General features: G+C 35.4%; 62 protein-coding genes (2 of these 62 cut by a window edge). 21 read left to right on the top strand and 41 right to left on the bottom strand.

Annotated elements, in window-relative coordinates; genetic code table 11:
- The 5 genes from RQM59_RS10775 to RQM59_RS10755 all read left to right on the top strand — a co-directional run.
- On the top strand, positions 1 to 619 hold the 3' portion of the coding sequence (locus RQM59_RS10775; RefSeq protein ID WP_349242117.1) for a TIGR01777 family oxidoreductase. The gene continues 263 nt to the left of window position 1, outside the view; 619 of the gene's 882 nt are visible here — the last part of the coding sequence; its start codon lies beyond the left edge, outside the window; the stop codon is at positions 617 to 619.
- 33 nt (positions 620 to 652) lie between these two features.
- Entirely contained in the window at positions 653 to 2065 is a 1413-nt protein-coding gene (locus tag RQM59_RS10770) for an FAD binding domain-containing protein (protein WP_349242116.1), read from the top strand.
- A complete protein-coding gene (locus tag RQM59_RS10765; RefSeq protein ID WP_349242115.1) occupies positions 2062 to 4314 on the top strand; it encodes a xanthine dehydrogenase molybdopterin binding subunit in 2253 nt (750 codons plus the stop codon). The genes RQM59_RS10770 and RQM59_RS10765 overlap by 4 nt, the downstream gene beginning before the upstream one ends.
- Before the next feature lie 134 nt (positions 4315 to 4448).
- A complete protein-coding gene (locus RQM59_RS10760; RefSeq protein WP_349242114.1) occupies positions 4449 to 4823 on the top strand; it encodes a hypothetical protein in 375 nt (124 codons plus the stop codon).
- Entirely contained in the window at positions 4820 to 5770 is a 951-nt protein-coding gene (locus RQM59_RS10755) for an XdhC family protein (RefSeq protein ID WP_349242113.1), read from the top strand. Before RQM59_RS10760 ends, RQM59_RS10755 begins: the two co-directional genes overlap by 4 nt.
- A 42-nt stretch (positions 5771 to 5812) precedes the next feature.
- Here the strand turns inward: RQM59_RS10755 and RQM59_RS10750 are convergent, their stop codons facing one another.
- The 7 genes from RQM59_RS10750 to rsfS are packed head-to-tail and all read right to left on the bottom strand — an operon-like array spanning position 5813 to position 11106.
- Complete coding sequence (locus RQM59_RS10750; RefSeq protein ID WP_349242112.1) at positions 5813 to 6439, bottom strand: YceI family protein; 627 nt, start codon at positions 6437 to 6439, stop codon at positions 5813 to 5815.
- Positions 6436 to 6693, bottom strand: a complete 258-nt coding sequence (locus tag RQM59_RS10745; protein WP_349242111.1) for an acyl-CoA-binding protein — start codon at positions 6691 to 6693, stop codon at positions 6436 to 6438. Before RQM59_RS10745 ends, RQM59_RS10750 begins: the two co-directional genes overlap by 4 nt.
- A gap of 2 nt (positions 6694 to 6695) precedes the next feature.
- Positions 6696 to 7352 carry a phosphatidylserine decarboxylase family protein gene (locus RQM59_RS10740; RefSeq protein ID WP_349242110.1) on the bottom strand — a complete coding sequence of 219 codons (657 nt, stop codon included), beginning with the start codon at positions 7350 to 7352 and terminating at the stop codon, positions 6696 to 6698.
- Between the two features lie 4 nt (positions 7353 to 7356).
- Positions 7357 to 8154 carry a phosphatidate cytidylyltransferase gene (locus RQM59_RS10735; RefSeq protein WP_349242109.1) on the bottom strand — a complete coding sequence of 266 codons (798 nt, stop codon included), beginning with the start codon at positions 8152 to 8154 and terminating at the stop codon, positions 7357 to 7359.
- 1 nt (position 8155) lies between these two features.
- Positions 8156 to 8740 carry a hypothetical protein gene (locus tag RQM59_RS10730; protein ID WP_349242108.1) on the bottom strand — a complete coding sequence of 195 codons (585 nt, stop codon included), beginning with the start codon at positions 8738 to 8740 and terminating at the stop codon, positions 8156 to 8158.
- An 18-nt stretch (positions 8741 to 8758) separates the two neighbouring features.
- Positions 8759 to 10720: an ATP-dependent zinc metalloprotease FtsH gene (ftsH, locus tag RQM59_RS10725; protein ID WP_349242107.1), complete on the bottom strand. Its 1962-nt coding sequence runs from the start codon at positions 10718 to 10720 to the stop codon at positions 8759 to 8761.
- A 17-nt stretch (positions 10721 to 10737) separates the two neighbouring features.
- Positions 10738 to 11106, bottom strand: coding sequence for a ribosome silencing factor (gene rsfS / locus RQM59_RS10720; protein ID WP_349242106.1), 369 nt, complete (start codon positions 11104 to 11106; stop codon positions 10738 to 10740).
- Between the two features lie 87 nt (positions 11107 to 11193).
- Between rsfS and RQM59_RS10715 the strand changes: the two genes are divergently transcribed.
- Positions 11194 to 11928 (top strand): biotin--[acetyl-CoA-carboxylase] ligase, encoded by a 735-nt coding sequence (locus RQM59_RS10715; protein WP_349242105.1) that lies wholly within the window; start codon positions 11194 to 11196, stop codon positions 11926 to 11928.
- Here the strand turns inward: RQM59_RS10715 and RQM59_RS10710 are convergent.
- Together RQM59_RS10710 and pyrE are read right to left on the bottom strand one after the other, a co-directional pair.
- The gene (locus tag RQM59_RS10710; RefSeq protein ID WP_349242104.1) at positions 11918 to 12307 is read right to left on the bottom strand and encodes an SRPBCC family protein; all 390 of its coding nucleotides are present in this window, start codon (positions 12305 to 12307) and stop codon (positions 11918 to 11920) included. The two genes, RQM59_RS10715 and RQM59_RS10710, sit on opposite strands and share 11 nt — an antisense overlap.
- A 6-nt stretch (positions 12308 to 12313) precedes the next feature.
- On the bottom strand, positions 12314 to 12955 hold the full coding sequence (gene pyrE, locus RQM59_RS10705; RefSeq protein WP_349242103.1) for an orotate phosphoribosyltransferase: 642 nt from the start codon (positions 12953 to 12955) through the stop codon (positions 12314 to 12316).
- Between the two features lie 9 nt (positions 12956 to 12964).
- Between pyrE and RQM59_RS10700 the strand changes: the two genes are divergently transcribed.
- The 3 genes from RQM59_RS10700 (at position 12965) to RQM59_RS10690 (ending at position 16220) form a co-directional block, all read left to right on the top strand.
- Positions 12965 to 13561 carry an NUDIX hydrolase gene (locus RQM59_RS10700; protein WP_349242102.1) on the top strand — a complete coding sequence of 199 codons (597 nt, stop codon included), beginning with the start codon at positions 12965 to 12967 and terminating at the stop codon, positions 13559 to 13561.
- Between the two features lie 73 nt (positions 13562 to 13634).
- Complete coding sequence (locus RQM59_RS10695; RefSeq protein ID WP_349242101.1) at positions 13635 to 15296, top strand: SulP family inorganic anion transporter; 1662 nt, start codon at positions 13635 to 13637, stop codon at positions 15294 to 15296.
- Between the two features lie 312 nt (positions 15297 to 15608).
- Entirely contained in the window at positions 15609 to 16220 is a 612-nt protein-coding gene (locus RQM59_RS10690; protein ID WP_349242100.1) for a phage tail protein, read from the top strand.
- Positions 16221 to 16333: 113 nt separating this feature from the next.
- Here the strand turns inward: RQM59_RS10690 and RQM59_RS10685 are convergent, their stop codons facing one another.
- Genes RQM59_RS10685 through RQM59_RS10655 form a run of 7 tightly spaced genes read right to left on the bottom strand, consistent with a single transcriptional unit; the run spans position 16334 to position 24694 of the window.
- Entirely contained in the window at positions 16334 to 16996 is a 663-nt protein-coding gene (locus RQM59_RS10685; protein ID WP_349242099.1) for a class I SAM-dependent methyltransferase, read from the bottom strand.
- Positions 16983 to 19169, bottom strand: a complete 2187-nt coding sequence (locus tag RQM59_RS10680) for a xanthine dehydrogenase family protein molybdopterin-binding subunit (protein WP_349242098.1) — start codon at positions 19167 to 19169, stop codon at positions 16983 to 16985. Before RQM59_RS10680 ends, RQM59_RS10685 begins: the two co-directional genes overlap by 14 nt.
- Positions 19170 to 19183: 14 nt before the next feature.
- On the bottom strand, positions 19184 to 19636 hold the full coding sequence (locus RQM59_RS10675; RefSeq protein WP_349242097.1) for a (2Fe-2S)-binding protein: 453 nt from the start codon (positions 19634 to 19636) through the stop codon (positions 19184 to 19186).
- 55 nt (positions 19637 to 19691) lie between these two features.
- Positions 19692 to 21464, bottom strand: coding sequence for a T9SS type B sorting domain-containing protein (locus RQM59_RS10670; RefSeq protein WP_349242096.1), 1773 nt, complete (start codon positions 21462 to 21464; stop codon positions 19692 to 19694).
- A 21-nt stretch (positions 21465 to 21485) separates the two neighbouring features.
- The gene (locus RQM59_RS10665) at positions 21486 to 23234 is read right to left on the bottom strand and encodes a M14 family metallopeptidase (RefSeq protein ID WP_349242095.1); all 1749 of its coding nucleotides are present in this window, start codon (positions 23232 to 23234) and stop codon (positions 21486 to 21488) included.
- Positions 23235 to 23249: 15 nt separating this feature from the next.
- Positions 23250 to 23714, bottom strand: coding sequence for a pantetheine-phosphate adenylyltransferase (coaD, locus tag RQM59_RS10660; RefSeq protein WP_349242094.1), 465 nt, complete (start codon positions 23712 to 23714; stop codon positions 23250 to 23252).
- A 5-nt stretch (positions 23715 to 23719) separates the two neighbouring features.
- The gene (locus tag RQM59_RS10655) at positions 23720 to 24694 is read right to left on the bottom strand and encodes a D-alanine--D-alanine ligase (RefSeq protein ID WP_349242093.1); all 975 of its coding nucleotides are present in this window, start codon (positions 24692 to 24694) and stop codon (positions 23720 to 23722) included.
- A 115-nt stretch (positions 24695 to 24809) separates the two neighbouring features.
- Between RQM59_RS10655 and RQM59_RS10650 the strand changes: the two genes are divergently transcribed.
- The gene (locus RQM59_RS10650; protein ID WP_349242092.1) at positions 24810 to 25361 is read left to right on the top strand and encodes a PASTA domain-containing protein; all 552 of its coding nucleotides are present in this window, start codon (positions 24810 to 24812) and stop codon (positions 25359 to 25361) included.
- Positions 25362 to 25369: 8 nt separating this feature from the next.
- Entirely contained in the window at positions 25370 to 26389 is a 1020-nt protein-coding gene (locus tag RQM59_RS10645) for an RluA family pseudouridine synthase (RefSeq protein WP_349242091.1), read from the top strand.
- A gap of 3 nt (positions 26390 to 26392) precedes the next feature.
- Here RQM59_RS10645 and RQM59_RS10640 read toward each other — a convergent pair whose 3' ends face one another.
- The 7 genes from RQM59_RS10640 to RQM59_RS10610 form a co-directional block, all read right to left on the bottom strand.
- Positions 26393 to 27295 (bottom strand): hypothetical protein, encoded by a 903-nt coding sequence (locus tag RQM59_RS10640; protein WP_349242090.1) that lies wholly within the window; start codon positions 27293 to 27295, stop codon positions 26393 to 26395.
- 14 nt (positions 27296 to 27309) lie between these two features.
- Positions 27310 to 27735: a hypothetical protein gene (locus tag RQM59_RS10635; protein ID WP_349242089.1), complete on the bottom strand. Its 426-nt coding sequence runs from the start codon at positions 27733 to 27735 to the stop codon at positions 27310 to 27312.
- Positions 27736 to 27811: 76 nt separating this feature from the next.
- Positions 27812 to 28696, bottom strand: a complete 885-nt coding sequence (locus tag RQM59_RS10630) for a hypothetical protein (RefSeq protein ID WP_349242088.1) — start codon at positions 28694 to 28696, stop codon at positions 27812 to 27814.
- A 69-nt stretch (positions 28697 to 28765) separates the two neighbouring features.
- Complete coding sequence (locus RQM59_RS10625; RefSeq protein WP_349242087.1) at positions 28766 to 29284, bottom strand: hypothetical protein; 519 nt, start codon at positions 29282 to 29284, stop codon at positions 28766 to 28768.
- A 43-nt stretch (positions 29285 to 29327) separates the two neighbouring features.
- On the bottom strand, positions 29328 to 29867 hold the full coding sequence (locus RQM59_RS10620) for an RNA polymerase sigma factor (RefSeq protein ID WP_349242086.1): 540 nt from the start codon (positions 29865 to 29867) through the stop codon (positions 29328 to 29330).
- 76 nt (positions 29868 to 29943) lie between these two features.
- Positions 29944 to 30645 carry a helix-turn-helix transcriptional regulator gene (locus tag RQM59_RS10615; protein WP_349242085.1) on the bottom strand — a complete coding sequence of 234 codons (702 nt, stop codon included), beginning with the start codon at positions 30643 to 30645 and terminating at the stop codon, positions 29944 to 29946.
- A gap of 52 nt (positions 30646 to 30697) precedes the next feature.
- Positions 30698 to 31069, bottom strand: coding sequence for a VOC family protein (locus tag RQM59_RS10610; protein ID WP_349242084.1), 372 nt, complete (start codon positions 31067 to 31069; stop codon positions 30698 to 30700).
- A gap of 178 nt (positions 31070 to 31247) precedes the next feature.
- Here RQM59_RS10610 and yaaA point away from each other — a divergent pair, with 178 nt between their 5' ends.
- A complete protein-coding gene (gene yaaA, locus RQM59_RS10605) occupies positions 31248 to 32006 on the top strand; it encodes a peroxide stress protein YaaA (RefSeq protein ID WP_349242083.1) in 759 nt (252 codons plus the stop codon).
- A gap of 100 nt (positions 32007 to 32106) precedes the next feature.
- Here yaaA and RQM59_RS10600 read toward each other — a convergent pair whose 3' ends face one another.
- The 3 genes from RQM59_RS10600 to RQM59_RS10590 form a co-directional block, all read right to left on the bottom strand.
- Entirely contained in the window at positions 32107 to 33594 is a 1488-nt protein-coding gene (locus tag RQM59_RS10600) for a serine hydrolase (RefSeq protein ID WP_349242082.1), read from the bottom strand.
- Between the two features lie 84 nt (positions 33595 to 33678).
- Positions 33679 to 35100 carry an L-serine ammonia-lyase gene (locus RQM59_RS10595; RefSeq protein ID WP_349242081.1) on the bottom strand — a complete coding sequence of 474 codons (1422 nt, stop codon included), beginning with the start codon at positions 35098 to 35100 and terminating at the stop codon, positions 33679 to 33681.
- Positions 35101 to 35109: 9 nt separating this feature from the next.
- Positions 35110 to 35445 (bottom strand): DUF2853 family protein, encoded by a 336-nt coding sequence (locus RQM59_RS10590; RefSeq protein ID WP_349242080.1) that lies wholly within the window; start codon positions 35443 to 35445, stop codon positions 35110 to 35112.
- Between the two features lie 196 nt (positions 35446 to 35641).
- Here RQM59_RS10590 and dnaK point away from each other — a divergent pair, with 196 nt between their 5' ends.
- The 9 genes from dnaK (at position 35642) to RQM59_RS10545 (ending at position 45135) form a co-directional block, all read left to right on the top strand.
- Positions 35642 to 37546, top strand: a complete 1905-nt coding sequence (gene dnaK, locus RQM59_RS10585) for a molecular chaperone DnaK (protein WP_349242079.1) — start codon at positions 35642 to 35644, stop codon at positions 37544 to 37546.
- Between the two features lie 97 nt (positions 37547 to 37643).
- Positions 37644 to 38948 (top strand): NAD(P)/FAD-dependent oxidoreductase, encoded by a 1305-nt coding sequence (locus RQM59_RS10580; RefSeq protein ID WP_349242078.1) that lies wholly within the window; start codon positions 37644 to 37646, stop codon positions 38946 to 38948.
- A complete protein-coding gene (locus tag RQM59_RS10575) occupies positions 38941 to 39252 on the top strand; it encodes a hypothetical protein (protein WP_349242077.1) in 312 nt (103 codons plus the stop codon). The genes RQM59_RS10580 and RQM59_RS10575 overlap by 8 nt, the downstream gene beginning before the upstream one ends.
- A 353-nt stretch (positions 39253 to 39605) precedes the next feature.
- Positions 39606 to 40526 (top strand): AraC family transcriptional regulator, encoded by a 921-nt coding sequence (locus RQM59_RS10570; protein ID WP_349242076.1) that lies wholly within the window; start codon positions 39606 to 39608, stop codon positions 40524 to 40526.
- A 15-nt stretch (positions 40527 to 40541) separates the two neighbouring features.
- Positions 40542 to 41171, top strand: a complete 630-nt coding sequence (locus tag RQM59_RS10565; RefSeq protein ID WP_349242075.1) for a GyrI-like domain-containing protein — start codon at positions 40542 to 40544, stop codon at positions 41169 to 41171.
- A gap of 93 nt (positions 41172 to 41264) precedes the next feature.
- On the top strand, positions 41265 to 43421 hold the full coding sequence (locus RQM59_RS10560) for a TonB-dependent receptor (RefSeq protein ID WP_349242074.1): 2157 nt from the start codon (positions 41265 to 41267) through the stop codon (positions 43419 to 43421).
- Between the two features lie 95 nt (positions 43422 to 43516).
- The gene (locus RQM59_RS10555; protein ID WP_349242073.1) at positions 43517 to 43939 is read left to right on the top strand and encodes a DUF2141 domain-containing protein; all 423 of its coding nucleotides are present in this window, start codon (positions 43517 to 43519) and stop codon (positions 43937 to 43939) included.
- A gap of 52 nt (positions 43940 to 43991) precedes the next feature.
- Positions 43992 to 44621, top strand: a complete 630-nt coding sequence (locus RQM59_RS10550; RefSeq protein ID WP_349242072.1) for a tetratricopeptide repeat protein — start codon at positions 43992 to 43994, stop codon at positions 44619 to 44621.
- A 4-nt stretch (positions 44622 to 44625) separates the two neighbouring features.
- Positions 44626 to 45135 carry an RDD family protein gene (locus tag RQM59_RS10545; protein WP_349242071.1) on the top strand — a complete coding sequence of 170 codons (510 nt, stop codon included), beginning with the start codon at positions 44626 to 44628 and terminating at the stop codon, positions 45133 to 45135.
- A gap of 211 nt (positions 45136 to 45346) precedes the next feature.
- Here the strand turns inward: RQM59_RS10545 and RQM59_RS10540 are convergent, their stop codons facing one another.
- From RQM59_RS10540 to serA, 15 genes are all read right to left on the bottom strand, one after another.
- Positions 45347 to 46429, bottom strand: a complete 1083-nt coding sequence (locus RQM59_RS10540; RefSeq protein WP_349242070.1) for an amidohydrolase family protein — start codon at positions 46427 to 46429, stop codon at positions 45347 to 45349.
- 130 nt (positions 46430 to 46559) lie between these two features.
- Positions 46560 to 46931: a PaaI family thioesterase gene (locus RQM59_RS10535; RefSeq protein ID WP_349242069.1), complete on the bottom strand. Its 372-nt coding sequence runs from the start codon at positions 46929 to 46931 to the stop codon at positions 46560 to 46562.
- Positions 46932 to 46977: 46 nt separating this feature from the next.
- Entirely contained in the window at positions 46978 to 47508 is a 531-nt protein-coding gene (locus RQM59_RS10530) for a 3-hydroxyanthranilate 3,4-dioxygenase (RefSeq protein WP_349242068.1), read from the bottom strand.
- Between the two features lie 38 nt (positions 47509 to 47546).
- Complete coding sequence (locus tag RQM59_RS10525; RefSeq protein ID WP_349242067.1) at positions 47547 to 48323, bottom strand: SDR family oxidoreductase; 777 nt, start codon at positions 48321 to 48323, stop codon at positions 47547 to 47549.
- A 3-nt stretch (positions 48324 to 48326) separates the two neighbouring features.
- Positions 48327 to 48545 carry a DUF6500 family protein gene (locus RQM59_RS10520; RefSeq protein ID WP_349242066.1) on the bottom strand — a complete coding sequence of 73 codons (219 nt, stop codon included), beginning with the start codon at positions 48543 to 48545 and terminating at the stop codon, positions 48327 to 48329.
- Positions 48538 to 48978 carry a GNAT family N-acetyltransferase gene (locus tag RQM59_RS10515; protein ID WP_349242065.1) on the bottom strand — a complete coding sequence of 147 codons (441 nt, stop codon included), beginning with the start codon at positions 48976 to 48978 and terminating at the stop codon, positions 48538 to 48540. Before RQM59_RS10515 ends, RQM59_RS10520 begins: the two co-directional genes overlap by 8 nt.
- Positions 48971 to 50416: an aldehyde dehydrogenase gene (locus RQM59_RS10510; protein ID WP_349242064.1), complete on the bottom strand. Its 1446-nt coding sequence runs from the start codon at positions 50414 to 50416 to the stop codon at positions 48971 to 48973. The genes RQM59_RS10515 and RQM59_RS10510 overlap by 8 nt, the downstream gene beginning before the upstream one ends.
- 2 nt (positions 50417 to 50418) lie before the next feature.
- Positions 50419 to 50820: a contact-dependent growth inhibition system immunity protein gene (locus RQM59_RS10505; RefSeq protein ID WP_349242063.1), complete on the bottom strand. Its 402-nt coding sequence runs from the start codon at positions 50818 to 50820 to the stop codon at positions 50419 to 50421.
- 10 nt (positions 50821 to 50830) lie between these two features.
- Positions 50831 to 51526 carry a phytanoyl-CoA dioxygenase family protein gene (locus tag RQM59_RS10500; RefSeq protein ID WP_349242062.1) on the bottom strand — a complete coding sequence of 232 codons (696 nt, stop codon included), beginning with the start codon at positions 51524 to 51526 and terminating at the stop codon, positions 50831 to 50833.
- Positions 51527 to 51543: 17 nt separating this feature from the next.
- A complete protein-coding gene (locus RQM59_RS10495) occupies positions 51544 to 51948 on the bottom strand; it encodes a RidA family protein (RefSeq protein WP_349242061.1) in 405 nt (134 codons plus the stop codon).
- Positions 51941 to 52381, bottom strand: a complete 441-nt coding sequence (locus RQM59_RS10490; RefSeq protein WP_349242060.1) for a hypothetical protein — start codon at positions 52379 to 52381, stop codon at positions 51941 to 51943. Before RQM59_RS10490 ends, RQM59_RS10495 begins: the two co-directional genes overlap by 8 nt.
- Complete coding sequence (locus RQM59_RS10485; protein WP_349242059.1) at positions 52378 to 52896, bottom strand: DUF1697 domain-containing protein; 519 nt, start codon at positions 52894 to 52896, stop codon at positions 52378 to 52380. Before RQM59_RS10485 ends, RQM59_RS10490 begins: the two co-directional genes overlap by 4 nt.
- 5 nt (positions 52897 to 52901) lie before the next feature.
- Positions 52902 to 54296 (bottom strand): FAD-dependent oxidoreductase, encoded by a 1395-nt coding sequence (locus RQM59_RS10480; protein WP_349242058.1) that lies wholly within the window; start codon positions 54294 to 54296, stop codon positions 52902 to 52904.
- Positions 54297 to 54369: 73 nt separating this feature from the next.
- Complete coding sequence (gene kynU, locus RQM59_RS10475) at positions 54370 to 55635, bottom strand: kynureninase (RefSeq protein ID WP_349242057.1); 1266 nt, start codon at positions 55633 to 55635, stop codon at positions 54370 to 54372.
- A 196-nt stretch (positions 55636 to 55831) separates the two neighbouring features.
- Positions 55832 to 57671 carry the 3' portion of a phosphoglycerate dehydrogenase gene (gene serA, locus RQM59_RS10470; RefSeq protein WP_349242056.1) on the bottom strand. Its footprint extends 53 nt past the window's final position, so the window shows 1840 of its 1893 coding nt (coding positions 54-1893); its start codon lies off the right edge, out of view — the gene reads right to left on this strand; its stop codon occupies positions 55832 to 55834.

The following is a 57671-nucleotide window of genomic DNA, read 5'->3' as shown; positions in this document are numbered from 1 at the left end:
ATCTGCAGAGCTCTTATTGCGAAAAGTAAAAGCATTAAACACTCCATTAAAAGCATTTATTTCTTCTTCTGGTATTGGCTATTACGGTGCCGTTACTACAGAAAAAATATTCAAAGAAAATGATCCGTCATATGATGATTATATAAGTGAAGTTTGTCAACTTTGGGAAAAAGCTGCCTTCGTATTTAAGGTAGAAGGTATTCGAACTGTTGCTTTAAGAACTGGAGTGGTACTAAGTAAAGATGGAGGCGCGCTATCAAAAATGAAAACACCTATCATCTCTCCTATTGGTTCTGGGAAACAGTATTTACCTTGGATCCATATTGATGATCTTTGCGAGATGTACTTGAAAGCCATTGAGGACGCCGAAATGTCTGGAGTGTTTAATGCCGTTGCGCCAGAACACCACACAAGCACTTCTTTTTCTAAAACACTTGCCAAGAATTACAAAAAACCATTTATACTATTAGGTGTTCCTGCCTTTCTTTTGAAGCTAATCTTTGGCGAGCTTTCTGTTATTTTGTTGAAAGGAAGTCGCGTTTCATCAGAAAAGATTGAATCAAAAGGCTTTACATTCCGTTTTCCAACGTTGCAAAATGCGCTTAAAAACCTCTTTTGATATGGCAGCATTTTCGTATCTTGTCCTTTGCTTATGATACAATTTATACTAAACAATAAAATAATTAAAACAACGGCGAAAGCAGGAATTCCCCTACTCGATTTTATTCGTGATCATCAACAATTAAAAGGAACGAAGATTGGTTGTAGAGAAGGAGATTGCGGTGCTTGCACAGTTTTAGTAGGGTCTTTAGTCGATAATAAAATTAGTTACCAGAGTATTACCTGTTGTATTTCTCCTTTAGGAAATGCCAATGGTAAGCATATAGTAACCGTAGAGGGCATTAATCTTCCAAAGAAAATGAATACCGTCCAGATGGCAATGGCTGACAATTTTGCTACACAGTGTGGTTTTTGTACTCCTGGATTTGTGGTATCTATGACGGGGTTCGCCATCAATTCCACTCAAGAAAATGAGTTCCTAAATTCTTGTAATGATGCTATAAGTGGAAATATTTGTAGATGTACTGGATATAAGTCTATTGAAAAAGCAGGTTTTGATATAGAGGCTAAATTGCAGGAGAAAAATGCCAATGACCAAATACAGTGGTTAATTCAAGAAGGGTTCGTTCCTAACTATTTTGAAACTATTCCGAAAAGATTAGCAAACCTACAACCAAAAACTTTGGAAAAAACAGGGGTTAAAGTTGCGAATGGGACCGACCTCTATGTTCATAATGCAGATGCTTTGTCAGAACAAGATGTGCGTCTTTTAGTGCATGAAGACACTTTAAAAGGAATTTCATTTTCTGAAGGGATATGCACATTAGGCGTAAATACAACTGTTACCGATATTGCAGAAAACAATGAGTTACAAGTCGTATTTCCCAAGTTGAAACAATTTTTAAAATTGGTATCTTCAGAACAGATACGAAACATGGGGACTATCGGAGGAAATTTTGTCAATGCCTCCCCTATTGGAGATATGTCGATTTTCTTTTTAGCTTTAAATGCTACATTAACAATTGAAAGGCCAGATGGAAATCAAAGAACTATTCCTTTCCAAGAGTTTCATCAAAATTATAAAACATACGATCTTCAAGAAGGAGAAATACTACACTCCATTTCTTTTACCATTCCCAAAGACAATGCATATTTCAACTTTGAAAAAGTAAGTAAACGAACACATTTAGATATTGCTAGTGTAAATAGCGCTGGAAGAATTACGCTAGATCAAAGTGTTATAACAGATGCCCATTTTTCTGTTGGAGGAGTAGCAGCCATTCCTAAATATTTATCAAAAACGAGCGTTTTTCTTATTGGAAAGAAGGTCAACACCGAAACAATCCTGGAGGCAGAAATCATTTTGCAGTCCGAAATAGCTCCTATTAGCGATGTAAGAGGTACATCAACATATAAAAGGTTATTGGCAAAGCAATTGTTCTTTGCTCATTTTATCGAATTATTTCCAGAACATGTTCAACTTCAAAACTTAATGGCTTCATGAAAAACATAGATAGTTTTACGCATGTTCGTGGGGAATCTCTTTTTGTAGATGACTTAATTATTAGACAAGACACCTTATTTGGATTATGCTTTGATTCACCCAAAGCTCATGGAAAAATTAAATCTGTAGATTATTCAAAAGCGGAAGCTCTGGAAGGAGTGGTTCGAATTTTTACACATAAAGATGTTTTAGGTGAAAATCAAATAGGTGGTATTATTCCTGATGAGCCTTTATGGGCAGAAGATGAAGTTCATTTTTGGGGACAACCTATTGCCTTTATAGTTGCTGATTCTGAAGCTACTGCTAAAAAAGCGCGCGCTTTAATAGATATTGAGATTGAAGACCTACCAGTAATTACGACTGCCAAACAAGCCAAAGAAAAAGGAAGCTTTATCAACGCTCCACGATCTTTTAATTTAGGCGACACTGCAGCATCTTTTAATAATTGTGATTATGTTTTTGAAGGTGAAACCTTCTCTAATGGACAAGAACACCTATACCTAGAAACACAAGGTTGTTATGCTGTTCCTCAAGAAAACGGGAATATAAAAATAACCTCTTCTACACAAGGTCCAACACAAGTCCAAAAAACAGCCGCAAGAGTATTAGGAGTCGCAATGCATAAGATTGAAATAGATGTGATCCGTCTTGGTGGAGGGTTTGGAGGAAAAGAAGATCAAGCGACTCCATGGGCAGTTATGGCTGCAGTGGCTGTCCAACATTTGAACAGACCTGTAAAGTATATGTTAAATCGCCATGATGATCTAAGAATGACTGGGAAAAGGCACCCTTACTCCTCTTTCTTTAAGATTGGTTTGACAAAAGATTTTAAAATTAAAGCTTTTGAAGCTGAGTTTTTACAAAACTCAGGTGCGGCAGCAGATTTATCTCCTGCAATTGCCGAACGTACTTTATTTCATGCGACCAATAGTTACTTTATTCCAAACGTAAAAACTACGGTGTATAGTTGTAAGACAAACTTACCACCAAACACTGCATTTAGAGGCTTTGGTGGACCGCAAGGAATGTTCGTAATAGAAAGTGCTATTGCTAAAGCTGCTCATGAAATTGGTGTCAATAAACGTCAAATTCAGGAAGCAAATTTACTTCAAGAGAACGATGAGTTTTCTTATGGTCAGATTGCTACTGAAGTACAAGCTCGGAGTTCCTGGCATGCCGCTAAAGAAGCATACAATCTAAAAAAACTGGAAGAAGACGTTATATCTTTTAATGAGCAAAACAATCACTTTAAGAAAGGGATCTCATTAATGCCAATAGCTTTTGGTATTTCATTTACAAATACTCCTATGAATCATGCCAGAGCCTTGATTCATATCTACCAAGATGGAAGCATTGGTGTGAGCACCGGAGCAGTAGAAATGGGGCAAAGTGTAAATACTAAGATGTTACAAGTAGCCAAAGATATATTGGGAGTTTCATCTGATCGGGTTAAACTAGAAACCACAAATACGACTAGGGTAGCAAATACATCTCCCTCTGCTGCTAGTTCTACGGCAGACTTAAATGGAAAAGCAGTGAGAATGGCTTGCGAATCTTTGATTGATCGCTTGTCGAATGTAGCTGCTGGCATGCTATCTGTAAACAAGGATATCATTTCTTTTAAGGAGAATATGATTTGGGTTGATGGAAAAAGATCGGATCTGAGTTGGAACCAATTGATCATGCAGGCGATGTTAGAAAGAGTTGCATTATCTGAGAATGCACATTATGCCACTCCTGTGATTCATTTTGACAAAAGCAAAGAAAAAGGACATCCATTTGCCTATCACGTATATGGTACTGCCATCACAACCGTAACCGTAGATTGTATTCGAGGGATCTATGAAATCGATGCTGTTAAGATCGTTCACGATTTTGGGAAGAGTATGAATTTAGGTATTGATATTGGGCAAGTCGAAGGTGCTTTGGCACAAGGTATAGGCTGGATGACACTAGAAGAAATCTCATACAATGATGACGGGCGACTATTATCGAATGCTTTATCAACCTATAAAGTGCCAGATATTTTTTCGGCTGCTAAAACTATAGAAACAATTCCTTTAGAAACGGGTGGAAATCAAATGGCTATATTCAAATCGAAAGCCGTTGGAGAACCTCCATTAATGTATGGTATTGGAGCATATTTTGCTATTCAAGATGCTGTTAAAGCTTTTAATAAGAGATATACCATACAGTTCCATGCTCCTTTTACACCAGAAAAAGTATTGATGGCATTATATGAAAAATAAAAATATTAAATAGCGTAATTATCGCAATACAATACACGAAACAGAATATTCTTAGAGGCGCTATCATTTATACTGCTGGTGATACCATTGCAGCATTTATTTTAGACGAGTTTTCTGTATATCGTCTAATTGGAATGATGATTGTTGGAGCTACGCTATATGCTTTAGAAATTCCAAACTACTTTGCTTGGATTGATAAAAAAACTTCGGAGCTGTCCGGGATTAAATTAACCTTAACCAAAACAGCACTGGCTATTGCATATTTTAATCCATTATGGATCTGGAGGCACTTGCTCTTTATTAAGTTGTTTTCTGGAAATCTCCAAGAAATAAATTTCGATTTGATAGGTATCGCATTCCTATCTTTTTTAGTAAATATTCCAATATCATTTATAGCAAATTATGCTATTCAGAATAAAATAAAGCTTCATTGGCGTTTTTTGGCAAGTGCCACTTTTTCAGCTTTAATGGCGATTTATTATGCACTAAGTGAAACTATTTTTAAATGAAACTCTGGCAACATCTTTTACATAAATTAGAAGAAAACCGAAAAGCTTACTTGTTAACGGTGATAGAAAATTTTGGTAGTTCTCCTGGTAGAAAAGGCTTTAAAATGATCGTCGTTGATGATGGCTTCATATTTGGCTCAATAGGTGGCGGTGTTATGGAACATGCTCTTGTTGAAGAAACAAAAAAGTTATTGACCTTGGCTGATATGCCAATATTCCTACGAAAACAGATTCACAAAGGTAAGATCAAAGATGGCTCAGGAATGATCTGTTCTGGTGAGCAAACTGTTGTTTTTCATCCGTTAAATGCAACTCACATTTCAGATGTAAAAAGAATAATTGACTGCCTTAAACTTGACAAAAAAGGAACGCTACTATTATCTCATACTTCTTTTTCTTTCTCTTATAAAGAAATGAAAAAACAATTCGACAACCAAATTGTATCTACTAAGGAGTGGTCTTTTAAAGAGCAAATTGGGTTTAAAAATAGATTGTACATAGTTGGTGCTGGTCATGTGAGCTTAGCAGTCTCTGATCTATTTTCAAATTTAGGTTTTTATGTTACCATTTTTGACAATCGCCAGAACCTAAACACTTTTGACCTAAACACAAGCGCTCATCAAAAACGGATGATTGATTATAACCAGATTAGTGATTACATTTTAGAAGGAGATGCTACATACGTGACTATTATGACCAATACTTACTTAGATGACAAATTAGTTCTTAGTAAGATCTTAAAAAATACATTTAAATATGTCGGAGTACTAGGTAGTACGGCGAAACTCAAAACCATGTGGGAAGTATTGCAACAGGAAGGCTTTACTCCAAAACAACTGAGCACAATAAAGGCACCCATCGGGCTCTCTATTAAAAGTCAGACACCTGAAGAAATTGCCGTAAGTATTGCAGCCGAAGTTATACAACTTAAGAATGTAAATGCTTAACCATAAAAAAAGCTACCTTAAAGACAGCTTCTTATATGTATCTTATTTAAAAGTAGATGAGATATTCAAAGCAACTTCAGTCCATGTTTTACTAACACCATCTAATCCTTTGTGAAGATCTTTGCAAGCCATATTCAACGAGTCAATAGAACTTTGTGCATTCCAATTTAGCACATCCATCGTAGCCTGCATGGTAAATTGCTTGCCTGTAATCTTATATGTAAACAGAAGATCTGTACTCACACCATTCATAGTCAGATTTACAGAACCAATAGAATCATTTTCTAAAGTAAATTTCCCAGACAGTAATTTGGTGTTGTTCATGACACCAAAAAAGTATTTTCTTATTTTAAAATCACGACTAGAATCTGATGTAAAAATACTACTCACAGGAATAGAAAATTCTGCATTATTAATAGCTTCTTTAGCGCTATTTCCTTCTCCTCCCGACGTAATCTTAACCTCCTTAAATTTTCCTTTTACAGCTACCTTATCAGTTGTCTTATATGCAACCCAATCTATCTTATGATCGGCATTTGCTAATACAAATGCTGCAGTACTTTTCTTTACTTCTTTAGTTTCTTTGGATTTTTCCTTTTTCTCAGATTTACAGCTGACAAAAAAAGTTGTAGCAGCAATGACAATGAATAATGTTATTAATTTCTTCATGATAATATTTTTTTAGCGAGTTTTATATATTCTTTTTTTGCATCCTCTTGCGTCATCCCATTCAGCTGCATCCAAGCGTTGAATTTAAAGGCATTTCTTACATCAGGGCCCGTATTTAAAGATAAGGGATCACCACTTGTACCTTGTTTATAATAAGCATATAATTTCAACATTAAATCTGGTGCAATACTTTCTTCTAATGCTGAGATCTTTTCAAAAGCTTCATCAAATTTTATATCGAGATCTTTTGCCATGACTATTTTTCTGCGATGACTTGAACGCCTCCTTTTACAGTATCTCCCAACGCTATGTTTAATTTTGTACCAATGGGTAGGTATACATCTACTCTGGATCCAAATTTAATAAATCCAGCATCAGTTCCTTGTACAACCTGTTCCCCCTCCTTGGCATAATTTACAATCCTTTTTGCCAATGCTCCTGCAATTTGACGATATAAGACTTCTCCAAAAGAAGTGTTTTTGACTACGATAGTCGTTCGTTCATTATCTGTTGAAGCCTTCGGGTGCCAAGCCACCAAATATTTTCCCGGATGGTATTTACTATAAGTTACTTCTCCACCTAAAGCATAACGCGTAACGTGCACATTCAAAGGTGACATAAAAATAGACACTTGCAACCTTTTATCCTTAAAATATTCAGTCTCTTCAACCTCTTCTATAACTACAACTTTTCCATCTACCGGTGCAATCACATGCTTATCGTTAGCCTCTGTATTTCTTTTAGGGTTTCTAAAGAATTGTAATATCAAGACAAGGAAAATTAATAAAACCACTTGAATTGATTTCATCAGCCAGAAATGGCTAATATATTCTTCTGATAAAAATATTCCAGCCAAGACAAAAACAAATGTGAATAGAATAATCCTGTAACCTTCTTTATGAAAACGAAGCATGTAATTAAATTATAAATTGGATATACAAATATACAAAGGGCGCAGCAAATAGCAAGCTATCTAATCTATCTAAAAGACCTCCATGTCCAGGCATAATATTACCACTATCCTTAATACTTGCTTGTCTTTTAAATTTTGATTCTACTAAATCACCTATGGTACCTATAACAGATGTGATGATAGCAATAATAACCCAGTCTGTTATTGTTAATAATTCTGAATAGAAACCTATAACTCCTGCAGTAATTATAGAAAATACTAGTCCGCCAATAAAACCTTCAATGGTTTTTTTTGGAGAAACACTTTCAAATAACTTTCTTCTGCCAAAGTTCTTCCCAATTAGAAATGCAAAACTATCATTCGCCCAAATAAGTAATAACACATAGACTAAAATATATGGTTGATATACTTTGTCTATAAACGGAATTAGAATAATAAAACTCAACGAAAAGACAAGGTATCGTATAGAAGCATCCATTTTCTGCCAAAAACTCTTTGGATAGGTGTTCTTTTTACTATACAAATACATAATCATTTGTACAGATGCCAAAAGGGTTAAAATTAACAACACAACAATAGCATTACTTGTAAAAATATCTATGTAAAAAAGAGCTATAACACTCAGAAAAATTAAATAAGGAATCACATTCTTTAAATGGATCAATTTTCCAAATTCGTAAATACAAAAGATTCCAAAAATACTAACCAAAAGAATAAATGATTCTTTAGAGTATAAGATAGACGTAATAAAAATGGCTGCATAAACAAAGCCTGAAGTACTCCTTGTTAAAAGGTTTCGCATTCTATAAATCTTCTAAGAGTAGCAAATATAAGTTTTTTGTATTACTGTTACCGTAGTTTAAAAAATTATCATCTTCTGGGTTAATTTGATAATTTTTGACAGCGCTTATATTTGTTGGAATATTTTCTTTGAAATTGGCTTTAATTCCAGTCAATCCCTGACCAGTATTCTTTACAATTTGACTCGTTCGAGCGTATACTATAAAATCTTCTGTTAAAGAAGCTAATTTTTTGCTTCCTAGCTGATTAGATGAAAATAAGATATCTCCACAATCAGAAATTAAGTGCTCGCAATTGCTGAAAAAAGGTGTTGAATTATTAAACTCTGAGCTTATCTCTATGTTGGTATGATCTACCAAATCGCCAATATCAGTATTTAAACAAGTAATTTTACTCCAATTATTCTCTACTAGAATATTATTTAAATTACTTTTCAACTCATTTGTTGAGATGCAGTATAGAAACTTTCCTCCTTTTTGAATAAAATTATGCACAAACGCATCATCAAGAGACAGGTTTACTTCCTGCTCTTTGATCTCTTCATCATTAGATGACGCCAGTTTAAATAACTTTTTAAAGAAACTCATTATACTAACTAAACTTTTCTATTCCTCTTTTATTTCCTCTTCCTTTGTTTCTTTTTCTTCTTCGTTAGTTTCTTCTTTTTCAAAAGGTCTTTGGCCAAATATCTTTTCTAGATCATCTTTAAAAATAACTTCTTTTTCCAAGAGTAATTCAGCTAATGTAGTTAGTTTTTCTTTATTAACTTCTAAAATCTCAATAGCTCTTTGATACTGAGCTTCAATCATTTTCGAAATTTCTTTATCTATTTTTTTTGCAGTCTCTTCACTATACGGCTTCACAAAAGCATCATTGCCGGAAGAATCGTAATACGTAATGTTCCCGACTTCTTCGTTCAATCCATATACAGTAACCATTGCTCTAGCTTGTTTTGTCACTTTTTCAAGATCACTCAAAGCGCCTGTAGATATTTTATCAAAAACGATCTTTTCTGCAGCTCTTCCTCCTAAAGTTGCACACATCTCATCGAGCATTTGTTCTGTTTGAACAATCATCCTTTCTGCTGGAAGGTACCAGGCAGCTCCCAATGATTGCCCTCTAGGTACAATTGTTACTTTTACCAGAGGTGCGGCATGTTCCAACATCCAACTCACAGTCGCATGCCCTGCTTCATGGAATGCAATCGTTTTCTTTTCTTTTGGAGTTATTACTTTATTCTTTTTCTCTAGACCTCCTACGATTCTGTCAACAGCATCTAAAAAGTCTTGATGATGAATAGCCTTTTTATTCTTTCTTGCAGCAATTAAAGCAGCTTCATTACACATGTTAGCAATATCAGCTCCAGAAAAACCAGGAGTTTGCTGAGCTAAAAACTCGACGTTTACGTCCTTCGCTAGCTTCAAAGGTTTTATATGAACTTCAAAAATTTGTTTTCTCTCTTTAATATCTGGCAAATCCACATAAATTTGACGATCAAAGCGACCCGCTCTCATTAATGCCTTATCTAAAACATCTGCTCTATTGGTCGCTGCCAATACAATTACATTTGTATCTGTTCCAAAACCATCCATTTCAGTAAGTAACTGATTCAGCGTATTCTCTCTCTCATCATTACCTCCTGTCATACTATTCTTTCCTCTTGCTCTACCAATCGCATCAATCTCATCAATAAAAATGATTGACGGTGATTTTTGTTGCGCTTGTTTAAACAAATCTCTTACTCTAGATGCTCCTACTCCCACAAACATTTCCACGAAATCGGATCCAGATAAAGAGAAAAAAGGCACACCTGCTTCACCAGCTACAGCTTTTGCCAAAAGTGTTTTACCAGTCCCTGGAGGTCCTACTAATAATGCTCCTTTAGGAATCTTTCCTCCCAAAGAGGTATATTTTTCTGGACTCTTCAAAAAATCTACAATTTCCTGAACTTCTTCTTTCGCTCCTTCCAAACCAGCTACATCTAAAAAAGATGTTTTTACTTTGGTATCATTATCAAACAACTTCGCTTTAGATTTTCCTATATTGAAAATCTGACCACCGCCGCCACCGCCTCCACCGGAACCTGACATTCTTCGCATAAAGAATAACCAAATGGCAATCAATAGAATAAAAGGTAGAAATGAAAAAATATGATCAAAAATACTAGTCCTATTATCATTAAAGAGATCTAGTGTTAAGCCTTTTGTTTTCTTAGCTTCTTTAATTTGGTTTTCGAAATTCTGTAAATCTCCAAAATTATACTGAAACAATGGAGATCCTTTTCTGTAAAAGGTTCCGCTTACTTGTTTCTTATAACGTTCTTTAGACTTAGATTCTTCTTTAATGTAGACTTCGGCAAAGGTTCTATTTACCACCATCACCTTTTCAATATCATTCTCGTCTAAGATTTTAAAAAACTCATTTTTTCCAATCTTTTTGACACTTAAAGCACCGTCGTTGATAAAATTAAAACCAATAAACAACAAGAAAATTGCTCCATATACCCAGTACATATTAAACTTGAACTTAGGCGCGTTTGGTTTTGTATTTTTATTTTTATCACTCATATTTTTTCGAAATTAATTTAAACCGGGTTGATCTCTGTAATTTTTGCATCACCCCATAAGCTCTCTATATCATAAAACTCTCTCACATGCTTCTGAAAAACATGTACCACAACATTCACATAATCCATCAAAACCCATTCAGAGTTATTTTGACCCTCTATATGCCAAGGCTTGTCTTTTAGTTCCTTGCTTACTACTTTTTGCACGGAACCTGATATAGCATTTACTTGTGTATTTGAATTTCCAGAACAGATTACAAAATAATCGCAAACTGTATTCTCTATTTCTCGTAAGTCTAATAATTGGATGTCTTCTCCCTTTACATCATCAATTCCTTTGATTATTACAGATATTAGATCATCTGCACTTACTTGTTTTTTTGTCATTAAAAATCCTTAAAATTTAAGCAAAGTTATTACTTTTTTGCGACTATTTTTGTGTAATATTGAACTAGTTTACGCTTTATTCAACAATTGAAAATAATCAAACTTAGTGCCATTGACTCAACTAATTCTTTTTTAAAAGAATTGGAGCGTAAAAACGACCAAGAAAACTACACTACGGTAGTGGCCAACGCACAAACAAAAGGCAGAGGGCAGATGCATACAAAATGGGCATCAGAGCCATATAAAAACCTAACTTTCAGCACTTTAATAAATTTAAAAAAACTAAAAACTTCACATAGCGCCTATCTTAGTTTTGCCATTTCTTTAGCTATTTTCGACATACTGCAAGAGTACGACATACCAAATCTAAAGATTAAATGGCCAAACGACATTCTGTCAGGAAATCAAAAGATTTGCGGTATCCTTATCGAAAACACGATCTCAAAGCACCGAATTATTAACTCAATTGCTGGTATTGGCTTAAATGTAAACCAAGAACGTTTTGACAATAACCTTCATGCCACATCTATGATTCATTTTTTAAAGAAGGAAACTAGTTTGGATGCGCTTTTACAGGATATTGTAAAAAACATAAAGTGCTATATTCAATATATTGAATTAGAAAAATTTGCAGCCTTAAAAGCTTTATACCTTCAGAATTTATATAAGGTAGACATTCCCACTGCATTTAAAGATCTAAACGGGCATATTTTTATGGGAATTATCAAAGACGTAACCGATCAGGGTACTATAATTCTTGAATTAGAGGATGAATCATTAAAAGAATTTGACCTCAAAGAGATCTCTTTAGCTAGAGCTTAGCAATATTTTCTGTAAGCGTATCAATAAAACTTGTTAATGGCTTTTTAACCATCATGGCCATCATTGCATTAAACTCCCCTTTAAAGATTAGTTGAACATTACTCTGGTTATCATCTATCTTATCTATTTTTGAAGATAACGTAAAAGGCAACTTACCACTTGCAGCACCTAAAGTAACATCTGAAAATTCAGTTTTGTCTTTTAAAACCAACCTAATTTCAGGCATCCCTTTTAACGCAAACAAAAATGAATCTCCATCCACTTCGAATTTTTGTGTACTTTCTGGCATTAACTGCTCAAAGTTCCCTACTTGCGTAAAAAATGAAAATAACGCTTCATCTGATTTATTAACGGTTACCGTATTTCCTTTAATTTCCATAATTCTTTATTGTTTCCAATCACTTGGATTCATTCTCCAATCTTGTAATGTACTTAGTTCTTCTTCCGTGATATACTGTGTATCTGACGCTTGTTGCAATAAATATGAATAATTACTTAAGGTTGTCAAATCAACATTTGCTTTTTCGAAATTCTCGTTAGCAACATCAAAACCATACGAAAAAATTGCTACCATACCCTTTACTACAGCTCCTACTTCTTTTAATGCTACCACGGCATTTAAACTACTCTTTCCTGTGCTGATCAGATCTTCTATCACCACAACATTTTGTCCTGGCTCTAGATGTCCTTCGATCTGATTCTTTCTTCCATGCTTTTTAGGCTCGGGTCTTACGTATATAAATGGCACGCCTAATTCTTGAGCGATTAAAACACCGATAGCGATCGCTCCAGTAGCAACACCTGCAATTACATCTGGTTTACCGTATTTTTGTTCTACGATTTTGCTCATTTCTTCCTTCAAAAATAATCGAACGGGAGGATACGAAAGTGTTACTCTATTATCACAATAAATGGGCGATTTCCAACCTGACGCCCAATTAAATGGTTCATTTGGGCTTAATTTTATTGCCTTGACTTTCAGCAATAATTCAGCAGTTTTTTTTGCAGTATCTTTGTCTAAATTCATATACGGCAAATGTATAAAGTTTTTATAAATGATAAGCCCATTATTTTAACTGATTCATTGCAAAACCAAAATGAACTCCCCTTTTTCATTTACAAAGATGTTGTTTTAGATGAAGTCTTTCACAAGCTAGAGGTAGGTCTTTTGGCGGGTGCTTACTTGTATGCATTAGACATTGAAACATCTTGGAATGACTTCAGAACTTATTTTAAAGTAGTTGTTGCTGGAGGAGGATTGGTCCTAAATGCTAAAAATGAAGTGTTATTTATTTATAGAGGTGGAAAATGGGATCTTCCTAAAGGTAGAATTGAAGAAGGAGAATCTATTGAAGAAACTGCGGTTAGAGAGGTTGAAGAAGAATGCGGAATCTCCAATCTTACCCTCGATCGATTCCTTTTAAAGACCCACCATGTTTTTTATCAAAACAAAGTGCGAAAATTAAAAGAAACCTATTGGTACTTGATGCACAGCAATACAGAACAGGAATTAACCCCTCAGGAGGAAGAGGGAATCACTATTGCAGAGTTTAAACAAAAATCTGAAATAACCATCGCTCTTGAGAACTCATATGCTAATATTCAATTAGTTATTGATCAATTAGATACTTAAGTTATCGTGCTATCTTCATATACATGTCAATTAAACATGTATCTTTGCCGACTTTTAGAAAGACCATCATATTATGAATGCATTTATTAGAAAAAGAGTACAGAATGTACGGAACGATGTATTATCAGGAGTTACCGTAGCATTAGCGTTAGTGCCTGAGGCCGTGGCCTTTGCCTTTGTAGCTGGAGTTGACCCGCTTGTAGGATTATATGCTGCATTCATGATTGGTTTAATCACTTCCATTTTTGGAGGGAGGCCTGGAATGATTTCCGGTGCTACTGGAGCCTTAGCAGTTGTAATGGTGAGCTTAGTAAGCGAAGGAAATGCGATGGGTTCTGAAGGTGAAAATTTGGGATTATATTATCTTTTTCTTACAGTAATATTGATGGGTATCATCCAAATGCTAGCTGGAGTTTTAAAGCTTGGAAAGTTTGTGCGATTGATTCCACACCCTGTAATGATGGGATTTGTTAACGGTCTTGCTATTGTAATTTTTAGATCGCAGTTAGGCATGTTTCCTGATTTGGTTTCCGAAGAAACTTCTTTTTGGAGTACTCCAGGTACTTGGTTCCAAGAAGTTTTTTCCAATTTAGAATTCTGGAAAATGCTTGGTTTGGTTGGTCTTACTATGCTGATCATGTGGGGCTTACCTAAAATAAAAGCGACTAAAAAATTGCCAGAAGCATTAATTTCTATATTGGTAGTTGCCGGAATTGTAATCTTTTCAAACCTTGATGTCGCGACAGTAGGCTCTTTTATCAGAGATGGTGGTGGAGAAGGTTTAAAAGGAGGGTTTCCAGTACCTGTAATGGAGACTTTTTCAAGTATTCCTCTGAATTTTGAGACGTTCAAATTTATATTTCCATATGCGTTGATCTTAGCTGCGATCGGGTTAATAGAATCATTAATGACCTTAAATTTAATAGATGACCTAACCGAAACCAGAGGAAATTCTAATAGAGAATGTATGGCACAAGGTGGTGCTAATATCATCACTGGTTTATTCGGTGGTATGGGTGGCTGTGCTATGATTGGACAATCGATCATCAATATCAAAGGTGGTGGTAGAGGAAGACTTTCTGGAATCACGGCAGCAGTCATGCTATTAATGTTTATTCTATTTGCTTCTTCTTATATAGAACAAGTGCCTATTGCCGCGTTAGTAGGGGTAATGTTTATGGTAGTAATTGGAACTTTTGCCTGGTCTAGTTTTAGGATTATGAATAAAATTCCGCTGGCTGATCTTATCGTATTGATCTTAGTATCGGCATTGACAGTTATTTTTGATTTAGCGATTGCCGTAATCGCAGGTGTGATTGTAAGCGCTTTGGTATTCTCTTGGGAGAATGCAAAACGTATTCGTGCAAGAAAAAGAGTCAAAGAAGATGGAACGAAAGTATATGAGATTTGGGGACCTTTGTTTTTCGGAAGCATCTCCGCTTTTAATGACAAGTTCGATGTGAAAAATGATCCTGATAATGTAGAGATAGACTTTGTAGAATCTCGTGTTTCTGATCATTCAGCCTTAGAAGCCATTTTTGTATTGGTTGAAAAATATCAAGCAGCTGGTAAGAAGATTACTCTAAAACATTTGAGTGAAGACTGTAAAGTATTACTCTATAAAGCCAGTCCAAAATTCCATCAGGTAATTGAAGAGGATATAGATGACCCAAGGTATCATCTTGCAGCAAATCCAGAAAAATTCCCTAAGTCTTTATCAGAATACAAGTTCTAAATTCAATAGGAAGCATTTCTTTTTCCTGATCTTTATTTTGACTACAACAAGCTAAGTCAATTTCAGTACATATGGTTGAAAAACCACAATGCCTTTTGCATGGATGTATATGAAGAACTTCCTAAACCCTTTGTAATTCGCTCACCGTTAAACAATTACCTAAACTTGTCATAATTCACTTTTATTAGCCTGTAATTCCCATTTTGTCGTCAATCACAAAATAAAATTGTAAATAACACTTAAATAATTTAAAACCTGTGTGTCATTTCAAATGTGATACACAGATTCTATTAACCCTTTAAAATTTTTATTATGTCAACATTTGTAGGAGAAATTCGTGCTTTTGCAGGAAATTTTGTACCAGAAGGATGGTATGCTTGTGACGGTGCTTTATTACCCGTTTCACAACACACCACACTATATTCTCTAATCGGGAATATCTATGGAGGAACACCAAATCAAACATTCAATCTACCTGATTTAAGAGGTAGGGTACCTGCTGGGATCGGCCAAATGCCTGGTGGAAGTTTGTACACCTTAGGTGAACAAGGAGGAATTGAGGTAAATACGCTTTCAGTAAATCAGTTACCAGCGCATAATCACACGGCAGCTGTAACACCTATATCTATTGGTGGTTCAGTTAATGCGAGTATCAATGTCAATAATGCATCAAACGACTCTGGAGAAGAACCTAACGGTGCATATCTGGGGAAAAGTGACGGTACAGCATTGTACGCTAGCTCATCTGATGGTTCAGCGCTAGCCGCAGATTCAATTAGTGTGGATAGCAGTGGACTTCAAGTAAGTCAACCTACTACTTCCATAGGAATGACAGGCGCGGGCCAAACCATAGAAAATAGACAACCATTTTTAGGAATCATGTGGATCATTAATTATGACGGGGTTTATCCCAATAGAAGTTAAGATTTTGGAAAAGCTAGGTATCGCTTCATCTATAAAACAGGTGAAGTGATTCTTTTTTTCTAATTCTATAATCTTAGTATAAAAGACAAGTCATTTCGACCATCGGGAGAAATCTAACTTAGCTTTCTTAAAGCTATAAACCTATCTGTTAAAACGTCAATATCAAGTTTATGTTGACGAGCAATGTATTCGATAGTTTCTTTTGTGTAGATAAAGACATGTGTTGGGTCTTTTCGGTAAAACCATTTACTGAAGTCCATTTGGTCATTATATAACAAGGTCATAATTAATAATGCTCCGTCGGTTTTCAGCATACTGGCAAGGTGACCTATTTCTTTTTTAGGTTTATAAAAATGCTCAAAGACTTCACAACTTACTATATAATCATACCTGTTCTTGAGTACACTTTCGTTAGGTGCAAAAAAAGGATCATATTGAACAATACGATAGCCTCTTTTTGAAAGTTCACTGGAAATAACTGGACCTGTACCACTCCCGAAATCTAATCCCTTGTGCTCAGGTAAAAAATGATCAAGCACGTAATTGGTTATAGGAGATGTAAAGTTTTGATATCGAATATCATTCACATCATTATTATGAGTTTCATATCTTTCTCTTTCTTCTTCAGAAGTTAGATAATATCTTTCATCCTTAACAATGGCCTTACATGTATCGCAATCATAATAATATTCATCTATTTTATGAACAAGTTTCGAATCACAAAGTGTACAGATCATTTTTAAACTATCTTTTACTTTAGATCTATACCAATCCATGATCCATTAACGGCAGAGTTCTAATCCGTTTTCCTGATGCGGCAAAAATAGCATTACAAATTGCTGGAGCAATTGGCGGAACACCCGGCTCTCCTACTCCAGTAGGCTTTTCATCATTGTCAATAATGGAGATCTCCATATTGGGAGTATCTTTCATTCTCGCCATTTGGTAATCGAAGAAGTTATTTTGTTGGATCGCTCCTTCCTTGGCTGTTATCTTTCCGTACATGGCTATCGACATTCCAAAAACAGCGGCTCCTTCCATTTGATTCAAGACTGAATCCTTATTTACATACAAACCGCAATCCAATGCTGAATACAAATTATGTATCTTCAATTTGTTGTTCATTACCGATACCTCTACTACGGTAGCAACGTAGCTATAAAAACTATAGTGAAAAGCTACCCCCATTCCGTGTCCTTCAGGGAGTTTCTTCCCCCAACCTGACATCTCCTTTACTTTATGAATCACGTTTTTTAATCGTGCTGAATTGAACGGGTGTGGGCTCCTACCCTCCCTAACTCTATCCTTACCAATCAAATCTAGCTTAAACTGCATAGGGTCTTTCCCGGCAGCAACGGCTAGCTCATCCGCAAAAGAGTTCACTGCAAAACTGTGGTGTATATTACAAACGGAGCGCATCCAACCAATACGAACATGCGCCTCTGCTTTTGCATTTTCTAATTGCACATTTGGAATCTCATAAGGATTGTTATTAAACCCTTGTGCCAGTTCAAATCCAGAAGCATAGTCAGATAACGGTTTAAATGTAGATACAATGGATGGGAAAGCCGTTCTATGTAACCATCCAGAAACGACTCCACTCTTATCTATAGATCCTTTTAAATATTGTGCACTCATGGCATGGTAGTAACTATGTTTTACATCATCTTCTCTTGACCAAACTAGTTGAACTGGAGCGTTTACTTTTTGAGATAATAACGCCGCCTCTACTATAAAGTCAGGTTTCGACTTTCTTCCAAAACCACCTCCTAAAAACGTCACATTTACAGTTATATCTTTTTTATCCAATCCTAAATTACTAGCCACTTCTGCTCTGGCTGTCTGTGGATCTTGTGTTGGTGCCCAAACTTCACATTTCCCATCTTTAACATACGCTGTAGCGTTTGGAACTTCCATAGGGGTATGTACCAAATGTGGAATAAAATAAGTAGCATCAATTACCTTATTGGCGTTTTTAAAAGCACGTTTTACATTACCTTCAGATCCTGGAGTAACTTTTGCCGGGTTTTGAACTCTGTGAATGATCTTTTCTCTGAATTTTGAGGTGTCATAAGAACCATTGGCTCCCATATCCCAATCTACAGTCAAATTATTTTTTCCTTGAAATGCCGACCAGGTATTAGAGGCTATCACGGCCACTCCTCCTAACACACCAAATGCACCATTCCCTTTTTCTAAAGCAACCACGCTCTCAACACCTTTTATTTCAAGAGCATCGGCATCATCATAACTTTTAACCGTTCCAAAAGTAGCGGGGCATCTTGCAATAGCAGCAAACTTCATATTAGGCAGTCGAACATCGATGCCATAGGTAGCTGCTCCATGCGTAAAAGCGTCAATATCGAAACTTCGTAAGCTCTTACCAATATATTTAAAATCCTTTTTGTCTTTTAAGTTGATTTTTTCTGTATCAATCGAAATATCTTTTGCTAGATCCACCAGATCACCGTAAAACATCTTTTGATTGGTTAACCCATTTAGGATATAGTGATTATCAGCCTTACAATCAGAAGTGGCAATTTTCCATTTTTTAGCTGCCGCCGAAACTAACATTTCTTTGGCCATCGCTCCCATTTTTCGCATGGGCTCTAACATGGTTCTAATACTTCGAGAACCATCCGTGTTTTGATCTCCAAATTTAGCATCTCCAGTAGCCTGTTTTATTTTTACATACTTCCAGTCAGCTTCTAATTCGTCTGCAATGGCAGAAGCCATTGAAGTACGGATTCCTTGTCCCATTTCTGAACGAGTTACCACAATGGTTAAAGAACCATCTTTTTGCAATTGTACAAACAAATTCGGCACAAAAGAAACACCGTCTTCCAGCCCATTCACAATCGTTCCTTCAGAAAAATTACATCCTAATAAAATTCCTCCTGAAGCCAGTCCAAACACTTTTACAAAATTTCGTCTACTTACTTTCATCATCTTATGCTTTAGTACTAATTTCTATATTCAACCGCTTTGTGAATTGCTTTCTTAATCCGCACATAGGTTCCGCATCTACAAATATTACCATTCATTGCTTCTTCAATATCCGCATCAGTTGGAACTTTTTTCGCATCCAATAATGCGGTAGCTGCAATGATCTGTCCTGATTGACAATATCCACATTGTGGTACATTCAGATCTTCCCAGGCTCTTCGCAAATGTTCCATGTTTGGGGATGTATTTTCTATGGTGGTAATTTCTTTGCCAATAGCGGTAGTAATTGGTGTGCTGCAGGATTTTACTAATACATCATCGATCAGTACAGAACAAGCGCCACATTGGGCTACACCGCAACCAAACTTGGTTCCGGTTAATCCTGCTAAATCCCTAATAACCCATAACAAAGGCATATCGTCGGGAGCATCTACCGTATAGGGCGTCCCATTTATTGAAAGTGTTTGCATATAAGACTAGATTGAACCTACAATTTACTAAAAATTTGTACGTGAAATCAAAATATTATCGATTCAAATACACCCACCCAGTAATAGGCTTGTTGACAGTATCATTGAGCTCCAGAGCATAGAAGTATGTCCCCTCTGGTAACCTTTTATTAGTGTTTAAGTGTGTGCCTTTCCAATTTGGCGTGTCATTATTTCCTCTATACACCAATGATCCATATCTATTGTAGATACGTAGTTGATAATTCACATATACATTTTTGAGCCCTTCTATAACAAATTCTTCATTGGCTCCATCTCCATTCGGAGAAAATAGATTATACACTGTCGGTGGACAATTTTCTATCTCCAGTATCATCGTATTTATGCTAAAACAGCCTGTGGCACTATGTTCAGTTTTAATATAGATCGTCTGAGGCCTACTGATGTTATTATAAGTAAATGAAGGATCGATCTCATTGGTATCATTCATTAAATCATCCTGAGAAGGATACCATCTAAAAACCACATCTGATGCGTATTGTTGGCGCAAGAAATCCGCAGTTTGCGTAAGATCAAAGTCACCTGTATCAAAACCTTTATTACAAACAGTAATCGAATTTAATTGAATTATATCTGGCGGTGGTGGGTAGTTGATACTTTCCACATCTACATTATTATTCTCATCTGATTCCAAAATCAAATCTTGCTCATCCACCACAATTCGGATGTCAAAATCTGGCAAAACATTCTCAGGAATGGTTAATGTGATGGTTCTACTTTCTGAGCCACCTATAGGAATCTCATTTAATGTTGACAAAGATTCTGTAAGTGCATCATTTATATATACTGTGACTTCAGTATTTATGGGCAACGCATCAGTACTATTTTGATTATGAATGGTAAAATCTACATCTACAATGCGGTCATTACAATTGGTGATCGTCACGTTATCGATAGTAACGGTAGCGTCAGGCAATTGACTATTGAGTTTTGTCACAATGGTATTAACCATTACAAAATCCTGTCCAGAAGTTAGACTTACGGTTGCCGAATTATCTCCAATGGCAATATTGTTCTGGATATTGTAAAAATCAATATCCATATTAAAGACGCCGCTTTGGTTGGTAAAACTATTGGTCCCGTTAAAAGCGTTTGTAGCGGGATTTAAAGGTGGATTCGAAATAAGGTTTCCATTGACTCGTAAGGACTCATTTACGCTCAAACCTGCATCTCCTTCCCAGGCAACAAAACCAATTTTGGCATCGTCATTATCGATCACATTTAGATTGTTCAATTGAATAGTCAATGCTGTAGGTACATGCTGTAATCCATCGTATACATTCACCTGATTCAAGGGAAGTGTATCATCTTTATAAACGATCACAATGGCCCAACCTCCAAAGTTTGTTCCGTTAGGACAATACGTAGGAATGACAGAGGTTAAGTCGAATTCAGACAAGGTATAGGTAGTATTTCCTTCTTCCTTTATTTGATCTGTCACCTCAGCAAAAGCTGAAAAAAATTCCAAATTCTGTGGTTGTAGTGTGTCCCTAAAAACACGCGTGGAATTAATAATGCTATCATTTAGTCGGACCTGAAAGTCCCCTGCTCCAGAACCTGCCCAATACAAATAGGCTGCTCTTATGGTATCGGTTGGTTGTAAGGTAAGTGTAGCACTAGATACTGTATTAATAACACAAGGCGAGAAAAAACCATTCTCAGCAGTATTCAAAGTATTACCGATCATCGTAAAATCGATACGACCACCAAATTGTTTGAACAGTTGCACATCTTGTCCTTTTGTTTCTAAAAAACAGCTGAATGCTAGTAATAACAAAAAAACTCTCATTGCGATATGGTTAGATCACAACTAATGTACTTTAAAAATAGGTAACATCAAATGTGCTTTTTCGTAATGTGGACTTTTCTGGTAGATAAAATATAACTGCGCTCTCGGATTCTTAGCAAAATCTTCATCTGCTTTCATTTTATCTTCCAGTTCTTTTTTCACCTCAGGATTCTCTTTTAAAAACTGCTCAGCAATGTCCTCAAATACATATCCAGAATACCCTTCTTTCTGTTGTAAAATGGTATCGAAAAAGTTCCAATTAAAAAACGAATCTGGTGCTTCGGCTTCTAATGTTTCCAGTAAATATCGAACCCCTTCTTGATTTGTAGGAATATAGATATCACCTTTCTTGAAGGTTATATTCTTCTTAATGCGCTTCACATTTGTATTGTAATGTAAATAGTGCCCTTCGTATGCGGAAGTTCTCGTTTTATAATCATCAATATATTGCACATCTACTTCAAAAGTTGTGTCTTCATCCAATAGGGCAAATTCAATTTGATTATTCTTTAATCGATCGATAATATTGTGCCAACCTTGTTGTAAAATATAGGCTTGAGGAATATCTACTTCCTTAGTAACGACAAAACTATTGTAATAATTGATCGGTTTTGTAAATGGTTTAGATCTGTCGTAAAACAATCGTTTTCCATTGGTTACTTTACTGTCTACATACACTCCTTCATAACCCTTAAATTGCAATGTAGTAGGATTGTCTCTATCCACCTTGTAGGCAACTGGATACTTCTTTTTTGATAGTAGTTCTTGGGTCGCTTTACTACGTATATCTTTGATCTCTGCCGATCTTTCTTCTGTAAAATCCAACATAGACAGCATCAGTTCATAGGTTTGTTCTACCCTCATTTTGTATGGTTTCAACATATGTGTTTCTACCATCATTCCCAAGGTATTGAACAACGTGGTATACCCTGTTGAATATCTTGGTGAGTCAAAGAATTGAGAAAATCCTGCTTCAGGAGTACTTCCCCAAACATTTACATATGGCGTAATTGAAATCCCTTTTCGAGTCAACGAAGCCTCTAATACAGGTCTCATTTGTGTTTCTAAGAAGTTTCCTAAGTTTCCTCCTAACTTATTGTGTTGCGTAAATAAATGCGTTATGGCATATTGATAATCTGCTCCGTTACTTACATGGTTATCAATAAAAACATCTGGATTTACAGTATGAAAAACCTGTGCAAAGGCAGCTGCATTTTTTGTGTCTTGCTTAACAAAGTCTCTGTTAAGGTCAAAGTTTCTGGCATTTCCTCGAAACCCATATTCTTTAGGTCCGTTCTGGTTAACTCTTGTGTGAGAGTTTCTGTTTAACGCGCCTCCAATATTATACACCGGAATGACTGCTATCAATGTATTTTCATAGTTTTTCTGCAATGAATCATTCTCAACAATATCTCTTAATAATAGCATAGAAGCGTCAATCCCATCCGATTCCCCTGGATGAATTCCATTATTTATAAGCACTTTGTTCTTTGTTGTATTTTTGAAATCATTTAATGTTGTTTTTCCATCTGCGTTAAATACAACTAAATGCAAGGGTTCTCCAGAATCCGTTTTATTCATTTCAAATAAGGAAATCTGCGAATAAGCATTTGTCAGGTCTTTATAATAGGATATTACATCTTTGTATTCAGGAGTTTCCGTTCCGTTGGAAGTTTCAAATTTCGTTTTAAAATCTGTTCGCTTTGATTCTTTACCTGGTTGGCAGGAAAAAAAAATAACTGTTAACAGTGCTAGTAATAGCCTTTTCATATTCTTTTTTTGTTCTTAAAAATTAGTTGGATTTGACACTGAATTAGGCACTAATGTAGAAGCATCTCCTCCATTACGCATTATATCTCTTACAATAGAAGAACTTATATAAGAAGTTTCGGCACTGGTTAACAGAAACACCGTTTCTATTCCCGAAAGCTTTCTATTGGTTTGCGCTATGGCCTTTTCAAACTCAAAATCCGCTGGATTACGCAGACCTCGTACAATAAATTGTGCATCAATAGCTTTGCAATAATCAACTGTAAGTCCTTGATAGGTTTGAACGGATATTTTATCTTCAGCAAAAAAAGCGTTCTGAATAAATTTCATACGCTCTTCTGTAGAAAACATATAACTCTTCTTGGCATTTATACCAATGGCAATTACAATCTCGTCAAACAATGGGAGCGCTCTTCTAATAATATCTACATGACCCAAGGTAATAGGATCGAATGATCCTGGAAAAACTGCTTTTTTCATTTGAATTAGTTTAGTGCCATTTCAATGGCATTATCAAATAGCTCAGTTAAGGATATTCCTGCTTCCTGAGCTTGCTGTGGTAAAATACTCTCTTCCGTTAATCCAGGAACGGTATTCATTTCTATAAAATGAGGCTCATCATCTACCAAAATATATTCTGATCTGGTAAAGCCACTCATATTTAATACTTCGTATACTTTTTTAGCAATCGTTTCTACTTTTAATTTTAGTTCTGTTGATATTCTGGCCGGTGTAATTTCTTGTGATTTTCCTTCATACTTAGCCGCATAATCAAAAAAATCATTCTCAGAAACAATTTCAGTAATCGGCAGCACGGTTGTTACTCCTCTAAATGAAATAACACCTACCGAAACTTCTGTACCATCTAAAAACGATTCGATCAATATCTCAGCATCTTCTTTGTAGGCTTTCTTAATCGCTAAGATCAAATCAATTTCCTTGTACACTTTTGAAATACCAAAACTAGAGCCTGCATTATTCGGCTTCACAAAACAAGGCAGGCCAACTTTATCAATGATCTTTCCAGTATCTATTTCATCTCCTTTATTCAAGTAATACGACACCGCAGTAGGAATATCATATTCCTTTACCACACTTAGACAATCTCTTTTATTAAAGGTCAATGCCATCTGGTAGAAGGGTGCAGAAGTATGTTTTACGCCAATTAAATCTAAATATGCTAGAATCATTCCGTTTTCTCCCGGATCTCCATGTATGGCATTAAAAACACAGTCAAAAACAATCTTAACTCCATCAATAGTTATTGAAAAATCGTCCTTATCTATTGGGAATTTCTCTTCTTTGACCTCTACATACCATCCTTCTTTTAGTATTAAAACTTTAAAAGGGTGGTACTTGTTTTTATCCATATGATTGTACACAACGGTACCGCTTTTGATAGAAATATCAACTTCTGAAGAGTAGCCGCCCATGATAATAGCAATATTCTTTTTGCTCATAAAAAACAGAGATTTATACAAACTTAGTTAAAAAAACGTTGTGAATTTATAAAGAATCAAAAATTAGGTATCTCCTAATTTTACCCTACATTTGTTGTATCCTTAAAAGATAAAAATGGAGTTTTTAAAATTTTTAAAAAGTAAAGCTTTTTTCAAGCAAGTAGCTATTGCCGTTGGAGGCCTTTTAATATTCATTTTTTCGTTACAATGGTGGTTAGGCTACACAACCAATCATGATCAGAAAATTCAAGTCCCAGATTTAAATCGTTTATCATTTACAAAAGCAGTTGACACATTGAAATCGATAAATTTAGATTATATAGTGCAGGACTCTGCTAGATACAATCCTAGTTATCCAAACAAATCTGTGATGGAGCAAACTCCAGAAGCAGGTGATTTTGTGAAAGAAAAGCGGAAAATTTATCTCACATTGAATCCATCAAAATATAGAGATATTATCATACCTGACTTGAATGGTAGAACCAAAAGACAAGCAATGACACAACTGCAATCTATTGGCTTTCAAATTGGAGATTTCTCTTATGTTCGTGATATTGGAAAGGACGTGGTTCGCGGATTAAAGCATAAGGGTCAGAAACTAAAACCTGGCACAAAATTACCTAAGAATTCCACTATTGATCTTATTTTAGGGGACGGAAAACGATAGACACTCTTATGTCCGAAGAACAAATAGATAATGACGAATTATTTGAACATTATCGGTTTACTGCCGGTGATGGACAGGTGCCATTGCGGGTAGATAAATTCTTAATGAACTTTATTGAGAATGCTACACGAAACAAAATTCAGCAAGCTGCCAAAGCAGGAAATATTCTAGTGAACGATGTTCCGGTAAAATCCAATCATAAGGTAAAACCTAAAGATGTGGTAACCGTGGTGTTGTCATATCCTCCTCAAGAAAATGAGTTGATCGCAGAAGACATTCCGCTAGATATTGTTTTTGAAGATGCTACGTTAATCGTGGTAAACAAACCTGCTGGTTTAGTAGTGCACCCTGGTCATGGAAACTATACCGGCACCTTAGTTAATGGACTGATGCATCATATTGAAAATTTACCCATTAACAGTAACGAGCGTCCTGGTTTAGTACATCGGATAGATAAGGATACCAGTGGTTTATTAGTTATTGCAAAAACGGAACATGCGTTAGCACATTTGTCTAAGCAATTTTTCGATCGTACCACAGAGCGTTTGTATTATTCTTTGGTATGGGGAAATATAGAGGAAGACGAAGGAAGGATAGAAGGTAATATCGGTCGTAGTTTTAAGAATCGATTGCAAATGGATGTTTTTCCTGATGGTGAATTTGGAAAACATGCAGTAACTCATTTTAAAGTATTGGAACGTTTGACCTATGTAACCTTGGTACAGTGCAAATTAGAAACGGGTAGAACGCATCAGATAAGAGCACACTTTAAACACATTGGTCACACCTTATTTAATGATGCCCGCTACGGAGGGGATCAAATCTTAAAAGGTACTACTTTTACGAAGTACAAACAGTTTGTAGAAAATTGTTTTAAAGTGCTGCCTCGTCAGGCACTACATGCAAAAACGCTTGGATTTACACATCCTGTTACTGGTGAGTTTTTACGTTTTGACTCGAACATTCCTGAAGATATGGAAGCTTGTTTGGAAAAATGGCGAACGTACACGATCAATTCAAAAGAGTAACCTCTATTTCTTTTTACTCACATCCAGTAAATAACCAATAGAGAAACTAAAGAAATTGGTGGTTCCTAAATTGCTTTCATTTCCTACTGCTTTTGGAATGTTAAAATTCCAACTTAGTTCAAAATCCCAAGAAGTGGTAGTATACGCTATGGGTATATTCAATTGTGTATTAAGCAGATCAAAATGTTCATTAATAACAAGAACAGGTCCCATATTTGTGGGTCGGATAAACGAGGTGGTCTGCTCAGCAATGATAAAATTAATTTGGGGCTTAAACCGTAATACATAGGTATCTTTCCTGACCAATTTAAAGTTTCCGAACACCCTTGATATTAACTGAATAGAATTATCGGTTCCGAACAAATAAGCTCCCGAAAATAATGCACCAAATGTATTTGAAGTATTCCGATACCCTATACCCAAATCTAAAGAATTATTAAAAGCATCCCATCCATCACTATAAAAAAAACGGGCATAACTAATGTTATAGGATAAGGTTCGTTTCTTGTCAAAATAATTGGCATACCCCGCCGAAAGACTCACAAAATCCCAATTAGGGTCTTGTTCCTGGTAGTATGCAGTTGCTATACTAGCATTAAATCCCGAGGAGTCATAATACGAAACTTGAGGAATTACATTCAATTGATTAACCCCTGAATCTCTTCCTGCAAAAAAAGTATTGCTACTGTACGAAACGGTTGCATAAATAAAATCTGTTTGATTTAACACGGCCATAAAGTCATCCAAAAACTTTTGATCGCTAAAAAATAATTCATCTAACAATCCATCGAGTTCTTCATCAGTGTCGGTTTGCTGACTATAACAACTAAAAGAAGTTGCTATTGAAAACAATAGCAACTTAATTAAATTAAATCGACTTTTAAATCCTATAATCTTATCAATCATATAAAGCTTCGAAGCTAATTACGATCTCTCTTTCTGGTTCTTCTTGAACGTTCTATTTTCTCTCGTAATAATTTTCTCTGTTTGTCTGTCAGTGTTCTCCGAAAAGCTTCTCTGGTTTTTCGAAGTCTCGTCTCCTGTCTTTGTACTAAATTTCGTTGATTTTTAGTAAAAGAGGTCAACAACTTTCTTTTCTTTTCGATATTGTTCAAAGACTTATCTCTAAGAATTAATAATTGTGCTTTGGTTAAAGACTTCTTCAGTGCCTCTCTGTTAGATATCATCATCTTACGCTCCTTCTGAAGTAACTGTTTTTGTTCTTTTGTTAATGAAGATTCAATCACTGTATAATCATTGTCTTGAGCAATGGCCACACTGCTAAATCCTAACAAGAAAAGGACAGGCAACATTTTGATAAGACTTTTGATTTTTATTGCATTCATAACTAAAATATAACGTACTAAAATTAAGTAATATATTCTGTCGATTTAAATGAAACCGCAAAAACTTTTACTTTTTCTAATTATCTCTACATTCTTCCCTAGCGGCTAACATCTCATTTTCGTTGTTAAATGTGACCACAGAACCATCTCTATAAGTAGCATCAACTGGGAATACTAACTCTGGTTTTGTTCCTACATCATCTGGGTTCGCGATATAGTATTCTCTTAATAAAGACCAATCATCACGTTCTTCTACAGTAATTGTCGAATTATCTGGCATAAAGAAGGTTAATGGTAAGTTTAACCTGAAACATCTTCTTCTATTTCTATCCTCTCTACAAGCAGATTTTACTTCTCTTAATTCTTCTAGATCTACAATGGTTTGTACTTCTCCATCTTCAAACATAATGTCTACTGGGAATACCAATTCTGGGCGCTCATTCGCATCTGGATTATCAGCATACCAAGTCCTGATCAAAACCCAATCATCTCTACTTTCTAAGGTTATGCTTGTGTCGTCTGGCATAATGAATGTGATAGGAAAAACAAACTGAAAACATCTATTTCTTCTTCTACGCGACGCTTCTCTATCATCGCTTAAACGATTCCCATCCAACGTAAAGAATACATCACTCGTCTGCTCTGTACGTTCTAAATTATCCGTAGATGCTACTACCCTATATCCTAATCCAGGAGCTAATTCGGCACTTACAAAATAGCTATCTAAATAGTCTGATGACAATGCTGCCGATGTTGCAGTTGGTAAATCTTCGATAGCTACGACTTGCTTATCCGTCGCACTTTCGATACGTTCAATTAAACTAGTTTCATCAAAAGCAACTTCTGTTGAATCTGTACACGAAGTAAATAATAAACTAGACATTAATACCGCAGTAAATGTTAAAAATACAATTGCTGAAACTAAAAGTTTGTTGGTTGATGTTGGTGTTGAAGTTTTCATGATTCGTAAATTTTAAATTAAATGACTTTTCTCCTTAGAACCATAAAATTTAAAATAGTTTGAAAAAAATTATAAAATTACATTTTCAAGCAAACTTTTACCCATGTAATCATCTACTAATGAGTCTTCTACAAACAAAGAATTCATAAAAACATTTTCTAAGCTTTGCTCAGAAATTTCTGCTTTCACCATAACTTCTGATACCAAAATATCATTGGTAAAAGCCTCCATATCTGTATCTTCTACAAACAAGGAGTTTATTAGGGCATCATCGGCCAATTCATTCAATTCAGAAGAATCTAGACCGCTACTACTTTGAAACCATATAGTCAGACTTACTAATATTGCCACTGAAGCAGCAATTGCATATTTAAATCTCGGTCTCAGTAAAACTACTTTTTGTTTCTTTGGAGCATCTTCTTTAACAAGATCTAAAATCCGTTGTTTAGAATTCTTAAAGTAGCCCTCTGGTATATCAGTTCCTAGCAACTCCTTATGATGTTCAGAAACATTTCCATTCGCATAATTGCGATCCAAAAAGGATCCCTTTGCGCTTGAATTGTTATGTATGTTCTCTTTTTTACTCATTTTAGATTATTAGTTAGACCCTAAAAATTCTTCATAGTTTGTTTTAGGTGACAATTTTTTCTTCAATTATTTTTACAGCGGTATAATATGCCGACTTTAAAGTACTTTCGGTGACTTCTAAGATTTCAGAGATCTGCCTAAAACTCAAGTCATCAAAGTACTTCATCTGAAAGACCTGTCTTTGTTTTTCCGTAAGCTGATGGATGATACTCTGAAGTTTTAATTGTAGCGCATCTCCATCAAAATATGCTGAATCCTTTAACTGCTCAAATCGCCCCATCTCTATATCCTCTATAGATGCATACGATCGCTTTTTTTCTTTTTCTAAAAAACGCATCGACTCATTGTATGCTATTCGAAACATCCAGGTATGCAAAGAACTCTTTTCTTTAAAGTTTTCAATACCGCGATACACTCGTACAAACGTGTTTTGTAAAACATCATCTGCATTTTCATGTGTCCCTACTAACTTTCGTATATGCCAATACAAGCGCTCTTGATACAGATCAAGAAGCTCTGAAAAGGCAGCATCTTTATACTTTGGGCTACGAAGTCGTTGTATTAAATTAGATTCGTTATCCAATCTCCGGTTGATTTAGTACTAAATGTATACAAAATTTTAGACCCGAAAAACTTTGGATAGTCTGATATTGCAATTTTTATTTATCCTCGAAAGGACATGAAGTGAAATATTCTTGAAGATTGAATTTACGATCTTCGAACTTCTCAGGTAAGATCTTGAAATGTTGAATACGATCTATTCTAAAAGCTCTAAAATCATTTCTTAAGTGACACCAGGCAATCAATATCCATTTTTGATTGGTAGAATACATTGCACAAGGCTCAATTTTCCTAAACGATCTTTCCGTGTCATTTACTTTCGTATAATTTATCTCGACATAATTGAAGTTGGTTATCGCCAATTGTATTTCTGAAAGTGCATTACTATTAATAGGTTCCAAATCATACCAATAATCATCTATAACTAGAATTTTATCACTCAATCGTTCACTTTTCTCCTGAATAGACGATCTAAAAACTGACTTAATCTTGGTAAGTGCTTCATCAAAATCTTCTACAAAAGAAGCATCTTTCGTCTGCTTAACTAGATGTTCTGCCGTTATAAGTGCATTTGCCTGTTTCTCTGTAAACTGAACAGGAGCTACCGAATAACCATCCATTAGGCTATACCCTCTGCCTTCAATAGTTACAATGGGTACTCCAGCCTCTTCCAATTTTCGAATATCTCTATAAATAGTGCGAACGCTAACATCGTACTTTTCGGCTAGTTCTGTTGATGTTAAAATCCGTTTGGATTTTAATAAGGTAAGAATCGATATTAATCTAGATAGCTGTGTCATAAAAAACAAAGATAGCGAACCCTTACAGGATTCGCTATCTTAACATGATGGTTTAATTCATTGAGTGAAAAGCAATTTTATTTCCCTCAGTATCAAAAAACTGAGCCATAAAACCATTTTCCCCAATACCCGTTTTTGGCATCACTACCTTACCTCCTGCTGCTTCTACTCTGGCTAATGGAACTGCCAGATCTTCTCCTCCATTCAAGTATAGCGTACATCCCGCTACAGAAGGAACAGAAAAATCTGATTTGATGATTGCTCCGCCAACACCATTTCCTTTTTGGTCATAAGGTAGCACACCATACATCATGTCTTCCATATGCATGTCTGTAATTTCTCCTGCTAACACAGCGTTGTAAAATTGTTTTGCTCTTTCGTAATCTTTTACTGGAATCTCGAACCAGTTGATCGCATTTTTCATGGTTGATTTTTATTTTGATTAAACTTATGACAAAAGTATCTGAAGAAAAGACAGATTATGTCAGGGGTAAAAAAATAATGCTATAAATTTTTTAGATTGCTGTATCAATTTTAAATCTTTCAAAGCTTGAAAGTTCCTTTTTTGATTGTTATTTTTACCATGTAAATACATCACTCTTATGAAAATCATTATTTCTCCGGCAAAATCATTGGATTTCGAAAACAAAGCAACTACAACTTTACATACGCAACCTGATTTTTTAGAACAGTCTCAAAAACTGAACAAAAAACTTAAAACTTTATCTCGAAAAAAGATTGGAGATCTAATGAGCATTTCCAAGGCGTTAGCAGATTTGAATTATGAACGTAATCAAAATTGGGCTCCACCATTTAATTTGGATAATGCCAAACAGGCCGTTTTTGCATTTACAGGAGAAGTTTACAGAGGATTAGATGTTACCAGTTTAGGAGAAGAAAAATTACCTGCGCTGCAAGATAAGCTTCGTATTTTATCTGGACTATATGGCCTATTGAAACCTTTAGACCTTATCCAACCGTATCGTTTGGAAATGGGAACACGTATTAAAGTTGGAAGACGAGATAACCTGTATAAATTCTGGGCGGATGATTTGGCTAAGGCCTTAAATAATGAGATGAATGATGATGATTTGTTGATCAATTTGGCTAGTTCAGAGTACTTTAAAGCTGTTCCAACAAAGGCTTTAAAAGTGCCGATGATCACTCCTGTGTTCAAAGATTTAAAAAACGGTGAATACAAAACCATCATGACTTTTGCTAAAAAAGCGCGTGGATTTATGGTTCGTTATATCTTAGATCATGATGTAAATACCTTAGATGAGTTAAAAGGATTCGATACAGAAGGTTACGGGTTTAGTGAGTCGATGTCTACAGAAACAGAGTTGGTATTTACGAGATAAGCCAAACCATTGCGTTGCAAAAAAAACATAATTTTAGGAAAATACGCCTTGAAGGAGAAGAAAGTTAGAAAAGAGAAGTTAAGGGCGCCTTTAACAGCCCTTAAAATTTAACATTATTGTTTTTCAACCAATTCTGAGCTTCATTCGTATACCAGTTCTTAGAAAAATTCTTTGCGTTCACAATCTGCGTAAAATGATATTTTGCTTTTTCTAAATCTCCTTTTCGATCATAATAAACGCCCATATATAAATGTAAGTACGGGTTTTGAGAATCTCCTTTCAACAGTTTTGCGCTTATTTGTTCTATGTGATTATCAAACTTATTAAACGCTCCCAACTCTCTATAAAAAGCAATATCTTTTAAAAATGTGAGGTTGTGCAATACATTGATATCTGCATATGCTAGATAATTTGGGTACTTAGAAAATACTTCTTCTAACAATTGAGTACTGGTTTGCATCTTTTTTGAATCATATCGTGCCATGAAAGATTCAGAAAGAGCCTGAGCCAATACTTTTTTTCGATAGAACTCTGTTTCTGAGCCTTCATTAAAACTCAACGAATCTTCAGATTCAAATAAGTCCATCTCATTGAAATCAAAAACATAATTCTTTAAAAAACTAAGCGCGAAAAGTGAAGAAGAAACATCACCATAAATCAATCGAGCTGGATCACTCATCAAGTTAGTATTCGTAAGAAGAGTCAACGTAATATTTTTAGAAGGCACTTTTAAGAACAAACTGGAATAACAATCATACTGTCCATATGCCCAAACTAATTTTTCACCGTTCACCTCTTGATTAAAAATCCCATAACCATAAGGTAACTTCTCATTTACTGATGTAAACATCAACTTTTTAGAGCTTTCGGAAATCAATGTATTATTATCCAACGCTTGATTAAACGCGTGTAAATCTTTTAAATTAGAAACAATTCCAGCAGAAGTAGAATATCCAAAATCGATAAACCCTTTTTCAACACCATCTCCTAAAGCGTAAGGTTTTGCAATTCTTAGATTGTGTTGAACAATTTGCGCTGAGTCTTTTAATAAAAATGTGTTCTTTAGTTTTAATGGTTCAAAAATTTCTTCTTCCATCGCAGACTTAAAGGTTTTCCCTGAAGTCATTTCTATAATACGTGTGAGAGCCCCAAATCGTGAACTGTAATAAAAATGCTCTCCTATTTTACCTTGAGAGGTATGAGAAAGTATATGTTTAATTTGTATTGAATCATGTAAAGCTGATTCTGGAAAGAATTTTTTAATGGGTTCGTCGAGTGAAACTTTTTGTTGTTCTATAAGCTTCATGATTAACACTCCTGAGAAAATCTTTGTTAATGAGGCTATCGGAAATAAATGAGTAGAATCTAAACTGATCTTTTTTTCATAGTCTGAGAACCCCAGATAATTCTCATAAATAACTTTCCCATCTTGTTCAATAGAGGCTGCTATTCCAGGAATTTGAAAGTACTCTTTTAATTGAGTAAGCTCACTTGTGAATTTTTCTGATACATCAACTGCAATGCTGTCATTTTCTGTACAAGAAGTTATGGTTAATAAGAATACTGTCAGTCTAAAAAGTAGCTTCATGTTATTTGTTTTGTGTGTTCATAATAATAAAGACACCTTCAAAAACGAAATCGTTACTAATCTCTAAATTATTTCAAAGATTTATTAGCAGTCTGCTAATCCCACGGTGATTGCCAAACCTCCTTCCGAAGTCTCCTTATAGTTCTTGTTCATATCTTTTGCTGTCTCCCACATAGTATCAATTACTGAATCCAGAGGTACTAATGAATCTTCAGGATTTGTTTCCAGTGCTAATTCTGCTGCATGGATCGCCTTAATGGCACCCATAGAATTACGCTCTATACAAGGCACCTGCACCAAACCTCCAATAGGATCGCAAGTAAGACCCAGATGATGCTCCATAGCTATCTCTGCTGCTACTAACACTTGCCCCGGACTTCCTCCCAACAATTCGGTTAAAGCTCCAGCTGCCATTGCTGACGAAACACCAATTTCTGCCTGACATCCACCCATTGCAGCCGAAATGGTTGCGTTCTTTTTAAAGATACTTCCAATTTCACCCGCTACTAATAAGAATTTCTTAACCTCTTCAAAACCTGCTTTATGATCTTCGATGACCAAATAGTACATTAAAACCGCTGGAATTACTCCAGCACTACCATTTGTAGGCGCCGTTACGACTCGACCTAAAGATGCATTTACTTCATTCACTGCCAACGCAAAGCAGCTTACCCATTTTAGAATCTCTCTAAATTTCACCTCCGTACTTCGAATCGCGGCAATCCATTCAGATTGATCACTATGCAAAGAGTCTTTTATCAGTTTCTTATGTGTATTAAAAGCCCTTCGTTTTACATTTAACCCTCCTGGTAGGGTTCCTTCAGTATGACAACCTAGATACATACATTCTAACATCGTATCCCAAATATGTCTTAATCCGAAATTAATTTCATCTTCCGAGCGGATCTCTAATTCGTTTTGCCATACGATTTCCGAAATAGATTTACTCGTTTTAAGACAATACTCCTCTAATTGCTTTGCTTTTTCGATTGGAAATGGAAAATTCTTCTTCTCTAGCGTCTCATTCTTAAGGTCCTGATTTTCCTGGATCACAAACCCTCCACCTATAGAATAATACTTTTCACTAGACAATATTCGATCATTGTCATATGCTATAAACTCCATTCCGTTTGCATGAAATGGTAAAAAATCTCTGTGAAACTGAATAGATTCTTGTAGGAATGAGACATCCATGATACCATCAAATCGCAACATTTTAAACGACTTAATATCGTGAATTATATGTTCTAACTCATCTATGTTAATGGTTTCGGGATCTTCTCCACTTAAACCTAGCATGATAGCCAAATCCGTAGCGTGCCCCTTTCCTGTTAAAGATAGAGATCCATATAAATTGACTTTAATGCTACTTATTTGAGAAAAGACATCTATCTCTTTTAAGGATTGTATCCAATATTGTGCAGCCCTCCAAGGACCTAAGGTATGAGAACTTGAAGGCCCCACTCCTATTTTTAACATGTCAAAAACACTTATAAACTGCGACATGAGATTTATTTAATATTTGGATTCCTGACCCAATTCTTTCACTAACATGTAATATACAATAGCCCTGTACTTATGTCTATTGGTCTTTCCCATTCGTAGTGCTACTTCCTTAATGAGTTGATCAAACGTGTCTGAATCTTCTAACCCTAGCTTACCAATTAAAAAGTTGTTTCTAACCGTGAATACCTCTTTTTCATCCGAACTAGACACACATTCCGCATCTCTCTTAAATATAGAAGGACCTAATCCTTTCGTAACCTTCGTAAACAGATCATGTTCATATGAGATATTTAACTGATCCATAATAGATTCGTAGAATACTACTTTTTCTTCAAACTTGTTCATTCGCTTCTGTATTGATCGCCGTAAATATATGACGATACAACGTATAAAAAAACAAATATTATGTCATTGTGTCACGATTTTCAATAATAACATCTAAACTACTGACATTCTTCATCAAAAATTCCAATGGCATACAAATTGACTATTACCTGTCAGTTAAAATTTGAAAAACGAGTTTAAAATATAAATAAGAATTATGAGTAAAATTATAGGAATCGATTTAGGAACAACCAACTCATGTGTTTCTGTAATGGAAGGTAATGAGCCTGTGGTTATCCCTAATTCAGAAGGAAAAAGGACGACTCCATCTATTGTAGCATTTGTTGAAGGTGGTGAGCGTAAGGTAGGTGACCCTGCAAAGCGTCAGGCAGTTACTAACCCAACAAAAACGGTATATTCTATCAAGCGTTTCATGGGAAATAAATTCTCTGAATCTTCAAAAGAAGCTAGTAGAGTACCTTATAAAGTAGTTAAAGGGGATAATGATACTCCTCGTGTAGACATTGATGGTCGTTTATATACGCCTCAAGAAATTTCTGCCATGATACTACAAAAAATGAAAAAGACAGCTGAAGATTATTTAGGTCAGTCTGTTTCTGAAGCTGTAGTAACGGTACCTGCATACTTTAATGATGCACAAAGACAAGCTACTAAGGAGGCCGGAGAAATTGCTGGTTTAAAAGTAAGTAGAATCATCAATGAGCCTACAGCTGCTGCATTAGCATATGGTATGGATAAGTCTAATGATGATAAGAAAATTGTAGTTTTTGACTTTGGTGGAGGAACTCATGACGTATCTATCTTAGAATTAGGTGATGGTGTTTTTGAAGTATTAGCTACTGACGGAGATACACACTTAGGAGGTGATGATGTTGATGAAAAGATCATTAACTGGTTGGCTGAAGAATTTCAAGCGGATGAGAATATGGATCTAAGAAAAGATCCAATGGCATTGCAACGTTTGAAAGAAGCTGCAGAAAAAGCAAAGATTGAATTGTCAAGTACAACTTCTACGGAAATCAATTTACCGTATGTAACGGCTACTGCAAGCGGACCAAAACACTTGGTAAGAACATTGAGTAGAGCAAAATTCGAGCAATTAATCGACGATTTAGTAAAAAGAACAATTGAGCCTTGTCAAACAGCTTTAAAAAACGCAGATTTATCTACTACGGATATTGATGAGATTATTTTAGTTGGAGGATCCACACGTATTCCTGCAATTCAAGAAGCAGTAGAAAAGTTCTTTGGTAAAGCACCTAGTAAAGGAGTAAATCCTGATGAAGTTGTTTCTTTAGGAGCTGCAATTCAAGGAGGAGTGTTAACTGGTGATGTAAAGGATGTATTGTTATTGGATGTTACACCTTTATCATTAGGTATTGAAACTATGGGAAATGTATTTACCAAGTTAATTGAAGCAAATACAACCATTCCTACAAAGAAATCTCAAGTATTCTCTACTGCAGTAGATAACCAGCCATCTGTTGAAATCCATGTATTACAAGGAGAAAGAGCGATGGCGGCTGACAATAAAACAATTGGTCGTTTCCATTTAGATGGTATTCCACCAGCAGGAAGAGGAACGCCTCAAATCGAAGTAACTTTTGATATTGATGCCAATGGTATTATCAAAGTATCAGCTTTAGATAAAGGAACCAATAAATCTCACGAGATTAGAATCGAGGCTTCATCTGGATTGTCAGAAGAAGAGATCAATAAAATGAAGCAGGAAGCAGAAGCGAATGCTGATGCGGATAAGGCTGCAAAAGAAACGGCAGATAAGATTAATGGCGCAGATGCGATGATTTTCCAAACAGAAAAGCAATTAAGCGAATTTGGAGATAAATTATCTGATGATAAAAAAGGTCCTATCGAAGCTGCTTTAGAAGAGTTGAAAAAAGCACACGAATCTAAGGATATTGCGCAGATCGATGCTGCAATGGAAAAGATCAACGAAGCTTGGAAAGTTGCTTCTGAGGAAATGTATAAAGCAGAACAAGAAGCTGGAGGAGCTCCAGGAGCTGATCAAGGTCAACCCCAAGGAGATGCTTCATCAGAAGGAGATAATGTAGAAGATGTAGACTTCGAAGAAGTTAAATAAAAGATTAACTTTTTACACAGTAAAAACCGCCTCGAAATCGAGGCGGTTTTTCGTTTTTTCAGTATCTTTGTATAACACAATTTAATTACTGTTTTAGATGAATATTCCTGAAACGAGTTTACCTCGTATCGTCATCATCGGAGGTGGTTTTGCCGGTTTAGCTGTTGCAAAAGGCCTCGAGAAAAAGGATGTTCAAGTTGTCTTAATTGATAAACACAATTACCACACTTTTCAACCTCTTCTATATCAAGTTGCCACTGGTGGTTTAGAACCAGATTCCATAGCATTTCCATTAAGAAAGATCTTTAATAATTTAGAGGATTACTACTTTCGATTAGCCGAAGTACATCAGGTACTTCCTCACAAAAATGAGATCGAAACTTCTATTGGAAATCTGACATACGATCATTTGGTTATTGCTACAGGTTCTGCAACCAATTTCTTTGGAAGTGAGAATATAGAAAAGTACACAATGGAAATGAAAAGTGTACCACAATCTTTGAACATTAGAAGTTTGATTATAGAAAACTTCGAAGAAGCTTTACTAACATCGGATCTCGCCGAAAGAAATGCACTAATGAACTTTGTCATAGTTGGTGGCGGACCAACCGGAGTTGAGTTAGCAGGTGCTTTAGCCGAAATGAAAAAAGGCATACTTCCAAAAGATTATCCAGATCTAGATATACGTCAGATGCAAATCAATCTCATCCAGGGATCGGATCGACTCTTAGATGCTATGAGCAAAAAAGCGTCGAAAAGAGCAGAAGACTTTTTAACTCGCTTAGGGGTAGATATCTGGAAAAACTTGTATGTTAATGACTATGATGGGAAAACGGTTCACACAAATAATGATAAAACATTTGAGGCTGCAACTGTTATATGGGCCGCTGGTGTTACTGGAGAACTCATCAATGGATTAGATGCCGAGGCCTTAATAGAGCGAGCGGGCAGAATTAAAGTGGATGCACATAACTTAGTAGTAGGCAGCGATAATATTTACGCTATTGGCGATGTTGCTAGCATGAGTTCAGAAGAATATCCTCATGGCCATCCTATGATGGCGCGACCAGCCATTCAGCAGGGGAAACTACTAGCCAAGAATTTACTGGCTACATTAAAAGGAAAGAAACTAAAACCTTTTAAATATAATGACAAGGGCTCTATGGCAACTATCGGTAGAAATAAAGCTGTAGTAGATCTACCAAATTTTAAATTCCAAGGTTTCTTTGCATGGTTCGTTTGGATGTTTGTACACCTGTTCTCTTTAATAGGTTTTAGAAATAAAGTGATTGTCTTTATGAATTGGGTGTACAATTATATCCGATTTGATAGAGAAACTAGGCTGATCATTCGCCCATTTAAAAACAAGAATAAATACTCTTTTAGAGACGAAGATGCCTAAAACCTCATCCCATATAAAATGTTCTGAGTGTGGTGTTTTTTCATCCAATTCTGATCATTGCGAAAGTTGTGGCGTATTAATCTCTTATCAAAAAAAAGTTACCCTAAAGAGAGAAGCACAAGTGCAAAAACGAATTGACAAAGCCAAATATGAACTGGAACATCCTAATTTAGCTGAACGCCTTAAAGAGCATCCCTTTTTCCTATATAAAGTTATCGGTTGGATATTGTATTCAGCGTTTCTTGTTGTGAGCGCTTTAGGAGCGTTTTTAGCTTGGTTCTTTGCCATGGTGGCCGCTGGGTAATATGAGGGTTACGTTTCTCACATATTATTATATCTTTTCGCTAATACTAGGAACCGCTGTTTATTTTGGACAACTATATCAAGTTCAACTTCCAAGAATTGTTCGTTTTTACTTGAATGACTTCCTCATCGTTCCTATCATTCTGACCACTAGCCTGTTTATCTTACGTTGGAGTAGAAATGATAAAAGTTATCAAATATCAATTTGGATAGTTTTGTATCTATCTGCATTATACAGTGTTATATTTGAATATGTATTGCCAAAATTTCATCCTAGATACACAGCAGATAGTATTGATGTTATTTTGTACTTTGCGAGCGGATGCATCTTCTACATCCTTCAAAAAAACAAGAATGAGCAACTCAAAACTTTCTAATACAACTGTTACACGAATCGGGAAGGCCATTCTTTATATTGAAGAGAATTTACAAAAGAAATTGCTTTTAGAAGACATTGCTCAAAAAGCTCATTTCTCACCTTATCATTTCCATCGATTGTTCTCGGCCGTGGTTGGAGAGACACTTAACAATTTTATTTCTCGAAAGCGTATTGAGCGAGCTGCTTCTCACTTAATGAATAAAAAAACCATTCCGGTTACCGAAGTAGCTGATCGTGTTGGTTTTTCTAGCTTATCATCATTTTCAAGAGCTTTTAAAAAATTCTACGGGATGAGTCCAATAGAGTTTCGAGATATAAGTCCTGAAAAATTTAGCAAGATTTGTAAAACGAAAAGCAAGAATGGTCAAGTCACCATTTCTTTCGAGCAATACATTTGCAACATTAATAACTCTTTAAATTGGTTAAAAATGAATGCAAAAACAGAAGTTAAAATGACAGACGAGTTACACTTAGCTTATATGAGTCATCAGGGAAAAATAGATCATATTGGAAGTGCCTATGACAGATTGGTACGCTGGGCTACTCCTAGAGGGTTCATGGAGCAAAAAGACGTAAAGATGGTAACTATCTATCATGACAGCCCAAAAATATCCGATCCAAATAATCTTAGAATGAGTGCATGCATTGTTCTAAACACTCCTATTCGGAAAGATGACGAAATAGGTCTACGTACTTTAGAAGCATGTAAGTGTATAGTTACCAAATTTGAAATAACTCCTTATGAATTTCAACAAGCCTGGGAATCTAGTTTTGTATGGATGATTGAAAATGGATATCAAAAAGCAGATAAGGACCCTTTTGAAATCTATTATAACAATTATATAGATCATCCAGAGAAAAAATTTATAGTTGATCTCTGTATTCCTGTAGCGTAACTTACACATACGATTATGAAGCACGAATGGAGAAAAAAGGAAAAGCAATTTTACCTTCCAAAAGAAACCCCAGAAAAAATTTACATTCCCGAATTCAATTTTTTTACAATTTCAGGACAAGGAAACCCAAATAGCACAAATTTTTCAGATCACATTGCCGCTTTGTATGCGGTTTCTTATGGAGTAAAAATGAGTTTAAAAAAGAATCCTATATTAAAAGAATATACAGATTATACCGTATATCCGTTAGAAGGTGTTTGGGATATTTCGGCAGAAGCGAAACAACATTTTAACTCTAATGTTGGAATTGACAAGAACGAACTGGTGTATAAAATAATGATTCGTCAGCCCAGTTTTATTACTTTAGAGTATGCTTCTGAAATTATGGAGCAGGTAAAGGCTAAAAAACCAAATCTCAACATAGAACGTACCTCTTTTGAAAAAATAACAGAGGGCGACTGTATTCAAATGCTTCATGTTGGTCCTTTCGAGAACGAACCTCAATCCTTTGCAGTCATGGAGGAGTTTGCCAGTAATCTAGGTTTTAAAAGAATTTCAAAAAAGCACAAAGAAATCTATTTATCTGATTTTAGAAAAGTTCCCAAGGAGAAACTAAAGACTGTTTTGCGTTTTAAACTTTCCTAAAAACAATTCATCATTACTTTTTTACAACTCGGTATTTCTTTTTAGAAAGGCCTGTTCGTTTGTTACACATTTGTACTATCAAATTAACAAAACATGAAAAAATTACTATTCGTATTAAGTATTATTAGTCATTTCGCTTTAACTGCGCAAACTACTATTTCAGGTAAAGTAACTGACACAAAAGGAGAAGCCATTTTTGGAGCCAATGTATATTTAAAAGGTACCTATGATGGTACTTCAACAGATGAAAATGGAGGCTTTTCTTTTAAAAGTTCTGAGACAGGAAAACAAATATTGATCGTTTCATTTCTTTCCTATGAAGAATTCTCATTGGAGGTAGACATAAAATCCATGAACAAATTGACCATCAAATTAAAGGAAGATGTAAATACTCTGGATGCTGTAATTATAAGTACCAGTACTTTTGAGGCAGGAGATAATGCTAAGGTAACAGCATTAAAGCCATTAGATGTTGTTACTACAGCGAGTGCACTAGGCGACTTTGTTGGGGCCTTGCAAACCTTACCCGGAACAACTACCGTTGCAGAAGATGGAAGACTATTCGTTAGAGGTGGTGACGCTGAAGAAACACAAATCTTTATAGATGGTATGCGAGTGTTTACTCCTTTTGCACCCAGTGCCAATAATATTCCTACTAGAGGTCGATTCTCACCTTTCTTGTTTAAAGGAATCTCCTTTTCAACAGGTGGATACTCTGCCGAATATGGACAGGCACTATCGAGTGTATTAGCACTAAATACGATCGATGAACCTGTACAAGAAAAAACAGATTTGGCTTTTATGACCGTAGGTCTAGGGGTAGGAAACACGCAAAAATGGGAGAAAAGTTCATTTAGTATCAATACATCCTATATTAATTTAGCACCATACTTAGAGGCTTTTCCAGATAGAAATACCTGGAACAAACCTATCCAGGCAGCAAGTGGTGAAATGGTATATAGATATAAGTTTGAAAATGATGGTTTACTAAAGCTTTACAGCGCTTTTAGCTATACAGATTTTGACTTGGTACAAGAAGACATCAATTTCGCAAATGGATTGCGATTTGGATTACAGAATAGAAACTTGTACTTCAACGGATCTTATAGAGGTTTTTTAGAAAACAACTGGACGCTGCATACGGGTGTTTCATTTACTAATGACAATTCCCAAATAAAATTCGAGGACGATCTAATAACGGACAATGAAAATTCTGCTCACATTAAATTTAAATTAAAGAAACGTTTTAGTAGTCGTTTTAAACTCAACTTCGGTACTGAATATTTTATGACAAGCTTTAACGAAGATTATGTTGAAGCAGTCAATGGAACGTTTAACACACAATTCAACAACAATATTGCAGGCGCATATGCTGAAGCTGATATTTTCTTTTCAAAAGAACTGGGAGCAAAAGCGGGAGTACGTTATGAGTATTCAGAGTTACTGAATGAATCTACCCTATCTCCACGACTATCATTGGCATACAAATCTGGAGAGAATGCACAGTTCTCTATAGCTTATGGACAATTTTATCAAAATCCAAAAAATGAATACCTAAAATTCAATCAGGATTTCACGGCTGAAAACACGACCCATTGGATTGCAAATTATCAATATGTAAAAAACAAAAAGATCTTCAGAGTAGATGCATATTATAAAAAGTATAATGACCTTGTAAAATACGATACGCAAGTAGCAACCATTGCTTCTAACTTTACCAACGGAGGAAATGGTTTTGCCAAAGGTGTAGATATTTTTTGGAGAGATAATGGTTCTATTAAAAATACAGACTATTGGATTTCCTACTCATATCTGGACACGGAGCGTGATTATAAAAATTATCCGGTAAAAGCTAGACCAAATTTTGCAGCTGCTCATAATCTGTCAGTTGTTGGGAAACACTGGATTGAAAACTGGAAAAGTCAAGTTGGTATTAGCTATAGTTTCGCTACTGGAAGAAATTATACAAATCCCAATGAAGCAGGGTTTTTGAACGCACAAACAAAAAATTACAACTCCATTAGTTTAAACTGGGCTTACTTAATTAGTCAACAGAAAATTTTATATTTCTCTGTGAACAATGTTTTGGGCACGAAGAATATCTTTGGATATAATTATGCAAATCAACCTAATATGAATGGTGTTTTTGACAGACAAGCTATTGTACCAAATGCTGACTCTTTCTTTTTTGTAGGCTTCTTTTGGACGATTAGCGATAATAAAAACACAAATCAGTTAGACAATCTGTAAAAACAACAATTGAGTATATGAAAACAACAATTCGGTATAATAAATGTTATCATATCAACGAAAGATCGGATATTTGAACTGTAAAAATAAAGCACATGAAAAACCTATTCTTTATTCTCTTAGTATTTCTGGCAAGTCAGTATACAGCTTCCCAAGAAAAAGAAGACATTATGTTACAAATTGAAGTTAATGTCACTAAATATGATAAAGGAAAGATTTACTTGGCACTCTATGACGATGAGGAACATTATATGAAAAAGACCTATATGAGTTCTTCCGAGGAAGTAGAAGATCATAAAGTGACCATTATTTTCAAGGGTTTAAAAAAAGGAGAATATGCGTTCTCATTGTTTCACGACGTGAATAGTAATGGGAAATTGGATAATAATTTCTTTGGGATTCCGAAAGAACCTTATGGTTTTTCAAATCATCAAAAAGGAAGGTTCGGGCCACCTAAGTTTGACAAAGTAAAGTTTACAGTTAAAGAAAACACACACCAAAAAGTAACGATAAAATAAAAACGACTCTTTAAAAAAGAGATTACACTAACACTTTTAAAATCAATTAATTATGAAAAAACTATGTTTATTCATCGGGGTATTATTTGCTCTAAACACAAGTGCACAGACTCAGTATGAAAAAGGAATGACTAAAGCATTTGAGCTTTGGGGACAAGGAAAACTAACGGCTTCAGCTAACTTATTTGAACGTATTTCTAAAGCCGAAAAGGACAACTGGCTACCATCTTATTATGCAGGATATGTAACTGTGATGTCTGCTTTTGGCATCAAAGACGAAGCTACATTAAAAGTAACTTTAGACAAGGCTAAATCCTTATTGGGTGCCGCTGAAGCTATTTCACCGAATAATCCTGAGATCATGATTATGCAAGCCCTGCATAACACGGCATATATTGCCTTTGACGGTCAGAAATATGGCATGACATTGTCAGGTAAGAATGTGGAGATTTATACCAAGGCTTTAAAAATTGCACCTAATAATCCAAGAGTAATTCTTGGAAAAGCCGAATGGGATATGGGCGGCGCTAAATTCTTTGGAAAATCTGTAGAGCCTTACTGTAAAGATATTCAGAGAGCCTTAGAATTGTTTAAAACAGAAAAGGTAACCAAGAAGTTTTACCCAAGCTGGGGCAAAGAACGTGCAGAACAAGTATTAGCACAAAGCTGCGGTAATAAGTAATAAGATGAATTCATTATTTATTAGAAGAGTACTAGCTTTCTCTATTGATTATATGATCATTATAATATATGCAGTATTGCTCTTTTTAGTGAGTACTCTTCTAACAAATAATTTTGATGTTAATTTAAATTTTGAAAGTCCTTTTAAAAATCAAATTTTAGGATTCTTTTCTTTAACTCTACCCATATTCCTATACTTCTATCTTTCTGAAAAAAGTAGTCACAATGCTACTATAGGAAAAGAGGTAATGAGGCTCAAGGTTATACCAAGTAATGGAAACATCTTTTTAAGAAATTTCCTAAAGTTCTTACCATGGGAAATTGCACATATGGGTGTATATCAAGTTGTTTTTTATGATCAACAACAATTAGACATGCCAATATGGGTGTGGGGCCTACTCATTGTTCCACAAGCAATTGTTCTTGGATACATATTAAGCGTATTACGATTAAAAGGAGTTAGCAGTATCTACGACAAAATCTCGAATACTAGAATAAAATTAAGTAGCAAATAAATACAACTATCACAATCAAAATAGGTTTAAAAATATCGCCAACTTTTACGTTTCTTTTTATCTCTTTTTCCGTGTATAGAGTATTAAATTTTTTCTTTCCAAAAGAATAAAAATATCGTAGAATAGCCCCAAACCATTCGGACGAGTTTCTTTTTCGATCTATAGGGTCTTGGTAGTAAATGTCTTTATTCCTTTCATCTTTATTTTCCATTTACCCTAAAATCTTAGCAATTAGATCTTCCTTTCCTTGATCATCATTTCCAAATAACCAACGAAGTGTATTGTCTTCCCAAATCTCATCATACTGTTTTTTGTTAATGACATCTCTGTCAATAGCCAAATCCAATAATTTTCCTGGGTAAGAGGATTGTGCATCACTTTCCATTTCTCCTAAAGGATATGGATCATCCAGCCCCATAATCACTTGATTTGAACCTTGACGTTCAATCATTAGTTTCAGTGAATCTGTATCGTGTACAAGTGTATCAAAATAAATATTCGGATGTCCTACTGCTTTTCTAGGATGTGTCTTTCCTTCAAATAGATCAGGCCTTCCATCAAATCCCTGAATTCGTCTTCCTAAATTCATTTGTGCGAGTTGACCTCCATGTGCAAAGCATGTTCTAATATTCGGAAAACGCTCTTGCATTCCATTCAATGTATAAAAATGGTAGGCATCTCCACATTGCGCCAACATCCAAATCAGATGAAAACGCCATGCAGTATTTTCCAACTTGATCATTTTATCACCGTCATACGGGTGAATTTCTATAGCTAGTTTATATTTATCTGCCAATTCAAAAATAGGGTCATTTTCCTTGTCAAAAACACTACGCCACTGCCCTATTGAATCCATAAAGTGTGTGGGTAGACACAAAACTTTTAGTCCTAATTCTTCTACACAACGTTCCATTTCCCATAAAGCTCCTTGTATAAAACCAGGATGCACTACAAAACCACAAGTAAACTTAGATGGATTATCGTGTTGTACTTTTGCATTAAAATCATTTTGGAAACGCAAAGCCTTCTTCATTTGTTCTAAGCGCAATCCATTTCCGTATAATTGAGATAAATTCAAAACCACAGCATGATCTAAACGATTTTTCTCCATCCATTCTAATTTTTCATTTAAGAAAAAACTAGAATCTGTCACAGGTCGTTTCCACCCTTTCTGCAACATATATTTTCGTTCATCGTCTACCCAAAATATTTCCTTTTCCTTCATAAATTGAGGAATTTCCTCTGGATAAGGAAGTAAGTGTGAGTGCCCGTTTATTCTTAATTTACGTTTCACGTGTTTAAATTTTTTATCTATCAATTTAAAAATTAAATATAAAATTGAGAACTCGTGTAATCACTCCGTTCTCGTATTAAAAATTTAAGTTTTACTACAAAAATACTTCTCAAATTTATTAATACTCGTTTCATTCTTTTTTGTTTGGCTGTATACAAAACATGGTACCCTGAAGGGTAGCAAATAGTTGCTCTTCTTGATCGTCCGTAATAGTTGCCTCACAAAAAACGAGGTTCTTACCAGACTTGATTACTTTTCCTGTAGCTATAATTTTTTCAGCATCCGCAGGCCTCATAAGATTCGTCTTAAACTCAACGCTTAAAACTTCTGCTCCTTCTGGCATCGTCGTCATAGCTGCATATCCACAGGCAACATCTGCAATACTGGTAATCACTCCAGCATGAAAAAAACCATGCTGTTGTGTCAATCCTTCATTCCGTTCACAGCTTATTTTAACCATACCAGTTTCAATTGCTATGATTTTAGCTCCCAAGGTTTTCATAAAACCTTGTTTATTAAAACTTTTTTTGGCTGTTTCGATCATATACTTATACCAACTTAGCGGGTGCTTCCATTTTAGTTCCACATTTAGAGCAGGTACATTTTTGCGTGTCCGAGTAGTACTTATCGAAAATGATTGGCATGTCTGTTTCAATGTTGTCTAATGCAAATGGTTCTCTGTATAATTGATTTCCACAATTTTCACAGTACCATTCTAAAGCGTCCATCATTCCTTCTGAACGAGGATACTCGATGACCAATCCAACAGTATTGGCTTTTCTTTGGGGTGAATGCGGTACTTTAGCCGGTAGCAGGTATATATCTCCTTCATTGATCTCCACATCAACCATTTCACCTTCGTGATTAATGATCTTTAAGACCATATCTCCTTCTATTTGATGGAAGAATTCCGGTGTCTCATTATAATGATAATCCTTTCTGCTGTTTGGACCACCAACAACCATGATAATAAACTCTCCATCCTTCCATACACATTTATTACCAACAGGTGGTTTTAACAGATGTCGATTTTCATCGATCCACTGCTTAAAATTCAAAGGTGATACTATCTTACTCATGGTCATTTGTTTTAAAATCTTGATTAATTTCTATAAATCTACAAAGATTTTGTTCGTCCACCATCAACAGGTAAATTAATTCCATTAATATAGCTTGCTTTTTCACTTGCAAGAAAAGTAACTGCTGCCGCAGTTTCTTCTGGTTTTGCAAAGCGTTTTGCTGGAACAAATCCTTTCATCATCTTCGTCATTTCTTCTTCTGATGTATTGGCTTTAGCAGCCTTTACAGTAATAATTTGATCTAAACGAGCAGTATCCGTAAATCCTGGCAATACATTATTCATGGTAATTCCGAATTCAGCCAACTCTCCTGCCATGGTCTTCGACCAATTGGCTACAGCATTTCTAATGGTATTACTCACTCCTAAACCTGGAATGGGTTCTTTAACAGATGTTGAAATAATATTAATGATGCGTCCATATCCTTCTGATTTCATAAAAGGTACCACGGATTGTACTAAGATTTGATTTACGATAATATGCATTTGAAATGCATCTGAAAACTGCTCCGGACTGGCTTCATAAATAGATCCACTTTTGGGGCCTCCAGTATTATTAATGAGAATATGATATTTGTTATTATGACTAATTGCACTCTTAACATTTTCAGAATTGGAAAAGTCTGCTACTAAATAATTGTGATGTTGATCTCCAGAATTCGGTAATTCCGCCAACACCTTTTTCAAGACTTCCTCATTTCTAGCTAATAGTGTCACATTTGCTCCTTCTTCTGCTAATGCCATCGCAGTTGCCTTTCCTATACCCTGTGTACTTCCGCATACCAAGGCGTTTTTATTTTGTAAGTTCAGATTCATTATTTACATTTTATTTTCTATCATATTCTTTACTTTCACAGCTTTTTCAAAATCATTAAGTTTGTGAGTTTTAATCCACCATGTGGCTACTTCCATCAACAATTTTGGATCTTCATTTTTATTCTTGAAAAAAGCATAAAAAGACAAACCTACATTGCCTCCTTTTTTAGCGATCTTTTCATCACAAACCTGGACAATCTTATGTCTTATCTCTTTATTCATAAATTTCTTTAGCTCGATCACTCATTCTATCCATCAACTTTTCAGGGCTTTTCACCACTTCAAACCCGAATTTTTCATATAACGAATGTGCATCTCTAGTTGCCAACATCCATTTATCTATATTCTTCAAACTTGGATAGCTCAGTATCTTATCCATTAATAGTTGACCATACCCATTTCCTTGTTCTTCGTCAATCACAAATACATCTAATAAATAGGCAAAGAAGATCATATCTGTCATTACTCTGGAATAGGCTATTTGCTTTCCATGTTTAAACAACCCAAAATTAATCGAATTCTCTAAGGCTATTTTTTGTTCTTCATAGGTACGAATGGTTCCCCAATACGAATTCTTTACAAATTCAAAGATCATATCCAGATCCATATCCTCGGTCTTTGCAGAAAAGTAAATATTGCCGTTGACCTTAATCATACTTAATACAGATGTTTTTAGGCTCTGTAAAGAAACGTAACGCTTCAAAACCTCCTTCTCTTCCTACTCCCGACGCTTTTGCTCCACCAAATGGAGTTCTTAAATCACGTAGCAACCAAGTATTCACCCAAACAATCCCAGATTGCAATTGCTTAGATAATCGCATGGTTCTTTGTAAATCATTGGTCCATAAAGTTGCAGAAAGGCCATAAGACACATCGTTCGCCATGGCTAAGACCTCTTCTTCTGTCTCAAAAGACATGATCGTAACTACTGGGCCGAAAATCTCTTCTTGATTTAAGACACATTGATTGTCCGTAACTTCTATAACGGTTGGTTGTAGATAATATCCGTCTTCAAATCCATCAAGACTCACTTTATTTCCTCCGAATATCACTTCCCCTCCATAATCCTCAGCATTATCAATATAAGACTTCACTTTTTCCAAATGAGATTTAGACACTAATGCTCCTATATTGGTCTCATTGTCAAATGGATTTCCAACTTTCAATTCCGATACTTTCTCAATAAAATCCTTTTTGAATTGCTCATAGATGGATGCTTCTACAAAAATTCGACTGCCACACAAACAGATCTGTCCTTGATTGGCAAAAGATGAACGCACCGTAGTTCGCAACATATCCTCATAATTGGAATCCGCAAAAATGAGATTAGGATTCTTCCCTCCTAACTCTAATGATAATTTTTTAAACATCGGTGCTGCTACTCGAGCAATATGTGCACCTGTTTTAGTACCTCCTGTAAACGAGATCGCTTTGATATCTGGATGTTCTACGATGGCTTGACCTGTTGTTGTTCCCAGTCCATGAACAATATTCAATACACCTGGAGGCAAGCCTGCTTCGGTACAAATCTCTCCCAGTAAATAAGCTGTCATAGGAGTCACTTCGCTTGGTTTAGCCACCACACAATTCCCTGCCGCTATTGCTGGGGCAATTTTCCATGTAAAAAGGTATAACGGTAAGTTCCAAGGAGAAATACACCCTACAACTCCGATCGGCTGGCGTAAAGTGAAATTCATGGCACTTAATCCAACACTTTCATGTGCTTCTGATGCAAATTGCGTAATCGCATTTGCAAAGAATTGAAAGTTTGCAGACCCTCTAGGAATATCAACTGCAGTTGCTAATTTTAATGGTTTCCCATTATCTTTTGATTCCGCTGCTGCTAATTCAGGTAACTTATCGGTAATCAATTGGGCTATCTTGGATAAGATTCTTGATCGCTCTTCTAACGTAGTGTTGGACCATTTTGGAAACGCTATTTTGGCGGCTTCATATGCTTTCGATACATCTTCCCTTCCTGAATTTGGAATCTGACTATACACCACTCCATTTGATGGGTTGTAATTGTCGATCCACCTGTCAGCGACAGGAGACAAGTATTCTCCGTTGATGTAGTTTTGTATTTTAAGCATTCTTATGATTCTATAAATTTAATTTTCCCTTCTATTTCTGAAAACATCCTATCACTAAAAAACTCTTTCTTTACTTTTATAAAGGTCTTCAACTTTTTCCACTCTTTTATATTTTCTAACCAGTATTCTTTGCATGTTTCGTCAATTACTGACATTAAAAGATCTCCTTCATAAAAAGTAGCTTCTACTAAAATATTTTCATTTAATTTTTCTATTGCTAAGGGTATCATATATTTTAAGCTAAAGCCCTGACCAATCAGCGTCCTTAAATCCTCAACTTTAAAATCCCTCAATGCTTTTCTTCTCAACTTATGACAAGTTACAACCACATTTGAATGAAATTGAGGTTCTCCCCAATATTCACTTTCTAATTGTTCCAATGTCAAATGAGTTTTCATCTTCATATCACCTACTTTAACTAATTATCTTTTTCTCTAACCATCCCATAGGAATTTCTTGATTACTGAACTCTAAATGTATCACTCTTCTATCAGATTCTGAAATTGATTTATTGGATGCATGTAATAGTAACGGTTTCATTAACATGACACCTCCTTTTTCTACTTCACATATAACTTCATTCCCGTAGGTCGATTTATTAAAATTCTCATCAACTCTAATAATTCCCTTTTTATGAGATTTTTCAATAACTCTAAGAGCTCCATTCGTATCATCGACTTCATCTAAATGAATTCTAAAGGTAACCATACCATCTAAAATATTCTTCGGAGGAATAACTCCCAACTGATTCTTTTTCAGTGTCCAGTTTGTATAACCTTCAACTTCAACCCTCTCCTTAACGCTAATACTTATATCTTGATGATAACTAACAAACCAGTTAGTTCCCTTTTGTTTATTGAAATATATACCTTTGGAAAGGAAGTAATCTTCTCCACATACGGATAGAAACAGCTCTTTAAACATAGTATTGTTGAAAATGATTTCTTGTACTTCTGGAATCTTATTAACCAGTTGTCTAATTGAAAAATCCGTGCTATTGCCTTCTATATACTCAATTAATGTATTTAGTTCCTTTTCACTAAAAATGCTTCCAGTTACAGAGAAACCTTTTTCCTTCAGTTTATTTTTATTTCTTAGGAATTTTCCCATTCTGTAAATTAATGTAATTAGCTTGTTTTCTTATATGCCGTTACCTTAATCTCTACCACCAAATCTGGATGCGGCAATTGATGAACGGCTACTGTTGTTCTTGTAGGGCCTGTCTCCTTATCGAAGAACTCAGCATAGGCTTTATTGTAGCCTGCAAAATCATTCATATTCACCAAAAATGTAGAAACATCTACCACATCTTTTATACTTGCCCCAACCGTCTGCAAATTCTTATCAATATTGCGTAGCACTTCCCTAGTTTGTGCTTCAATGTTTAACCGTTTTGTTCCCATTTCGTCTATGATATCAACACCAGCTATGGTATTGTCTGCTCTTCGGGAACTCGTTCCAGAAACAAAAATAAAATCTCCCACTATCTTTACATGCGGGTAAGCTCCTCTAGGTGTTACTTTTTTACTCATTTCTAAATTCTTTAATCTTTTTTTGATAGTTTTTTATGATTTTACAGTTCTTTTTCCTTAGCGCTCTACTTTCACCAGGTCTTCTATTATATCGGATATTTTTATCACACAGCCCTATGTGCATTTGTCCCTCAAGTTCATATACAAATAAAAACCATTGATCATTCTTTTGCACGTATAATCCACATGCAGCACTATCTTGAGCTGTTCTAATTTTTACAGTTTTCTTGGTATTTCCTTTGATAGCATCGTCAACTCTGAATGTAATTATATTTTGCCAATTTTTCTTGTCATGCGAAACCTTCAATACCTCGCCTTTTATTATATAGCTAGCATTATCCACATGTTTTTTACTGAATTTACTTCGGATACAAGAGCAAGCCACAACAGAAGCCGAAACGAGTAGGAATAATATGGTCACATTTTTTTTCATTGGGCTAATTCTAATAATTTCTTTGTTGTTCTCCAGTTTCTAGAAGTAGCAGATACATTTAGCTTCTTTTCAAAAACATTGATTGTTAACTTACTTCTTCCAAAACCGTTTGGACAGTAAATATACACTACATCTTCTAAAATAGTGAATTGATCTTCTTCTGCCCTATTTATCTCAACGTCTGTTTTTGTAGCCACCTTACTCAAAAAAATGACAGCTACTACCTTTTCATTGTCTACTGGATAAGGGTTTCCTTGAATTGCTTTTTCTATACTTTTAACCGTTCTGGCAATTACAGGAACATCGTATCCAAATTTTGATTTGATTCCTACTTTTATTTCTTTTTCAAGAACCAGTTTCTCTTTTTCAGAATCCAAAATGATGTTTCCACTTTGGATATACGTTTGCACATTTTCATATCCCAATTCAGACAATAATTCACGTAAATCTTGCATTGGGAGTTTGTTTTTCCCAGATACGTTGATTCCTCTTAATAAGACAATATATCTTGTCATACGAGTTATTTTAACATCTTACCTGTTTCTTCCTGCACCCTTTTCAAAACCACCGTCAACTCTTCTTTTGACATTTCTAACGAAGTAGAAACTTCATTGCCTTCAACCATGCTTAATAATGCTTTATCCTGAGCTCTTCCCTTGGTCATCGCCTCGTGATAACCAATATCTTCATTGAACGTTACTAATGAATATTTTGAAAAGTATTCTGTCGGAAATGTTTTTTCCAAATCCATTTCTATTTTTCTCTTTTCCTTAAAAACTGGGTTTGCCACATGATCTCTCATTTCAGCATAATTTTCGACTGCTAAATACCCAATGGCGTCTGCATCTTGTTTTCTTGCTTTTTGATATGCCGAAAAGATTTTTCCCCAGTCGGATTCATCACTTTCATATTGATCTAAAACTCTGTCCAATACCACTACATCTTCAAAGGAAGCATTCATTCCCTGTCCATAAAAAGGCACCACAGCATGCGCGGCATCTCCCATCAAGATTGTGTTTCCTTTATAATACCACGGTACGCATTTTACCGTACCTAATCTTCCCGTTGGATTGTTTTCAAACTCTTCCAATATATTCGGAATCAATGTTAAAGCATCGGGAAATTGCTTCTTAAAAAAGTCTTTAATGTGTTCTTCTGACGCTAATTCTTTGAAATTATACTCGCCTTCTTCATGACCTAGAAATAGTGTTACCGTAAAACTTCCATCCATATTTGGTAAGGCAATCAACATATAATCTCCTCTCGGCCAGATATGTAAATGGTCTTTACTGATTCTATGTGTTCCTTTAGCATCTGCTAAAATTTCCAGTTCCTTATATCCATGTGTTAAGAATTCTTGTGAAACTTTGAAATCGGAAAACTGTTTTTCGTAACTCTTTCTAAGGGACGAACCGGCACCATCTGTTCCAAAAATAACATCCGCATTTATCGTAAATTGTTTTTTGGTTTGGTATGATTCGAACGCTACCGTCTTCCTTTCAACATCCACATCTAAACATTTATTATTAAAATGTATGTTCACATTTTCATGCTTTTCAGCTTCTGTTAGTAAAATTCCATTTAGATCTCCTCTTGAAATGGAATTGATATATTCTCCTGCTCTACCCGAATAATTAGAGGCAAACGTATTTCCTTGCCTGTCATGCATCAATCTTCCATACATAGGAATGCATATTTCTTTAGCCTTCTCTTCTACACCCGCCAAACGCAATGCTTTTAATCCTCTATCTGACAATGCTAAGTTAATGGACCTTCCAGCTGAAATATCCGTAGTACGTAAATCGGGGCGACTTTCATAAACTTCTACTTGATAGCCTCTTTGCGCTAACCGCAATGCCAATAAGGAACCACATAACCCAGCTCCAATTATTAATATGTTTTCTTTTTTGTTCATTTTAATTTTGTCAGGTCGAACTCAGTCAAAACCTAATTTTGAGACCTCTCGACTGCGCTCGAGGTGACATCCATTATTTTAATACGTTTTTCAAAGTTTCTACCATTCGATATACATCTTCAAAACTATTATACATCGGTACGGGTGCACAACGAATCACGTCGGGTTCTCTCCAATCGGTAATTATATGGTTATCGGTTAGTTTTTGATGTAAGCTTTTGTCTGCGTTTTTCACCTGAATAGACAATTGACACCCTCTTTCTTTTGGGTTGGATGGTGTAATGATCTTAATATCTCTTGAACCAATTTCATTGATCAAGAACTCAAAATAACCTGTCAACTTCTCTGATTTTTTGCGTAAAGCATCCATTCCAACTTTTTCAAACAGATCCAACGACGCCTTAATAGCTGCCATGGATAAAATGGGTGGGTTGCTCAATTGCCATCCTTCTGCTCCGGACATTACGTCAAAAGGTTGACGCATATTGAAGCGAGTTTCCTTATTGTGATTCCACCAACCTGAAAATCGCGGTAAATCTTTAGTATGTGCATGTTTTTCGTGCACAAATAAACCTGCTAAGCTTCCTGGTCCTGAATTTAAGTATTTATAGGTACACCAAGCCGCAAAATCAACACCACTATCATGCAAATTCGGTTGTATATTTCCAGCTCCGTGTGCTAAATCTATTCCGACCATGCAATTCTTCGCATGTCCCAATTGAGCGATTCTTTTTATATCTAAATACTGGCCTGTATAATAGTTGACTCCTCCTATCATTAACAAAGAAATTTCATCTCCCTGCTCTTCAAGAATAGTCTCCAAATCCTCCATTCTCAATAGTTCCTCTCCATCTCTTGGTTTCCATTCTACCAAGCCTTCTTTGGCATCAAATCCATGAAATTCTAACTGAGATTGCACCGCATATCTATCCGATGGAAAAGCATCACTTTCAATAAGTATCTTGTACTTCGTTTTTGTAGGCTGATAAAACGATACCATTAACAAATGAAGGTTGGTCGTAAGTGTATTCATTACTACCACTTCAATAGGTTTTGCTCCTACAATCTTTGCCATATTTTCCGTTAAAAACTCATGGTATGGCATCCAGGGGTTAGCTGCCTCAAAATGACCTTCTACACCATAATTTGCCCAATCATCTAACTCTTGTTGAATATAATCCTGCGTTGCCTTTGGTTGCAACCCTAAGGAATTCCCTGTAAAATACAACCAATCCTTTCCTTTGATATTTTTAGGAATATGGTATTCGTTTCTTAAATAGGACAGTGGATCTTCTTGATCTAATCGTTGAGCGTAATCTAGCGTAGTTTGGTACTTCATTAGCAAAAAAATGACAGCTTTAAGCCGATTTTGTATTTCTTATTCTGTAAAAATAAGGAATAAAAATCGATACTTAATTGTCATTTCGAAATGAGTTTTGACATCGTCAAGATGATTGAGAAATCTCTTTATTAAGATTTCTCACATTCGTTCGAAATGATATACTTTACTTCAAAATTCAATTTGAAAGTATTTACTAGTAAAGCACTCTAAACTTTATCGTGCCTTCTATCTTTTTTAAAGCTTTAATCACCTTTTTGTTGTACTCTTTATCGATATCGGTAATTACATACCCAACCTTAGCATCTGTAGATAAGTACTGACCAGTAATGTTCAATTCGAACTCTGCCAACACTTTGTTAATACTCGCCATAATACCAGGTACATTTTTATGGATATGTAAGAATCGGTGTGCATTTACCTGTCTAGGTAATCTTATATTTGGGAAATTCACAGCATCTACTGTATTTCCTGAGTTAATATAAGCCATGATTTTACCTGGTACAAAATCCGCAATATCTTTTTGAGCTTCTTCTGTACTTCCTCCAACATGCGGAGTCAAAATTACATTTGGCAAACCTCTTAGTTCTGTATAATAATCACCATTTGCCTTAGGTTCTTTAGGATACACATCCACTGCAGCTCCAGCCAATCTTCCTACCTCCAAAGCCTTTTTAAGTGCCTTCATATCTACTACAAAACCTCTTGAAAGATTGATGAGATAAGCACCTTCTTTCATCAGCGCAAACTCATCGTCTCCTATAAAATTTTCATTTGCCTGGTTATCATCAATATGTAAAGTAATTACATCTGCCATAGATAATAATTCCGAAAGTTTTTCCACTCGAACTGCATTTCCTAAGGCTAATTTATCCTCTACATCGTAATAATACACCTTCATTCCAAGCGCCTCAGCCAAAACGGACAATTGCTTTCCGATATTTCCGTACCCTACAATTCCCAGTTTTTTACCACGTACTTCTTTAGCTCCTTGAGCTGTTTTGTTCCATAGCCCATTGTGTAATTCTGTACTACGTTGAAAAACGCTTCGCATTAACATAATGATCTCTCCAATTGCTAACTCAACAACGGAACGTGTATTACTATAAGGGGCGTTAAATACAATCACTCCATTTTCCTTAGCTGCGTCTAAGTCTATTTGTTTTGTGCCAATACAAAAAGCACCAACAGCCATTAATTTCTTTGCGGATCCTATAACTTTTCTAGTCACTTGAGTTTTAGAACGTATACCCAGCACATGAACCCCTTTCAATTTTTCAATTAGCTCATCTTCAGATAAACTTGTCGATACTGTCTCTACGGTAAAACCATCCTTAGATAATTTTGCAAAAGCATCGGGGTGCACATTCTCCAATAACAACATTTTGATCCTATTCTTGGGATAGGAAATATTTCTAGGCAATTTATTTACATATAAGAATTCATCAAAATTAGGAGCAATATGATCTGCATTCTCTATGGTTCTATCTCTAACAACATTCTCTGTGTACGCAAAAAAACGATCAGCAACTCCTGCTTCCTTGGTCACGTAATCACTATAACCATCTCCAATCACTTGCACCTCTCCTTCCAGATTCAAATCTTTTAAACATTTTATCTTTCCGTTATGCGTAGATAATACATTATCAGCATCAAAGCCTATAATTCTATCATCCTCATCAAATTCAAATGTGTTTGCATACACTCTTTCAGACGGAATATTATAATCTTTAACGATATCATCTATAAATTCTTTGAATCCGCATGAGATGACATAAATATCTTCTGAATAGTTTTCAAAGAATTCCTTATTCCTTTCTATTGAAGTTGACACCTTTTTTCTCAACTCATCAATCAATAAAGAAAGATCGGATTTCTTAGCATTTAGCAATTTTATACGTCTGTCTAATGATTCCGTAAACGAAATCTCACCATCTATACCTAAATTGGTAATGTCAACTATCTCCTGAATAATCTCAGCTTTCTGAGGGTTATTCACTAATGTAATCTCTGCCAGAACATCTAACGCTTCTACC

The sequence above is a fragment of the Asprobacillus argus genome (assembly GCF_032248395.1).
Classification (GTDB): Bacteria; Bacteroidota; Bacteroidia; order Flavobacteriales; family Flavobacteriaceae; genus Polaribacter; species Polaribacter argus.
Note: the sequence above shows the minus strand (reverse complement) of the source record. Positions and strands in the feature narration are given on the sequence as shown.

Excerpts from the sequence above, each read along its gene's own strand:
- RQM59_RS10770 (WP_349242116.1), top strand. The coding sequence starts at position 653 with ATGATACAATTTATACTAAACAATAAAATAATTAAAACAACGGCGAAA.
- RQM59_RS10765 (WP_349242115.1), top strand. The coding sequence starts at position 2,062 with ATGAAAAACATAGATAGTTTTACGCATGTTCGTGGGGAATCTCTTTTT.
- RQM59_RS10760 (WP_349242114.1), top strand. The coding sequence starts at position 4,449 with ATGATGATTGTTGGAGCTACGCTATATGCTTTAGAAATTCCAAACTAC.
- RQM59_RS10755 (WP_349242113.1), top strand. The coding sequence starts at position 4,820 with ATGAAACTCTGGCAACATCTTTTACATAAATTAGAAGAAAACCGAAAA.
- RQM59_RS10750 (WP_349242112.1), bottom strand. The coding sequence starts at position 6,439 with ATGAAGAAATTAATAACATTATTCATTGTCATTGCTGCTACAACTTTT.
- RQM59_RS10745 (WP_349242111.1), bottom strand. The coding sequence starts at position 6,693 with ATGGCAAAAGATCTCGATATAAAATTTGATGAAGCTTTTGAAAAGATC.
- RQM59_RS10740 (WP_349242110.1), bottom strand. The coding sequence starts at position 7,352 with ATGCTTCGTTTTCATAAAGAAGGTTACAGGATTATTCTATTCACATTT.
- RQM59_RS10735 (WP_349242109.1), bottom strand. The coding sequence starts at position 8,154 with ATGCGAAACCTTTTAACAAGGAGTACTTCAGGCTTTGTTTATGCAGCC.
- RQM59_RS10730 (WP_349242108.1), bottom strand. The coding sequence starts at position 8,740 with ATGAGTTTCTTTAAAAAGTTATTTAAACTGGCGTCATCTAATGATGAA.
- ftsH (WP_349242107.1), bottom strand. The coding sequence starts at position 10,720 with ATGAGTGATAAAAATAAAAATACAAAACCAAACGCGCCTAAGTTCAAG.
- rsfS (WP_349242106.1), bottom strand. The coding sequence starts at position 11,106 with ATGACAAAAAAACAAGTAAGTGCAGATGATCTAATATCTGTAATAATC.
- RQM59_RS10710 (WP_349242104.1), bottom strand. The coding sequence starts at position 12,307 with ATGGAAATTAAAGGAAATACGGTAACCGTTAATAAATCAGATGAAGCG.
- pyrE (WP_349242103.1), bottom strand. The coding sequence starts at position 12,955 with ATGAATTTAGACAAAGATACTGCAAAAAAAACTGCTGAATTATTGCTG.
- RQM59_RS10700 (WP_349242102.1), top strand. The coding sequence starts at position 12,965 with ATGTATAAAGTTTTTATAAATGATAAGCCCATTATTTTAACTGATTCA.
- RQM59_RS10695 (WP_349242101.1), top strand. The coding sequence starts at position 13,635 with ATGAATGCATTTATTAGAAAAAGAGTACAGAATGTACGGAACGATGTA.
- RQM59_RS10690 (WP_349242100.1), top strand. The coding sequence starts at position 15,609 with ATGTCAACATTTGTAGGAGAAATTCGTGCTTTTGCAGGAAATTTTGTA.
- RQM59_RS10685 (WP_349242099.1), bottom strand. The coding sequence starts at position 16,996 with ATGGATTGGTATAGATCTAAAGTAAAAGATAGTTTAAAAATGATCTGT.
- RQM59_RS10680 (WP_349242098.1), bottom strand. The coding sequence starts at position 19,169 with ATGATGAAAGTAAGTAGACGAAATTTTGTAAAAGTGTTTGGACTGGCT.
- RQM59_RS10675 (WP_349242097.1), bottom strand. The coding sequence starts at position 19,636 with ATGCAAACACTTTCAATAAATGGGACGCCCTATACGGTAGATGCTCCC.
- RQM59_RS10670 (WP_349242096.1), bottom strand. The coding sequence starts at position 21,464 with ATGAGAGTTTTTTTGTTATTACTAGCATTCAGCTGTTTTTTAGAAACA.
- RQM59_RS10665 (WP_349242095.1), bottom strand. The coding sequence starts at position 23,234 with ATGAAAAGGCTATTACTAGCACTGTTAACAGTTATTTTTTTTTCCTGC.
- coaD (WP_349242094.1), bottom strand. The coding sequence starts at position 23,714 with ATGAAAAAAGCAGTTTTTCCAGGATCATTCGATCCTATTACCTTGGGT.
- RQM59_RS10655 (WP_349242093.1), bottom strand. The coding sequence starts at position 24,694 with ATGAGCAAAAAGAATATTGCTATTATCATGGGCGGCTACTCTTCAGAA.
- RQM59_RS10650 (WP_349242092.1), top strand. The coding sequence starts at position 24,810 with ATGGAGTTTTTAAAATTTTTAAAAAGTAAAGCTTTTTTCAAGCAAGTA.
- RQM59_RS10645 (WP_349242091.1), top strand. The coding sequence starts at position 25,370 with ATGTCCGAAGAACAAATAGATAATGACGAATTATTTGAACATTATCGG.
- RQM59_RS10640 (WP_349242090.1), bottom strand. The coding sequence starts at position 27,295 with ATGATTGATAAGATTATAGGATTTAAAAGTCGATTTAATTTAATTAAG.
- RQM59_RS10635 (WP_349242089.1), bottom strand. The coding sequence starts at position 27,735 with ATGAATGCAATAAAAATCAAAAGTCTTATCAAAATGTTGCCTGTCCTT.
- RQM59_RS10630 (WP_349242088.1), bottom strand. The coding sequence starts at position 28,696 with ATGAAAACTTCAACACCAACATCAACCAACAAACTTTTAGTTTCAGCA.
- RQM59_RS10625 (WP_349242087.1), bottom strand. The coding sequence starts at position 29,284 with ATGAGTAAAAAAGAGAACATACATAACAATTCAAGCGCAAAGGGATCC.
- RQM59_RS10615 (WP_349242085.1), bottom strand. The coding sequence starts at position 30,645 with ATGACACAGCTATCTAGATTAATATCGATTCTTACCTTATTAAAATCC.
- RQM59_RS10610 (WP_349242084.1), bottom strand. The coding sequence starts at position 31,069 with ATGAAAAATGCGATCAACTGGTTCGAGATTCCAGTAAAAGATTACGAA.
- yaaA (WP_349242083.1), top strand. The coding sequence starts at position 31,248 with ATGAAAATCATTATTTCTCCGGCAAAATCATTGGATTTCGAAAACAAA.
- RQM59_RS10600 (WP_349242082.1), bottom strand. The coding sequence starts at position 33,594 with ATGAAGCTACTTTTTAGACTGACAGTATTCTTATTAACCATAACTTCT.
- RQM59_RS10595 (WP_349242081.1), bottom strand. The coding sequence starts at position 35,100 with ATGTCGCAGTTTATAAGTGTTTTTGACATGTTAAAAATAGGAGTGGGG.
- RQM59_RS10590 (WP_349242080.1), bottom strand. The coding sequence starts at position 35,445 with ATGAACAAGTTTGAAGAAAAAGTAGTATTCTACGAATCTATTATGGAT.
- dnaK (WP_349242079.1), top strand. The coding sequence starts at position 35,642 with ATGAGTAAAATTATAGGAATCGATTTAGGAACAACCAACTCATGTGTT.
- RQM59_RS10580 (WP_349242078.1), top strand. The coding sequence starts at position 37,644 with ATGAATATTCCTGAAACGAGTTTACCTCGTATCGTCATCATCGGAGGT.
- RQM59_RS10575 (WP_349242077.1), top strand. The coding sequence starts at position 38,941 with ATGCCTAAAACCTCATCCCATATAAAATGTTCTGAGTGTGGTGTTTTT.
- RQM59_RS10570 (WP_349242076.1), top strand. The coding sequence starts at position 39,606 with ATGAGCAACTCAAAACTTTCTAATACAACTGTTACACGAATCGGGAAG.
- RQM59_RS10565 (WP_349242075.1), top strand. The coding sequence starts at position 40,542 with ATGAAGCACGAATGGAGAAAAAAGGAAAAGCAATTTTACCTTCCAAAA.
- RQM59_RS10560 (WP_349242074.1), top strand. The coding sequence starts at position 41,265 with ATGAAAAAATTACTATTCGTATTAAGTATTATTAGTCATTTCGCTTTA.
- RQM59_RS10555 (WP_349242073.1), top strand. The coding sequence starts at position 43,517 with ATGAAAAACCTATTCTTTATTCTCTTAGTATTTCTGGCAAGTCAGTAT.
- RQM59_RS10550 (WP_349242072.1), top strand. The coding sequence starts at position 43,992 with ATGAAAAAACTATGTTTATTCATCGGGGTATTATTTGCTCTAAACACA.
- RQM59_RS10545 (WP_349242071.1), top strand. The coding sequence starts at position 44,626 with ATGAATTCATTATTTATTAGAAGAGTACTAGCTTTCTCTATTGATTAT.
- RQM59_RS10535 (WP_349242069.1), bottom strand. The coding sequence starts at position 46,931 with ATGAAAACCTTGGGAGCTAAAATCATAGCAATTGAAACTGGTATGGTT.
- RQM59_RS10530 (WP_349242068.1), bottom strand. The coding sequence starts at position 47,508 with ATGAGTAAGATAGTATCACCTTTGAATTTTAAGCAGTGGATCGATGAA.
- RQM59_RS10525 (WP_349242067.1), bottom strand. The coding sequence starts at position 48,323 with ATGAATCTGAACTTACAAAATAAAAACGCCTTGGTATGCGGAAGTACA.
- RQM59_RS10520 (WP_349242066.1), bottom strand. The coding sequence starts at position 48,545 with ATGAATAAAGAGATAAGACATAAGATTGTCCAGGTTTGTGATGAAAAG.
- RQM59_RS10515 (WP_349242065.1), bottom strand. The coding sequence starts at position 48,978 with ATGATTAAGGTCAACGGCAATATTTACTTTTCTGCAAAGACCGAGGAT.
- RQM59_RS10510 (WP_349242064.1), bottom strand. The coding sequence starts at position 50,416 with ATGCTTAAAATACAAAACTACATCAACGGAGAATACTTGTCTCCTGTC.
- RQM59_RS10505 (WP_349242063.1), bottom strand. The coding sequence starts at position 50,820 with ATGAAGATGAAAACTCATTTGACATTGGAACAATTAGAAAGTGAATAT.
- RQM59_RS10500 (WP_349242062.1), bottom strand. The coding sequence starts at position 51,526 with ATGGGAAAATTCCTAAGAAATAAAAATAAACTGAAGGAAAAAGGTTTC.
- RQM59_RS10495 (WP_349242061.1), bottom strand. The coding sequence starts at position 51,948 with ATGAGTAAAAAAGTAACACCTAGAGGAGCTTACCCGCATGTAAAGATA.
- RQM59_RS10490 (WP_349242060.1), bottom strand. The coding sequence starts at position 52,381 with ATGAAAAAAAATGTGACCATATTATTCCTACTCGTTTCGGCTTCTGTT.
- RQM59_RS10485 (WP_349242059.1), bottom strand. The coding sequence starts at position 52,896 with ATGACAAGATATATTGTCTTATTAAGAGGAATCAACGTATCTGGGAAA.
- RQM59_RS10480 (WP_349242058.1), bottom strand. The coding sequence starts at position 54,296 with ATGAACAAAAAAGAAAACATATTAATAATTGGAGCTGGGTTATGTGGT.
- kynU (WP_349242057.1), bottom strand. The coding sequence starts at position 55,635 with ATGAAGTACCAAACTACGCTAGATTACGCTCAACGATTAGATCAAGAA.